Consider the following 57,671-nt stretch of genomic DNA (forward strand, 5'->3'; position numbering starts at 1 on the left):
AGCGTCAGTTCCGTGCTGGGAATGGCCGTCACGCCCGCCTGCCGCACCGCAAAGCGGACACGCAGGGTGAGCTGGTATTCACTGACGCGGCCTGAGCGGTTCACGGTCAGGATCTGTTTGTCCAGCGCCTCGCTCTCCACCGCCAGCTGCACCTCGGCCGCCTCTGCACCCACCAGCTTGAGCTCGGGGCGCAGACTGAGCTGTCGCTGGACTACGCCACCCACCCCCGTGGCCGAGCCTTGCAGGCTGATATCGCGGAAGGCAAAGGCGCTTGCGCCACCCTCGCCGCGCAGATGGAAGCCGCAAGCCGACAGGGCCAGGCAGGCGGTAAACAGGAAAGGGCGCAGGTTCATGAGCGATCCAGATCAGCGAGACATGACAACATTCAAACCCGAGCAACCGTAGGGTGCAAAAGCTACGCGCATTGCACCCTACGCATTGCGGCTTACACCACCAGGTTCACCAGACGGCCCGGCACCACCACCACCTTCTTCGGCGTCTGGCCTTCCAGGAATTTCTGGGCGGCTTCGCTGGCCAGTGCAATCTGTTCGATGGCCGCGCGGTCGGCACTGGCCGGCACCAGCAGTTCACCACGCAGCTTGCCGTTGACCTGCAGCATCAGCTTGATTTCGTCCTGCGTCAGCGCGTCAGCAGCCGGTTCGGGCCAGGCGGTGTCGATCAGCTCGCCGCTGTAGCCCAGCTCGGTCCACAGCGCCTGGCAGATATGCGGGGCGACCGGGTAGAGCACGCGCAGCAGCATGCCCAAGCCCTCTTTCAGCACGCCGGCATTGCTGCCCTTGTAGCCTTCGAGCGCGTTGAGCAGCTTCATGCAGCCCGACACCACGGTGTTGTACTGCAGGCGGTCGTAGTCGGCATTGATCTGCTTGAGCGTGCTGTGCAGTTCGAAGCGCAGATCCTTGTCCGCCTTGTCGGAAGCCTCAACGGCACCCGCCGCCTTGATGGCAGCCGCGTGCTTGAAGCCAAAGGCCCACAGGCGGCGCAGATAGCGCGATGCGCCTTCGACACCACTATCGCTCCACGCGGCGCTTTGCTCGGGCGGACCGGCAAACATGGTGAACAGGCGCGCGGTATCGGCACCAAAGCGGCTGATGATGTCCTTGGGCTCGACCACGTTGTTCTTGGACTTGGACATCTTCTCGATGCCGCCCATGACCACGGGCTGGCCGTCCGCCTTCAGCGTGGCGGCAATCGGGCGGCCTTTGTCGTCGTGCTGGACTTCGACTTCGTTCGGGTAGTACCAGGTCTTCTTGCCCGCCGCATCTTCACGGTAGAACGACTCGTTGAGCAGCATGCCCTGGGTGAACAGGCGCTTGAACGGCTCGTCGATCTTCACGAGGCCCAGATCGCGCATGACCTTGGTCCAGAAGCGGGCGTACAGCAGATGCAGGACGGCGTGTTCGATACCGCCGATGTACTGGTCCATACCACCGGCCATCCAGTAATCATGGCGCTCATCGACCATGGTGGCGGCATCGGGGCAGGTATAGCGCATGAAATACCAGCTCGAATCGACGAAGGTATCCATGGTGTCGGTTTCGCGACGAGCCGGCTTGCCGCACTGGGGGCAATCGACCTTGAGGAAGTCGTCGCGCTTGTTCAGCGGGTTGCCCGAGCCATCGGGCACGCAATCGGTCGGCAGCACCACGGGCAGCTGATCGTAAGGCACGGGTACGTCGCCACAGCATTCGCAGTGGATCATGGGGATCGGCGTGCCCCAGTAGCGCTGGCGCGAGATACCCCAGTCGCGAAGGCGCCAGGTGGTTTTCTTCTCGCCGATGCCTTGCGCAGCCAGATCAGCGGCCACGGCATCGACCGCCGCCTTGTAGGCGAGGCCATCGTACTTGCCCGAATTGACGGTAACGCCCTGGGTCTTGTCGCCATACCACTCGGCCCAGACGGTCGAATCGAAGGTCTGGCCTTCTACGGCCACCACCTGCTTGATGGCAATGCCGTACTTGTTGGCAAATGCAAAATCGCGCTCGTCGTGCGCCGGCACGCCCATCACCGCGCCATCGCCGTAGCTCATCAGCACATAGTTGCCGATCCAGACTTCGACTTGCGCGCCGGTCAGCGGGTGGGTCACGTACAGGCCGGTGGGCTGGCCTTTCTTGTCCTGCGTCGCCAGTTCGGCCTCGGTGGTGCCGCCGAGCTTGCACTCTTCGATGAATGCCGCGAGTTCCGGCTTGAGTTCGGCAGCGCGGGAGGCCAGCGGGTGCTCGGCGGCCACGGCGCAGAAGGTCACGCCCATGATGGTGTCAGCGCGCGTGGTGAACACCCACATCTGGCCGTCGCCGATCAGTTGGCCGTTCGCATCCTTGATGTCGTGGGCAAACGCAAAGCGCACGCCTTCGGACTTGCCGATCCAGTTGCGCTGCATGGCGCGGACCTGATCGGGCCAGCCGTCGAGCTTATCGATATCGGCCAGCAGCTCCTCGGCGTACTGGGTGATGCCGAAGTAGTAACCGGGAATCTCGCGCTTTTCGACGATCGCGCCCGAGCGCCAGCCGCGGCCGTCCACCACCTGCTCATTAGCCAGCACGGTCTGATCGATCGGGTCCCAGTTCACGACCTGGGTCTTTTTGAAGGCAACGCCCTTTTCGAGCATCTTCAGGAACAGCCACTGGTTCCACTTGTAGTAATCCGGATCGCAAGTAGCAACTTCGCGCGACCAGTCGAAGGCCAGACCCAGCGGCTGCATCTGCGCTTTCATGTCGGCGATGTTCGCGTAGGTCCATTCGGCCGGCGGCTTGCCATAGGCGATGGCGGCGTTTTCGGCCGGCAGGCCGAAGGCGTCCCAGCCCATGGGCATGAGCACGTTGTAGCCCTTCATGCGCAAATGGCGGGCCAGCATGTCGTTGATCGTGTAATTGCGTACATGGCCCATATGCAGCTTGCCGCTGGGGTAGGGCAGCATCGAGCAGGCGTAGTACTTTGGCTTGTTCTTGTCCTCAACAACGCGGTAGGCGTTGCGGGCTTCCCAGTGTTGCTGGGCGGCGGCTTCGACGCTGGACGGAAGGTACTGTTCTTGCATCTGGACTATCCTGAAGCGGTGCTGCGCGGCAAATGCGCGGCGGTGAAATGGCTGAAAGGCCGATTATAACCGAGCGACCCTGTTCAATCCGTCCGGAGTCAATGATGCGCAATGTGCTTGTCGCCCTGTTTTCCACCTTGCTCTTGAGTACCGGCCTGGCGGCGCCGGCCTCGGTGAGCGCCGTGAATCTGCCGGCCTGGATTGAGCGCGGCAGCACCGTGCGGCCCTTGATGCCGGGCCAGACACTCGAGGCGGGCGATGTGCTGCGTACCGGCAAGGGCGGCCGCATCTTGCTGACCCTGCCCGAAGGTAGCCAGATCAAGCTGGGTGAGCAGGCGGTCTTCCGGGCCGACAACCTCAATGTGTCCGACGGCAGGAAATCGCCCTTCAGCGCCGCCGTGCAGGTCCTGCAGGGGGCATTCCGTTTTACTACCGGCGCCCTTTACAAGCTGCGCCAGCGTGAAGTGGACATCAAGGTTGCCACCATCACCGCGGGCATTCGCGGCACCGATATCTGGGGCAAATCGGATAACGAGAAAGACCTGGTCTGCCTGCTGGAGGGCAGCATCTCGGTTGCCCATGAGGGTGAACAGGGCTTCCAGACCATGGACTCCCCGCTGGATTTCTACGTGGCCCCCAAGGGTAAGCCGGCGCTGCCGATTGCCAAGGTGGACATCAACAAGGTGATCAATGAGTGGGCACCGCAAACCGAACCGCAGGCAGGCCAGGGGCTGATGTCGGCCACCGGCAAGTGGCGCCTGGTGCTTGTGCAATCGGACACCCAGGAACAAGTACTGGGCTGGTATGACCGGCTGCGGGCTGCGGGTTACCCCGCCCGGGTCCGGCCCATGGCAGATGGCAAGTATCGGGTCAGCGTGGAGCAACTGGCCAGCGCAGCCGATGCAAAAGCTCTGGGCGAGCGGCTCAAGGCCGAGTTGGGCGTGCCGGTTCAGCAGGTGATCGGCATGGGTCGCTAAGCAGGATCAGCCTGCCGGATAGCCAGACCCTCGCCCGCCCCTGCCGGGCGATGTCATTGCGCGGGCGCTTGTTCACGCCGGGCGCTTTGTGTTCGCGGAGACGTCGGTCTACTGCACCACGGCCGGACGCAGATCCGCACGCTCGGCGATCTGGTCAACCACCTGCTGCGCCTGCTCGCGGTTGGCATAGGGGCCGACCCGGACTCGCCATACCCCACCGCTGTGCACGATGACTGGTGTACTGCCCAACCACGCCAGACTGTCAGTGGTCTTGATGCGGAATGCTTCAGCCGCCGCCGCCGTGCCAAAGGCGCCCAACTGCACCCAGCGCAAGGCGCCTTGGGTTTCGACCGGCGCGGGTGCGGGCTCTGCCACATCCCGGCTGACCCGTTCGGCCAGCTCAGCCAGCGGATCGCTGGTCCCCGTCAGCGTCTCGGGCGGGCGGCCCGGCGCGGCCTCTACCTCGCGCAAGAGCGTGGTAACCGGCGGGAGTGGGGCCGACTGCTCACCGGGCAGCAAGGCCTCAACCCGCACGCGGGCACTGCCGCCATGGTGATAACCCAGCCGGTAGGCCGCCGTGTAGGAGAGATCGATCACTCGCCCCTTGTGAAACGGGCCGCGGTCGTTGATGCGCACGACCACGGATTTGCCATTGGCCAAACTGGTCACGCGGGCATAGCTAGGAATGGGCAAGGTGGGGTGCGCAGCGGTCAGCTTGAAGACATCGTAGGGTTCGCCGCTGGCGGTACGTTTCCCGTGAAACTTGCGCCCATACCAGGAAGCCATGCCCTCTTCGCGGTAATCGCCCAGTGTCTTGCGCGGCACATAGGTCTTGCCGAACACCTTGTAGGGCCGATTGGCGTAACGGTGCAGCGGCTCCATCTGTGGTGCCGGCTCCGGCACCGCATCCAGATCGTAGGGCACCTCGGCCACCGGGCCGTCATCCTTGTAGTAGCCCCCCAGCTCCTGCGGGATCTGTTCCTGCTTGGGCGGTGGCAGGGGCGTCGCCGGCGCCGGAGCAGGCGTTGGCAGCGGCGCAGAACGAACGGGGGCTGGCCGCGGTGTCTGGGTGGCACACGCGGCAAGCAACAGGGCTAGCAGGACGGCTAAGTGGCGCAGGCTCAACGCTTGATCAACTTTCGGTCACGCTGGATGGACATCAGCATACCGAAACCGATCAGGATGGACAGCATTGCCGTGCCCCCGTAACTCACCAGCGGCAGCGGCACCCCCACAACCGGGAGCAGGCCCGCCACCATGCCGATATTGACGAAGGCATAGGTGAAGAACGACAGCGTCAGCGCGCCGGCTAACAGGCGGCCGAACAGGCTGGAAGCACTGTTGGCAATCATCAGCCCGCGCACGATCACGCACAGGTACAGCGCCAGCAGCAGCGCACAGCCAATCAGGCCGAACTCTTCGCTGTAAACGGCGAAGATGAAGTCAGTAGTGCGCTCGGGGATGAAATCGAGCCGGGTCTGGGTGCCATTCATCCAGCCCTTGCCGGTGATGCCGCCCGAACCGATGGCGATAGTGCCCTGGATGATGTGGTAACCCTTGCCCAGCGGATCGGCCATCGGGTCCAGCTGTACCTGCACGCGATGGCATTGGTAATCATGGAACACCGATGCGCAGCGGTTGAAATCGCCCACGAACCAGATGGTGGCCAGAAACATGGCCACCAGCGGCAGGATCACGCGCCATGACAGGCCTGCGAGGAACAAGGCATAGAACCCGGCCGCGCTGATCAGCAAGGACGTGCCCAGATCGGGCTGTTTGAGCACCAGCAAGACCGGCACGCCGATGATGGCTGCCGCCACCGCATAGTGGCGCGGCTGCAGCCAGGATTCATGACGCTGGAAGTACCAGGCCACCATCATGGGCACGGCCAGCTTGAGCAGCTCGGACGGCTGGATGCGGCCGATGCCGATATTGAGCCAGCGCGTCGCCCCGTTGACGGTAATCCCGAACAGCTCCACCGCCACCAGCAGCACCACCCCCAGCAGGTAGAGCGGCGGCGCCAGCCACATGAGCTGTGCGGGTTTGAGGTTGGCAACCAGCCACATCGCCAGCAAGGCCACCGAAACCGACACCATCTTGTTGGTGACCTTGTCCACGCTGCCATTGGAGGCGGAGTAGATGGTGATCAGGCTCACGCTGATCAGCAGGCCGACAAACAGGAACAACCAGGGATCGAGGGGTTCGGCCAGACGCCGGAAGAGTCGCTTAATCATGGCGATGCTGCTGCATGAAGTTCTCCAACGGCGTGCCTTCGGCCGAGTCGGCCGGCGCCTCATCCGGCAGGGGTTCCGCCGGTTTGGCCGGCAGCTTGCCCAGCAGGTAGTAATCAAACACCTGGCGCGCAATCGGCGCGGCCGCCTGAGCGCCGAAACCGGCGTTTTCCACAATCATCGCCAGCGCAATGCGGGGCTGATCCGCGGGGGCAAATGCAATGAACAGGGCATGGTCACGCAGGTCTTCGCGCGTGGTGCTGGCGTTGTACTTGGCGCCCTTGAGGCTGAACACCTGGGCCGTACCGGTCTTGCCGCCCGAGCCATAGGGCGCGCCAGCAAAGGCTCGCGAGGAGGTGCCCGCCAGGTTCACGTTGACCATGGCCTGCTTGATCACCTCGATATGCTCGGGCTTGTACGGCAGCCGCTTGATCGGCTGCGGCTCCATCTGCTTGCGCGCGCGGGTGCTGCTGTTCTCGATGTACTGCACCAGGTGCGGCCGATACTGCACGCCATGATTGACCAGCGTGGATACCGACTGGGCAAGCTGGATGATGGTGTAGCTGTTGTAACCCTGACCATTGCCGATGGAAATCGTGTCGCCCGCCAGCCAGCGCTGTTGCTCCTTGCGCTTGAAGGCCCGCCGCTTCCAGGCCTGCGAGGGCAGGATGCCTTCCTTCTCGCCAGGCAGGTCTATCCCCGTGCGGCTGCCAAAGCCCAACGGCCCCATGAAGCCCGCAATCAGGTCGATGCCCATATCGTTGGCGAGCTTGTAGTAATAGGTGTTGCAGCTCACCACGATGGATTTGTTCATGTCCACGAGGCCATGGCCATCCACCTTGTCATCCCGCCAGCGATGATTGCCCAGGATGAAGAAACCCGGATCCCCGATCGAATCATGCGCACGGCGCTTGCCGGTTTCGAGCGCAGCCAGCGCCATGAAGGGCTTGAAGGTTGAGCCCGGGGGATACAGACCCTGGATGGCCCGGTTGTTCAGCGGCCGGTCTGGCGACTCGTTGAGCTCCTTCCACGACACCGGGTCGATCCCGTCGACAAACAGGTTGGGGTCGAAACCGGGCCGCGAGATCAGCGCCAGCACACCGCCCGTCGCTGGCTCCATCGCCACCAGCGCGCCACGGCGCGTACCGAAGGCCTGCTCGGCAATTTGTTGCAGCTTGATATCGACCGAGAGGATCAGGTTGTTGCCTGACACCGGCGCCGTGCGCCTGAGCGAACGTACTGCACGTCCACCGGCATCAATCTCAACCTCTTCGTAACCTGTCTTGCCATGCAGCACGGTTTCGTAACTCTTTTCGAGACCGAACTTGCCGATATGGTCGGTGCCCTTGTAGTTGGCGATATCACTCTCGGCTTCGAGACGCTTCATGTCGGCATCGTTGATCCGGCCAATGTAGCCGATCAGGTGCGAGGCCGATTCGCCCATCGGGTACTGGCGGAACAGCCGGGCCTTGATCTCGACACCGGGAAAACGGAAGGCCTGGGCCGCAAAACGCGCCGCATCCTCATCATTGAGCCGGGTCTTGATGGGGATCGACTCGAATTCCTTGCTCTCGTCGAGCAGCTTGCGGAAACGGCGCCGGTCTTTGGGCGTGATCTCGATCAGCCCGGCCAGTGATTCAATCGTATCGTCCAGCTTGCCGGGCAGCTTGGAGGGCGTGATTTCAAGCGTGTAGGCCGAGTAGTTATGCGCCAGCACAATCCCGTTGCGGTCGGTGATGATGCCGCGCGAAGGCGGGATGGGCACCAGCGAGATGCGGTTGGATTCCGCCAGTGTCTGGTACTTCTGGTACTGCATGACCTGCAGATAGACCATGCGCCCGAACAGCACCAGCAACCCGGTGACCACCACGCTCAGCACCACCAGCAGGCGGCGCTGGAAGCTGAAGCGCTCGCCGTGATGGTCGCGCAGAACGGTGTAGCGGCTCATGACTGGATTTCAGTAGGCTTGTCGATCCGCTGCGGTGCCAGCAGCAAGTGGCTGACGGGCGCCCACAGCAAGGCACCCGTGATGGCGCCCACAAAATAGCTCCAGCCCGGAAAGGCACTGCCGGTAAGCGCGCGCACGCCCAGCATGATCAGCTGGTTGGTCAGCAGCAGCGGGCCAATATAAAGCGCCTGCTGCCACAGAGGGAACATGCCAAGCTGACGGTGCCGGGCGCTGATCAGCCAGGTCGTCGTGCAGTAGGCCAATCCATGCTGGCCGAACACATTGCCGTCACCGATATCCAGAATCAGACCCAGCCAGAACGCCCAACCCACGCTCACATGACGCGGCTGGTTCATGGCCCAGTAGAACAGCGTCAGGGCAACAAAATCCGGCAACAGGGCACGCCACCATGGCCCCCAGGGAATCAGGGTCAGGGTGACAGCCACAATGAAACTGAACACGATGAAGCCGGGCTTGACCGGCTTGAGCAACTGACTGGAAACCGGCATCAGGACGCTTCCTTGGCAGGTTTAGCGACGGCCGCGTCGGCATCAGCAGGGCGCGGCGGCAGCGGTCGGGTTTCGTCGAGTATCAGCAGGAAGCGGTGCTTGTCGATATCGGCAGCCGGTGCGCAGCGGACCTGCGCAAAGGCCACGCCCGGATTGCGATCCACCTTGACCACGCGCGCTACCGGCAAACCGGCCGGATAGGTGCCATCGATACCCGAGGTGACCAGTTCGTCACCCTCCTGGATATCCGCGTTCAAAGGCAGCCAGCGGACGATCATCGGATGCTGGTTGCCCTGCCCGTAGATGATCGCGCGCAGGCCATTGCGTACCACCTGAACAGGCACCGTGTGGTCTCGATGGGTAATCAGGGTGATTTCCGAGGTCAGCGGCTGGGCGCGGGTGATCTGCCCGACCACGCCACGCGGGTCGATTACCACCTGCCCCAGGTTGGCGCCCGTGGTTTCTCCCCGGTCCACCACCAGCTTGGCAGTGTAGGGATCACGGTCGTTGTAAAGCACTTCCGCCAGTACGCCTTTGCCGTGCTGGCTATCGCGTGTCGCGGTCAGCCTGCGTAGCTGGGCATTTTCTTCGCGCAAGGCATTGAGCCGTAGCAGCTCGGCGCTGGTGCGCAGGCGTTCGTCTTCGAGGCGGCGGTTCTCCTGCAGCAGCTTGGTTTGCGAGGTCAGAAAGTCCCCGGCCGTACGGGCGGCGGCTACCGGCGCCGTCGCCGCACGTTGCAAGGGATACAGCGCCATCGAGACCAGCTCGCGCACCGGCTGCAAGACATGCCAGCGCACATCTACCAGCAGCAGAACCGCCGATAAGCTGGCGTAGATCATCAGCAGGATATGCGGCCGCGGCCCCTGCTTGAAGAAAACGGGCTGGTGGGAAACGGCCATTGCGGCTCAATCCGTCATGAACACGGCCGACGCGAATGGACGACGTGCCGAAACAGACGCTACGGAGACAATACGAGCGCAGCGAGGCCCCCTTGCCGGCGGGCAAGGGCGGGGGGATGGGGATGAAAGCAGGGACCGGCCCGAACTAACACCCACCGAGAAAGAGGCCGGCTTTGCCGGCCCATAGCTGATGCTCAGCATCGCGCAAAAAACGGCCGGTCAATCGTTGGTGAAGATCGTGCCGATCTTGTCCATCTTCTCGAGCGCCTTGCCCGAGCCGCGTACCACGCAGGTCAGCGGATCGTCGGCGACGATGACGGGCAGGCCGGTTTCTTCCATCAGCAGACGGTCCAGATCGCGCAGGAGCGCGCCGCCACCGGTCAGTACCATGCCCTTTTCGGCAATGTCGGCACCCAGTTCCGGCGGGGTCTGTTCCAGCGCCTGTTTCACAGCCGAAACAATCTGGTTCAGCGGCTCGGTCAGCGCTTCGAGGATTTCGTTGCTGGAAATCGTGAACGAGCGCGGAATGCCTTCGGCCAGGTTACGGCCCTTGACTTCCATCTCGCGCACTTCGGCACCGGGGAAGGCCGAACCAATGGCCTTCTTGATCGACTCCGCGGTGGTTTCACCGATCAGCATGCCGTAGTTGCGGCGGATGTAATTGATGATGGCTTCGTCAAACTTGTCGCCACCCACACGCACGCTGTTGGCATACACAATGCCGCCCAGCGAGATCACGCCCACTTCGGTGGTACCGCCACCGATATCGACCACCATCGAGCCCGTGGCTTCTTCCACCGGCAGGCCGGCACCGATCGCAGCAGCCATCGGCTCTTCAATCAGCTCAACCTTGCGGGCACCGGCACCGAGGGCCGATTCCTTGATCGCGCGGCGTTCCACCTGGGTCGAACCGCAGGGCACGCAAATCACGATGCGCGGGCTGGCGGCAAACAAACGGCTCGGGTTCACCTTTTTGATGAACTGCTTGAGCATCTGTTCGGTAATCGTGAAGTCGGCGATCACACCGTCCTTCATGGGGCGGATGGCGGTGATGCTGCCGGGCGTGCGGCCCAGCATCTTCTTGGCCTCGGCGCCGACGGCGAGGATGGTTTTCTTGGCGCTGGGGCCGCCTTCCTGCTGGATGGCGACAACCGAGGGTTCATCGAGGACGATGCCCTTGCCGGAAACAAAGATCAGGGTGTTGGCCGTGCCAAGGTCAATGGCCAGGTCATTGGAAAAGTAACCGCTCAAGCTTCCGAACATATGCGCTTCCGTATCTGTGGTCGTGCGGCGCGAGGCGCCGGGAGCAATGGCCGCGAGGCAGCCACTGCACTGGATGTCCCTTTTATTCACCGGCCTTGTTGGTTTTGTCCTTGGGAGTCAACGCCTTGCGTCGCTGCCGGAGCAGGCGCGCGTTTCCCCGAGTCTTGGGCGCGATAAACCCGGTATGTTACCCTAATGAGCTTGCAAATCTAAACAATTGAAAGGTTTCGGCGATGTCCCTGACCGACTCCGATGTACGCCGTATTGCCCGCCTGGCCCGACTGCGCGTCACCGACGCCGAAGTCGTCGAAACCGGCCGGCAACTGAACGGCATTTTCGGCCTGATCGAACAACTGCAATCGATTGATACCGAGGGTGTCGAACCGATGAGCCACGCCCGCGATGTGGCCCTGCGCCTGCGCGAAGACGAAGCTCGCGCACCGAATCGCCGCGACGCCTTCCTGGCCGTGGCACCCGCTGCCGAAAACGGCCTGTATCTGGTCCCCAAGGTGATCGAATGAGCGCTGCCGCGCATATCCGCGCTACGCTGGCCGAATCGCAGTCACTGCTTGAGCGCGTGCTGGCGGATGAAGGCTTCATTGCCGCGGTCGAGCAGGCCAGCGAAGTGCTGCTTGCCGCCTTCCGCGCTGGCCACAAGGTGATCTCGGCCGGCAACGGCGGCTCGCACTGCGACGCCATGCACTTTGCCGAAGAGCTGACCGGCCGTTACCGCGACAACCGCCCCGCACTGGGTGCGATTGCGGTGTCCGACCCTTCGCACCTGAGCTGCGTGGGCAACGATTACGGCTTCGAGTTCGTGTTCTCGCGCTTTATCGAAGGCGTAGGGCAGGCGGGCGATGTATTCCTCGGCATCTCCACCAGCGGTAATTCCAAAAACATCCTGCGTGGCGTGGAAGCCGCGCGTGCCAAGGGCATGCAGGTCATCCTGCTACTGGGCAAGGATGGCGGCCAGCTCAAAGGGCTGGGCGATGCGGCCATTACCGTGCCGCACTTCGGTTACGCCGACCGCATCCAGGAAATCCATATCAAGGTCATCCACATCCTGATCGACCTCGTCGAACGTGGTCTCGGATATACAGAAGTACAGTCATGACGCATACGCTCAAACACGCTGCCGAACTGCTCGCCGGCGGCAAGACTTCCGCCGTTGAACTGGCCACCGACTACCTGGGCAAGATTGCCGCCGCCAACAGCGCGCTGAACGCCTTCATCACAGTTGATGCCGACAAGACGCTGGCCATGGCCCGCGCTGCCGATGCCGCGCGGGCTGCGGGCAATGCCGGCCTGCTGACCGGCGTGCCGATCGCCCACAAGGACATCTTCTGTGCCGAAGGCTGGAAGACGACCTGCGGCTCGAAAATGCTGGAAAACTTCGTCTCGCCTTACGATGCCGGCGTGATCGAGCGCTGCAACGCGGCCGGGCTGGTGACGCTGGGCCGCACCAACCTCGACGAATTCGCTATGGGTTCGAGCAACGAGAACTCGGCCTTCGGCGCGGTGAAGAACCCGTGGGACCCGAGCGCCGTACCCGGCGGCAGCTCCGGCGGTTCGGCTGCTGCGGTCGCCGCACGACTGGCCCCTGCCGCCACGGCCACCGATACCGGCGGCTCGATCCGCCAGCCGGCCGGCTTCTGCGGCGTCACCGGCCTCAAGCCCACCTATGGCATCGTCAGCCGCTATGGCATGGTGGCCTATGCATCGAGCCTGGACCAAGGCGGCCCGATTACCCAGACCGCAGAAGACTGCGCGCTGCTGCTGAACGTGATGGCCGGCTACGACGAACGCGATTCGACGAGTCTTGAGCAAGCCAAGGAAGACTACACGCGCGATCTGGCCAAGCCGCTGGCCGGCCTGCGCATCGGCCTGCCTAAGGAATACTTCGGCGCGGGCCTCGCCAGTGACGTCGCTGCCGCCATTGAAGCGGCCATGAGCGAGTACAAGAAGCTCGGCGCCGAAGTCGTGGAAATCAGCCTGCCGCGTACCGAGCTGGCCATCCCCGCCTACTACGTGATCGCCCCGGCCGAAGCCAGCAGCAACCTGAGCCGCTTCGACGGCGTGCGCTACGGCCACCGAGCCGCCGAATACACCGATCTCAACGATATGTACGAGAAGAGCCGCGCCGAAGGCTTCGGTGCCGAGGTCAAACGCCGCATTCTCACCGGCGCCTATGTGCTGAGCCACGGCTACTACGACGCCTACTACCTCAAGGCCCAGAAGGTACGTCGCCTGCTGGCCGAGGACTTCCAGAAGGGCTTCGCCGGCTGCGACATCATCGCCTCCCCGGTCGCCCCGACAGTGGCCTGGAATATCGGCGAAAAGGCCAACGACCCGGTCGCCAACTATCTGGCCGATATCTATACGCTGGGCGTAAACCTCGCCGGCCTGCCGGCGCTGTCGCACCCGGTTGGCTTCGGTGCCAATGGCCGTCCGGTGGGTCTGCAACTGATCGGCAATTACTTTGCCGAAGCGCGCTTGCTGAATGCGGCGCATCAGTTCCAGCTCGCCACCGACTGGCACACCCGCGCGCCGTCGCTGTAACCCGGATAAGGACACACACATGACTTGGGAAGTCGTCATCGGGCTGGAAATCCACACCCAGCTCTCGACCCAATCGAAAATCTTCTCCAACGCCAGCACGGCCTTCGGGGCGGAACCCAATACGCACACCTCCACGGTGGATATCGCCCTGCCCGGCGTGCTGCCGGTGATGAACAAGGCTGCCGTCGAGAAGGCCATCCAGTTTGGCCTGGCCATCGGCGCCAAGATCAACCGCAAATCGGTGTTCGCGCGTAAAAACTACTTCTACCCCGATCTGCCCAAGGGCTACCAGATCAGCCAGTTCGAGCTGCCGGTGGTGGAAGGCGGCGCGGTCACCATCCGCGTGGGCAATGAAGAGAAGCGTATCAACCTGACGCGGGCGCATCTGGAAGAAGATGCCGGCAAGTCGGTACATGAAGACTTCCACGGCATGAGCGGTATCGATCTGAACCGCGCCGGTACGCCCTTGCTGGAAATCGTGTCCGAACCCGAAATGCGCTCCGCGGCCGAGGCCGTGGCCTATGCCAAGGCGCTGCACAGCCTGGTGACCTGGATCGGCATTTGCGACGGCAATATGCAGGAAGGCTCGTTCCGCTGTGACGTGAACGTGTCGGTGCGCCCCAAGGGCCAGAAGGAGTTCGGCACGCGCCGCGAGATCAAGAACCTGAACAGCTTCAAGTTCATGGAGCAGGCGATCAAGTACGAGACCCAGTGGCAGATCGAGCAGATTGAAGACGGCCACACCATCCAGCAGGCCACCGTGCTGTTCGACCCCGATACGGGCGAAACCCGCATGATGCGCAGCAAGGAAGATGCGCACGATTACCGCTACTTCCCCGATCCGGACCTGCCACCGCTGGTGATTGGTGAAGACTGGATCGAGCGCGTGAAGGCCAGCCTGCCCGAGCTGCCCGAAGCCATGCAGGCGCGCTTTGAATCGCAGTATGGCATTCCCACTTACGACGCAGCCACGCTCACCGCCAGCAAGGCCACGGCGGCCTATTACGAAGCCACGGTCGCGGCTGGCGCCGATGCCAAGCTCGCCAGCAACTGGATCATGGGCGACATTTCCGCCGCGCTGAACCGCGAGGAGAAAGACATCGCCGATTGCCCGGTCGAGCCCCAGCGCCTTGCCGAGCTGATCGTTCGCGTGATGGACAAGACCATCAACAACAAATCGGCCAAGGACGTGCTCAAGGCCATGTGGGAATCGGACAAGCGTGCCGATGCGTTGATCGACGAGCTGGGCCTGAAGCAAACCACCGATACCGGCGCAATTGAAGCGATGGTCGACGAGATTCTCGCCGCCAACGCGCCCATGGTGGCCGAGTTCAAGGCCGGCAAGGAGAAGGCTTTCAACGCGCTGGTCGGCCAGTGCATGAAGGCCGCCAAGGGCAAGGCCGACCCGGCCACGATCAACGAGATCCTCAAGCGCAAGCTGGGCTGATCACCGCGATCTGCAACGCGCAAACGCCGGGCTAGCCCCGGCGTTTTGCATTGTTGTCCGGCCCGCTTCGACTACGCCGCTAAGATGCAACGCACATTCCCAGCGGGAGGAGTTGCGATGCGCATGCCGATTTACGGTTTCCTGTCTGCCTTGCTCGTTGCCACCACGGCGCAGGCCGATACGGCACCCGCCTTTGCCTGGCCCAACGGTGCCAAGGCCGCCGTCAGCCTCAGTTACGACGACGCAACCAACACCCAGCTCGATCACGCCATCCCCACGCTGGATCGCTACGGTATAAAAGCCACGTTCTACCTGACGCTATCGAGCCCCACGGTGCGCGAACGCATGACCGACTGGCGCGCCGCCGCCGCACGCGGCCATGAGCTGGGCAACCACACCCTGTTCCACCAGTGCGCGCGCAGCCAACCGAACCGCAACTGGGTGCAGCCGCACCATGATCTGGATCGCATCAGCGCCGCGCAACTGCGTGATGAAATCCGCGTGGGTAACACGATGCTGACGGCGATTGACGGCCAGACCGAGCGCACCTTCACAGCCCCCTGCGCCGAAGACAAAGCCGGCGGCGAGGACTACCTGCCGCTCATCGAGCCCGAGTTTGTCGGCATGAAGACCGCCATCGGCGGTGTAACGCCGTCCATGACCACGCTCAACCGCTACAGGGTTGGTTCGATGGGACCCGAGGGGCTTAGCGCGGCGGAGATGATCGCCATCGTGCGCGAAGCTGCCCGCAAAGGCACGATGGCGAGCCTGACCTTTCACGGCGTAGGTGGCGACTACCTGAGCGTGAGCCGGGAAGCCCACGAAGGACTGGTGCGCTATCTGGCCGAACATAAGACCATTTATTGGACTGATACCTTCGTCAATATCATGCGCCATGTTCGGCAGCAGTCTTTAACGACGGCAAAGCCTGTTGTAGCGGCGCATCCGGCCAAGACATCCCGATGAAAGCACTTGCAGTCCACTGGCCACTCCCCTAGCATCGGCAATACCAATTGCAGATATTTCGCCTTTCTGGACTTATAGTGGCATTTAAGCCGCGCCAGCCGGGCAGAAAACAGGAAGAGACTGCCGTGACCACTGCCACCTCGCGCCACCCGCTTGTCTGGGTGCCCTCGCTGTACTTTGCCCAAGGGCTGCCGTTTGCCGTGGTCATGATCATGGCCAGCATCATGTACAAGCAACTGGGCATCTCCAACGAGGAAATCACCTTCTGGACCGGCCTGCTGGGCTCGGCATGGGTGTTCAAGCCGCTGTGGAGCCCGTTCCTGGAAATGGTGGGCAGCAAGAAGGCCATGGTGGTGCTGTTCCAGCTGCTCGGCGGCCTGTGCATGATCGCCACGGCACTCACGCTTCACCTGCCGGGCTTCTTTACCTTCAGCGTGGCACTGCTCACCTTGGTGGCATTCGCCTCGGCCACGCACGATATCGCGGCCGATGGCTCGTATATCAGCAACCTCAGCAGTCAGCAGCAGGCGCTGTACTCGGGCTGGCTCGGTGCGTTCTGGAACGGCGGCAAGCTGTTCGTGCAGGGCGGTGTGGTGGTGGTGGCCGGCAAGCTGGAAGCCAGCATCGGCGTGGCGCAGGCCTGGTCCACCGTGCTCGGCGGCACCGGTGCATTGCTGATCGCGCTGGGTGTTTACCATCTGTGGGCCATGCCGCGTACCACCAACGCCGCGCCGGTGGCGGCCGGTTCGGTCGCCAATGTGGCCGAGACACTCAAGGACGTGATCGTCACCTTCTTCCAGAAACCCGGTATCTGGCTGGCCGTGGCCTTCATCATCCTGTTCCGCGCGGGCGAAGGCCAGGTGCAGACCGTGGGCCGGCTGTTCCTGCTCGACAAGACCGAACTGGGCGGCCTGGGCCTGACGACCGAGCAGATGGGCATTGCCTACGGCACCTTCGCCACACTGGCTTTCATAGGCGGCAGCATCCTCGGCGGTTACTTTGCCGCGTGGCGCGGGCTCAAGAAAGCCATGTTCCCGCTGATCGTGGCGATGAACCTGCCCAACCTGACCTTCTGGTACCTGAACGCCTACCAGCCCACCGATATCTACCTGATCACCACCGTGCTCAGTATCGAAATGCTGGGCTACGGCTTCGGCTTTACCGGGCTGATCCTGTACATCATGCAGGTTGTCGCGCCCGGTAAATACCCGACGGCCCACTACGCGCTGGGCACGGGCATCATGCAGCTGGGTTTCGTGCTGTTCCAGATGATGAGCGGCACGATCCAGAAATGGCTCGGTTATCACGACTTCTTCATCTGGTGCGTGGTATCGGCGATTCCGGTGCTGGTGCTCGCGCTGATCGTGAAGATTCCGGACAAGCAGCCCGAGCCCAGCGATAGCCCGGCAAGCGCAGCCGATCCGCAAGCTGCACCGGGCTGATAGCCCAATCCATCGTTCCGACAAACGCCGCTCACGGAGCGGCGTTTTGTTTATCCACAGCCCGTAGGGTGCATTCAGCAAATGCGCAAGGCACCAAAGCCGGGGTAACAAGCAGCGGTGCATTGCGGCCACAGGCCTTAATGCACCCGACGCGTAGCCGGCTGCATCCGCGATGAACAGCGCACCCAACCGGATCACGCCGTCTGGCGGCACCCGTCAACGCATGACAAAGGAATAAGCAACCAATCGCGACAACTCGCCACCGTTGCCGGCAACGATTGCCTTCTTGCTATCGAAACCTGCTCAAAAATTAAGCGAAATCGCTACGCATTCTGGCCGCCTGCCGGTAGAATGCGCGCCTGTTACCGCTGGAAGCCAAAGTCGTTTACGCCTTTCGTCTCCCAGCGGTTTTGCATTACTGGTCACGAATACGCGTTATCTAGCGCATCACGTGCAATGCAACACCCGGCAGAGCCGGGTGCTAACCAGCAGTGATACACGGCGGTCCCTCGCTGATTGAATCCACACCCCCCGCCCTCGCCGCCGCGAGGGGCCTGATGGGTGGCAGGCTTTGCCTGCCGGGTACCCATAGGACAGCAGAGATTGACTCGCTATCGCGAGTTGGCAGCCACTATTAACAAGAGTTTTCAAAACTCGATGCATATCGGCCCCTACCCACTCCGCAACCGCCTGATCGTCGCGCCCATGGCCGGCGTCACTGATCGCCCGTTCCGCATGCTGTGCAAGCGGCTGGGCGCGGGTCATGCCGTGAGTGAGATGATCACCAGCAATGCCATGCTCTATGGCAGCGCCAAGACCCGCCGGCGCGCCAATTTCGATGGCGAGCTGGCGCCGGTGGCGGTACAGATCGCGGGTTCAGACCCGGCACAGATGGCCGAGGCTGCGCGCCATAATGTGGCGGCGGGTGCGCAGATCATCGATATCAATATGGGTTGCCCGGCCAAGAAGGTCTGCAATGTGCTGGCCGGCTCTGCCTTGTTGCAGGACGAAGACCGCGTCAAACGCATCCTCGATGCGGTGGTCGGCGCGGTCGATGTACCGGTCACGCTCAAGACGCGCCTGGGCTTCAAGAACGGCGAAGAGAACATCCTGCGTGTCGCCAAACTGGCCGAGGATGCCGGGATCGCGGCACTGGCCCTGCATGGCCGCACGCGTGAAGACATGTACAACGGTGCTGCACGCTACGGCCTGATCGCCGAAGTAAAGCGCATGCTGAAAATCCCGGTGATCGCCAACGGCGATATCACCACGCCGCAAAAGGCACAGCAGGTACTGCACGAGACCGGTGCCGACGCGATCATGATCGGCCGCGCTGCGCAGGGCCGACCGTGGATCTTCCGCGAGATCAATCATTACCTCGATACCGGCACGCTGCTGGCCGCGCCACGCGTGAGTGAAATCCACGCGATCCTGATCGAGCATCTGCAAGACCATTACGATTTCCATGGCGAGTACTCGGGCTGCCGCATCGCCCGCAAACATATCGCCTGGTACACCAACGGCCTGCACGGCGCCAATGCCTTCCGCCAGCGCATGTATGTACTGGAAACCACGACCGAACAACTGGCGGCGGTGGATGCGTATTTCACCGAGCTGGCCCGGCAACACGAACGACTGACTTACCAAGACGAGACGGCCTTAGCGGCCGCTTAGCAGCCCCAGGGGAGAGAAAGACACCATGGCTCAGCATGATCAGATCTGTTTCGCCGTACGCGACGCGCTGGAACAGTATTTCCGCGACCTCGACGGCGAAGCGCCCCAGGCCATCTACGACATGGTCTTGGCCAAGGTCGAAAAGCCCATGCTTGAGGTGGTCCTCGGCAAGGCCCAGGGCAACCAGACCCGCGCCGCAGAGTTGCTGGGCATCAACCGCAATACCTTGCGCAAGAAGATGCAGGAACACGACCTGCTCTGACCCCATACCTCCGGCACGCCCGTGAGCATGCGGGTTGTGCCGACAGAACGATTTCATCCCTTCTTACTTCGGTACCCATCATGGTCAACATCAAGCGTGCGCTGATCAGCGTTTCCGACAAAACCGGCGTTCTCGACTTCGCCCGTGCCCTCAGCGAATTCGGCGTGGACATCCTTTCGACCGGCGGCACCGCCAAGTTGCTGGCCGAGGCCGGTATCAAGGTCACCGAAGTGGCCGATTACACCGGCTTCCCGGAAATGCTCGACGGCCGCGTCAAAACCCTGCACCCGAAGATCCACGGCGGCATCCTGGGCCGTCGCGATCTGGCCAGCCATGTCAGCAAGATGGCCGAGCATGGCATTGGCGGCATCGATCTGGTCTGCGTGAATCTGTACCCGTTTGAAGCGACCATTGCCAATCCCGATTGCACCTTTGACGATGCCATCGAGAACATCGATATCGGCGGCCCGGCCATGGTGCGCTCCGCCGCCAAGAACCACGCCTTTGTCGCCATCGTCACCGATGCCACCGATTACGCCCCACTGATCAGCGAGATGAAGGCCAACGATGGCGCCCTCGGCATCAACACACGCCGCAAGCTGGCCAAGAAGGCCTTCAGCCATACCGCTGCCTACGATGGCGCGATCAGCAACTACCTGACTTCGCTGACCGAGAGCGGCGAGCAGCAGACCTACCCGCAGCGCCTGAACGTGTCGTTCGAAAAAGTGCAGGACATGCGCTACGGCGAAAACCCGCACCAGAGCGCCGCCTTCTACCGCGATCTGGACCCGGCCGCCGGCTCGCTGGCCAACTACCGCCAGCTGCAGGGCAAGGAACTGAGCTACAACAACATCGCCGATTCGGACGCCGCCTGGGAAGCCGTGAAGGCTTTTGACGAGCCGGCCTGCGTGATCGTCAAGCACGCCAACCCGTGTGGCGTGGCCATCGCGGCCGATACGCTCACGGCTTACAAGCTGGCGTTTGCGACTGATACCACCAGCGCTTTCGGCGGCATCATCGCCTTCAACCGCGTGGTTGACGCCGCGACCGTCGAGGCCGTGACCGGCCAGTTCCTCGAAGTGCTGATCGCCCCGGCGTTTACCGATGAGGCCAAAGTCATCATCGCTGCCAAGAAGAACGTGCGCGTGCTGGAAGTACCGCTGGAAAACGGTGCCAACCGCTTTGACCTGAAGCGCGTCGGTGGTGGCATTCTGGTGCAGACGCCCGATGTGCACCGCATCAGCGTGGAAGATTTCAAGGTCGTCACCAAGAAGGCCCCGACGGCCGAGCAGCTCAAGGACCTGCTGTTCGCCTGGCGCGTGGCCCAGTTCGTCAAATCCAACGCCATCGTGTTCTGCGGTGGCGGCCAGACGCTGGGCGTAGGCGCCGGCCAGATGAGCCGTGTGGATTCGACCAAGATCGCCGCCATCAAGGCCAAGGGTGCAGGGCTCGATCTCAAGGGTTCGGTCTGCGCGTCCGATGCCTTCTTCCCGTTCCGCGACGGCGTGGACGTGATCGCCGAAAACGGCGTCAGCGCCATCGTCCAGCCGGGCGGTTCGATGCGCGATGAAGAAGTGATCGCCGCGGCTGACGAGCATGGCATTGCCATGGTGGTCACCGGCGTGCGCCACTTCCGCCACTAAGCAGTAGCTTCTGCCGGGCATGGTCGCCAAGCCATGCCCGGCGTCGATCAGCCCATACCGAAACTGCCGATGAACCAGCACTTCCAGATTCGCCCCGCCGTCGCGACCGATGTCAGCGCCATACTCGGCATGATCCGTGAGTTGGCGGATTTCGAGCAGTTGTCGCACTTGGTGGTCGCCACGGAGCAGGATCTGCTGGACCACCTGTTTGGCGCGCAGGGCGGCGTGGAATGCCTGATGGGGCTGGAAAACGATCAGCCCGTGGCCTTCGCGCTGTACTTCTATAATTTCTCGACTTTTCTGGGCAAACGCGGCCTGTATCTGGAAGACCTGTATGTCAAACCCGTCGGGCGCGGCAAGGGCTATGGCAAGGCCTTGCTGGCGGCGCTGGCCAAACTCGCGACCGAACGGCAGTGCGCCCGCTTTGACTGGAGCGTGCTGGACTGGAACGAGAACGCCATCCGCTTCTATCAAAGCCTGGGCGCAACCGTGATGCCGGATTGGCGTATCTGCCGGCTGACCGGTACCGAATTGCAGACACTGGCGGCGCAAGGCTGACGTTAGTGGGGTTTCATGTGAAACCCGACGCAGTGAGGTGTCAGGACTGAGATGCAGCGCGCCTGCTGCTCAGTCCTCACCCCTTACCGAGGTAAACCATGAACATTCTTGTCATCGGCTCTGGCGGCCGCGAACACGCGCTGGCCTGGAAAATTGCGCAATCCAAGCGCGTCGGCAAGGTCTTCGTCGCGCCGGGCAACCCCGGCACCGAACGCGAGGCCGGTCTGACCAATGTGCCCGTTACGGCAATTGCCGATCTGGTGGCTTTTGCCAAAAGCGAGAACGTGGCCCTCACGGTTGTGGGCCCCGAAGCCCCGCTGGCTGCAGGTGTCGTGGATGCTTTCCGCGCCGAGGGTCTGAAGATTTTCGGGCCGACCAAGGCCGCTGCCCAGCTCGAAAGCTCCAAGGATTTCGCCAAGGCCTTCATGGCTCGCCACGGCATCCCCACCGCCCAGTACCAGACCTTTGCCGATGCAGCGCAAGCCCATGCCTATGTGGCCCAGCGCGGTGCACCCATCGTCATCAAGGCCGATGGCCTCGCTGCCGGCAAGGGCGTGATCGTGGCCATGTCGCTCGACGAGGCCCACGCGGCTATCGATTTGATGCTGGTCGATAACAAGATGGGCGATGCCGGCGCGCGCGTGGTGATCGAGGATTTCCTCAAGGGCGAGGAAGCCAGCTTCATCGTGATGGTTGATGGCAAGAATGTGTTGCCGTTCGCCTCAAGCCAGGATCACAAACGCCTGCTGGATAACGATGCCGGCCCCAACACCGGAGGGATGGGCGCGTATTCGCCAGCCCCAGTCGTGACACCCGAAGTGCATGCCCGTGCCATGCGCGAGGTGATCCTGCCCACGGTGGCCGGCATGGCCAAGGACGGCATCCCGTACACCGGTTTCCTGTATGCGGGCCTGATGGTGGACGACGACGGCAGCGTCAATGTCGTCGAGTTCAACTGCCGCATGGGCGATCCGGAAACCCAACCGATCATGGCGCGGCTCAAGTCCGATATGGTGGGCTTGGTCGAACACGCAGTGAATGGCACGCTCGATCAGACCGAGGCCGAGTGGGACCGCCGCGTTGCCCTGGGTGTGGTACTCGCCGCCGCCGGCTACCCCGATGCCCCGCGCAAGGGCGATGTGATCCATGGCCTGCCGGCACAGCATGCCGACGATGCGCTGGTATTCCATGCCGGCACCGCCCGGCAGGGTGCGGATATCGTGACCAGCGGCGGGCGCGTGCTCTGCGTCACCGGCCTGGGCGATAGTGTGAAAGTCGCGCAGAAACGGGCCTATGATGTGATTGAGGGCATCCGGTTCGATGGCATGCAGTATCGCCGCGATATCGGCTTCCGCGCCTTGAGCCGCAAGGCGTAACCCATCAACTGACCAGGACGATCCCGATGAGCTGGTTCTCCAATTTGCTCAATGCCTTTACCGGCCTGTTCGGGATCAAATCCGCCTCGGCCGAGGCAGAAAAATCTGCCCTGACCGGCAGCCGCCAGTTCCGCCGCACGGCGGGTCACTGGCCGGTGTGGATCGAGCTGGGTAAAACCACGCGCGAGCAGACCCCGCCGCACGATGACTCCTGCTTCACCCTGCGCTTCTCGGCCAGCGATGCGCCCTTGCTGCGCTCACTGGGGATCCAGAGCCGGGATTTTGATGGCATCTACGTCAGCGACAAGCAATCGGCCGTGGTGCAACTGCCTGAGCGCTTGGTGGAAGAGCTGGGCAAGCATGTGGATCCGCCCGTTTATGTGGAGGCCTTTCTTGATGGCCAGCCGCTGGGCTCGCGCAAGTTCAGCCTGCCCCTGCGCTTCTAGCCGCGCCGGCTTAGGCCGCTTGCGGGTCATGCTCGCAGCAAGGCCCGCCAAGTCCTTGTCGCATAAGCCTTTCTGGCCCTAAGGGGTGGGCTGGGGTAGAATTCAGCCCCTTTGCCGCTGCCTTCCCCACGCATGTCGCTGTTTGCCCTTGGCCTCAATCATGAGACGGCACCCATCTCGGTGCGGGAGAAGCTCGCCTTCTCGCCAGAGGAATTGCGTGCGGCCGTGGCGGAACTCGTCGCCACCCATGGCGTACATGAAGCGGCCATTGTCTCCACCTGCAACCGCACCGAGCTCTACGCCAGCGCACGGGACGAAGCGATCCTGCTCGACTGGCTGGCGCAATCTCGCCAGCTCGACCGCGCCACCATCACCCCCTATCTATACCGCCTGCCCGAGCGCGATGCTGCCCGCCATGTGTTCCGCGTGGCCGCCGGTCTCGATTCCATGGTCTTGGGCGAAACGCAGATCCTTGGCCAGCTCAAGGATGCGGTGCGCGAGGCGCAAGAAGCCGGGGGGCTCGGCGCCTCGCTGAACGGCCTGTTCCAGAAAGCCTTCGCGGTAGCCAAGGACGTGCGCACGCAGACCGCGATTGGTGCCAACTCGGTCTCGATGGCTGCCGCAGCCGTCAAACTGGCCGAGCGCCTTTTTCCCGATATTGCCGAACTCGATGTGCTGTTCATCGGTGCCGGCGAAATGATCGAGCTGTGCGCCACCCACTTTGCCGCCAAACGCCCGCGGCGCATGGCCGTGGCCAACCGCACGGTGGAACGGGGCCAGGCACTGGCGCAGCAATTCGGCGGTGAGGCCTTTGCCTTGGCCGAATTGCCGGACCGTCTGCCGCAGTTCGATATCGTCATCACCAGCACCGCCAGCCAGCTGCCCATCATCGGCCTCGGTGCCGTCGAACGCGCGGTCAAGGCGCGCAAGCACCGGCCCATCTTCATGGTGGACTTGGCCGTACCGCGCGATGTGGAACCCGAAGTCGGTGCGTTGCCCGACGTGTATCTGTACTCGGTCGATGATCTGGCCGAAGTCGTCCGCCAGGGCCGCGCCGAGCGTGTGCAGGCGGTGGAAGCTGCCAGCGTGATCGTGGAGCAGGGTGCCGACGAGTTCATGCAATGGCTCGATAACCGTGCGCTCGTCCCCACCATCCGCGCGCTCAAGGATCATGCCGAGCGCCTGCGTCGCCATGAGCTGGAACGCGCCAGCAAGCTGCTACAAAAGGGCGAGGACCCGGCGGCCGTGCTCGAATCGCTTTCGCTGTCGCTCAGCAACAAATTCCTGCATGCCCCACTGGCCGCGCTGAATCAAGCCGCCACCAGCCAGCACGGCGATCTGATCGACGCCGTCCGCCGCCTTTACCACCTGCACGACGAGGAATAGCGATGCGCGCCGCTCCAGTGACCTGGTCCCGGGGCGCGTATGAGGTCAGCACCGACCTTGCCCGCCTCGATCTGTCCGCCGCCCACCAGATGATTGCCGGCACCTACTGGGCCGCCGACATCCCGTTCGAGACCTTCCGCCGCTCGGTGGAAGGCGCGTATACCTTCGGCGTTTACCATGCGGGCGAGCTGATCGGCCTGGCCCGCGTGATCAGCGACGGTGCGACGATTGCCTATCTGGGCGATGTGTATATCACCGAGGCACACCGCGGCCAGGGTCTGGCGCGCTGGCTGCTCGACTGCATCGACGCCCACCCCGATCTGCAAGGCCTGCGCCGCTGGATACTGCTGACGCGCGACGCACACGCCCTTTATCAGCAAGCCGGCTACACCGCGCTTGCCGCCCCCGAGCGCTGGATGGAACGCGCCGTGCCCAATCCTTACCGGAAACCTGCTCCATGAAGCCCAGCATCGCCCACAAGCTCGCCAATCTGGCCGACCGGCTCGAAGAAGTGAACCACTTGCTTGCCAGCGAGGAAGCCACGCGCGATATGGACCAGTTCCGCAAGCTCTCGCGCGAGCATGCCGAAATCACGCCGATCGTGGCGCTGTTCCACACTTACCAGCAGACCGAACGCGATCTGGCCACCGCCCGCGAGCTGCTGGACGACCCGGACATGAAGGAACTCGCCGAAGCTGAGCTGGCCGATGGCGAAACGCGGCTGGCCACGCTTGATGCCGAGCTGCAAACAGCGCTGCTGCCGCGCGATCCCAACGACGAGCGCAATATCTATCTGGAAATCCGCGCCGGCACGGGTGGCGATGAATCGGCGCTGTTTGCCGGCGATCTGTTCCGCATGTACAGCCGCTACGCCGAACGCAACCGCTGGCAGGTGGAAATCGTCTCGGCCAATGAATCGGATCTGGGCGGCTACAAGGAAGTGATTGCACGCATCGTGGGGCAGGGCGCGTATTCCAAGCTCAAGTTCGAGAGCGGTGGCCACCGCGTACAGCGCGTGCCGGCTACCGAATCGCAAGGCCGTATCCATACCTCGGCCTGCACCGTGGCGGTGATGCCCGAGGCCGACGAGCTCGAAGAAGTGAACATCAACCCGGCCGATATCCGTATCGACACCTTCCGCGCCAGCGGTGCCGGCGGTCAGCACATCAACAAGACCGACTCGGCCATCCGCATCACCCACTTCCCGACCGGGCTGGTGGTGGAGTGCCAGGACGGCCGTAGCCAGCATCAGAACAAGGCGCAGGCCCTGCGCGTGCTGGCCGCACGCATCAAGGACCAGCAGGAGCGTGACGCCCACGCCAAGGAAGCCGCCATGCGCAAGTCCCTGGTCGGCTCAGGTGATCGCAGCGAGCGCATCCGTACTTACAACTTCCCGCAGGGGCGGATGACCGATCACCGCATCAACCTCACTTTGTACAAGCTCGACACCATCATGGATGGCGATCTGTTCGAGCTGACCCAGGCGCTGCAGACCGAACATCAGGCCGAACTGCTGGCCGCGATGGCCGAACAGGGCGAGGGCAGCTAAGCTACAGACAGCGCTGATCATCCCCTGTCTACTACTGCTCCCTTTATGCTCCGCCAAACGGCTCTACGCCTGCTGTTGACCCTGGCCATGCTGCTGTTGACCCTGGTCGGCAGCCACGCAGCCGATGCGCTCACCGGGCAGGTTCAGTACCGCTGCGAGCCTGAGGGTCAGCGCCACACGCTCAGCAAGGCGGCGCCCTTCCGTATTGCGGAATCCGACTGGGCACGGGGCCGTCGCTGCGTGTTTGAGGCCCAGGTGCCCGAAGGTCATTGGCTGACCCTCTCGGCCATCGCCCAATCCCAGGTCCGCGTACTCAATGCCCCCTCCGGCCGGCCCAGTGCGGATCATGTCTGGCGCGATTCACGCAGCGCCGCCTTCGCGCCACGCGAGCAAGCGCGCGTCCAGATCGAGCTGATGGTGGTCCTCCCCATCGGCAGCGAGATCGGTATCCGCATCGAGCCACCCAGCGCGTTTCTGGCCCGCGAGAGCTTCAATAGCCAGTTCCGCAGTGCGCTGCTGATCTTGCTGAGCGCCATGGGCATCGTCAGCTTCCTGTTTGCCCGGGCGCTCAAGGACCCGGCCGTCGGCTGGTATGCGGGACTGACGCTTGCGGTGACGCTGGTTTGGGCCTTCCTCAGCGGCTATGCCATCGAGCCCAGCGGGCTGGCACTCAGCCAACCCTTGTTGACCCTGTGGCTGCTGCTGGCGGCTTATGGTGCCGGGCTATTCTTCAGCCTCCAGTTTGCCCTCAGCTTCTGCCGCACCGATCTTTACGCACCCCGCCTCGCCAAAGTGCTGCGTTGGCTGGCTTGGGGGGTGCTGGCCTATTGCGTGCTGGGTCTGGTTCCCGGCTGGTATGGCCCCGTGGTTGCCTACTTCAATCTGCTTGCCCTGATCGCGTTTCCCGCCATGCTGCTGCCGGCCGCGGCGGCCGTGCTGTTCGGTTCCCGTCGCTCGGGTCTGATGTTCCTGATCGCCTGGTCGCCCGTGATCCTGAGCTGGACTGGCCTGCTGCTGTATTTCGTCCCCGTGACCCCCGGTTACCCCGAGTGGCTCAAACTCATGGCACAAGGGCTGCGTGATATCGGCCTCTTGCCCGACTGGATCGCACAGGCACATACGCGCCAGGTTGCCTTGCTGGCTCAGGCTGCCATCTTTGCCATGGCACTGGCCTATCGCATTGCGCAGGGGCGCCAGGCCCGTGAGCACGAGGCCATGACGGACAAGGTCACCGGCCTCGTCAATCGCGCCTACTTCCTGCTCGAAGGGCAGCGCCAGCTGAATGCCGGCGGGCCGCAAGTCAAGACGTTGGCAGTGTTTGATATTGCCGACTTTGCCGCCATCAATGACACCCTGGGTTATGAATCCGGCGATGCCGTGCTCCGCGAAACCGCAGTGCGTCTGCGTCACCGTCTGGGCAAGGGGGCGCTGCTGGCACGGGTGGGCGGCAACGAGTTCGCAGTGTTGCTCAGCGACGGGAATGATCAGATTGCCTTGCAGATGCTGGGCAGTGCCATCAGCCGCCAGTCGCTCAATATCGAAGACCAGACACTCGATATCCGCCTGCGCTGCGGCGCCGCGCTATACCCGCGCCACGCGCCCGATATCGATGTACTGATGCGCCGTGCCGAACTGGCGCTGCAGCACGCCAAGCAGGAAAAGCAATCGGCCTTGCTGTACCGCGATGCGCTCGAGCGCGATCAGCGATTCCAGCTGTCGCTGCTGTCGGCCTTGCGTACGGCCGTCGATGAAAGGCAGCTGCAACTGCATCTGCAGCCCAAGATCGCCATCCACAGCGGCATGGTGACGGGAGCCGAGGTCCTGCTGCGCTGGCAGCACCCCGAACTGGGTCTGGTGGCCCCGCGCGACTTCCTGCCCTTTGCCGAACGCACCGGCCTGATCGTGGAGCTGACACGCTGGCTGCTGCTCGAATCCTTCAAGCTGGCGCGCCAGTGGCAATTACAGGGGCGCGAGCTGCGTCTGTCAGTCAACCTGTCGGCCAGCGATCTGATGGACCCGAACCTGCCTGCGCACATCTCCGAGTTCCTGATGCACAGCCAGGCCAATGCCCGGATGCTGACGCTGGAAATCACCGAGAGTGAAATCGTCCGCGACCCCCAACTCGCGCTAGACAGCATGCAGGCCCTGCGCACCATGGGCTTTCAGCTGGCGTTGGATGATTTCGGCACAGGCAACTCCGCCTTGGCTTACCTGCAGGACATGCCCGTCAACGAGGTCAAGATTGATCGCTCCTTTGTCGCCACCGCCGGCAAGGCCGAGCGTGGCCGCGTGTTGATCGCTGCCATCGTCGCGCTGGCCAAGACCTTGGGCCTTCGCACCGTGGCCGAAGGCGTAGAGGATATTGATGACTGGCATCGTGTTGCCGCGGCCGGCTGCGACGAGATCCAGGGCTACCTGGTCTCGCGCCCCCTGCGCGTGGATCAATTCCAGGAATGGCTGGTGCTCAACCAGCCATTCCTGATTCCGGAGCCCCATGAAGAGGACTTGAAATCGTCCGGCACGATATCCATTTAGGTTCACGAGACGGCAGGATCGTCCTGCCGTTGCTTACCCGTGAACCAACTGGAGGACGAAATCATGCGCACTTACGACTTCACCCCCCTTTACCGGTCCGCGATCGGCTTTGACCGCCTCGCTCGTCTGGCCGACGATGCCTTGCGTGTGGATACCCAACCGAGCTACCCGCCCTACGATATCGAACTGGTCGAGGAAAACGCCTACCGTATCCGCATGGTGGTAGCCGGTTTTGAACAAAACGAACTGGATATCGAAACAGAACGCGATACCCTGAAAATCAGCGGCCACAAGGCAACGGCAACGCAAGGCAACTATCTGCACCGCGGCATCAGCACGCAGGATTTCGAACGCCGCTTCCAGCTCGCCGAGCATGTAAAGGTCGTATCGGCCGGCCTGCAGAATGGCATCCTGACCGTCGACCTGATCCGCGAGATTCCCGAAGCCATGCGCCCGCGCAAGGTGCTGATCAATAGCGGCGACAACGTCCAGCTGCTGGAGCGCCGCGCAGCGTGATGCGCTGGGCATGCATCAACAAAAAGGCCGGCAATCATGCCGGCCTTTTTGTTTCACGTGACACTTAACGCCGACTGCGAAAACCGCCGCTGCGGCCACCGCGCGGTTTTTCATGGCGCTCGCGCTGATCGCGGCGTTTCTGGTTGGTCATCGCCAGCTGGCGATCAATCTCTTCAGACGTACTCTGCATGAGGCCCTGCGCTTTCTCCTGATCCGGGAACGTTTCCGCCATCCGGTATGAGAGCCAGGCATAGGCTGCATAGAGCTTGCAGCTGTCTTCCAGTGATTGCAGCGCAAACCGGCCGGTCTGCACACCCACCGGGTTCAAAGGCACGGTGCGCTTTTCGGCGCGCGCGCCGGCCCACTCCTGCAAGGCACGCTCCAGCAACGGCACCTTGGTCGAAATCGGGCACAGGCTGAAGGTAAAGCGATCGCCCAGACTCAGGTTCAGCATGTCCAGCCAGCGCGCCTTCTCGATCTGTTCACTGAGGTTGGCCGGCAGAAAGAACTCGTCATGCAGGTCGATATGCTTGGCAAACAGCTCCAGCAGCTTGTGCAACTTGGTCTGCCCGCTGGCTTCGCTGATCTGCTTGAGGTATTCGAGATTGGGTGCCACAAAGAAGCCCGTGTCCGGCAAGGGTTCCAGCTTCTGTCGCAGCAGGGCGGCAATCGTTTTGTGCGTCTGGGCATCGATACCGGCTACATGGCCGATCTCATGCTCGCCAAAGCGCCCAGCGCGGCCGGCAATCTGACGTGCCAGCGCGGCGTCGATGATGCCTTCGCTCTCGCCGTCGAACTTGCGTGCGGTCGTGAATACGATACGCCGCGCCGGTGTGTTCAGTCCCATGCCTATCGCATCGGTTGCCACCACGATCTGGGTTTCGCCACTGAGAAAGCGATCCGCCTGCGCTTGGCGTACCTCGGGCGAAAGGTTGCCGTAAATGGCCGACACCGGAAAACCGCGCGTCATTACCTGGTCGCGCCAGTTCAGCACCTCGCGGCGCGAGAACGCGATCAGCACATCACCTGCACGAAGATTGGCCAGCGAGCCCAATGGCTGCTTGTCCATCTCCAGCGGGGTCTTCCGCTTGAGCGTGCGGATCTCCAGCGTTCCGCCCACGCGGCGGATCAACGATTCAATCGCCTCCTGCGCCTCAGGTGCGCCAAGCAGATATACCGTCTCGGCTGGCACACCGCACACCGCCGCCGTCCACGCGGCGCCGCGATCCGGGTCATCCAGCAGCTGGATTTCGTCGATGATGGCCACTTCAAGCGGCCGGTTCGGATTGAGCATCTCCACCGTGCTGGCCGTATGCGTGGCTTCGGGGTGGATCTTGCGCTGCTCCCCCGTGATCAGGCTGACCGCCACACCGGCATCGAGCAAGCGGGTGTAGTTTTCAAGCGCCAGCAAACGCAGCGGCGCAAGATAAACACCGGTTTTGGCGCGGCTCAAATGTTCCATGGCCGCGTGCGTCTTGCCCGAATTGGTCGGCCCCAGAATCGCAATGAAGTGACGCTTCATACTCTGCGCCAGCTTGAATGATTCGGGATACAGCGACAGGTTCACCGCGTCGCGCGCCAGATCTGTCTGCTTGCTGGCCTGCTTCTTGGCCTTGGCGACTTCCACCCGGTCCAGCGCCACCTGGCAACGGAACCGTGCCAGCTCGTACTTGGCCACCAGAGCATGCAAGGAGCTGGATGGATCTGCGCCCAACTCCTGCGTACGCCGGAGAACTTCATCCACGCACTTGCGCAACTGCGCTTCAAGCCGCGCCCGTGCATCATCATTCCAGCGCGCCTGTACCATGCCGTAACGCTCGGCCGCATCGAGCTTGCGCCACTTGCCGGTCTTGCCCAGAAAACCGTCGTCCGGCACCAGATGGTACGGAATGCGCTGCTCGCCCACTTGCAGCTCGCCATGGACCGATACCGCGTAACTGCCGTCCACCAGCACCAGTGCTGCGCCGTGCTTGTCGAGGTAATGCGCCACCAGATCGGTGTCGAGCATATCCAGCAGTTTGGGGAGTTCGTTCATGCGTGCTTTCGTTCAGGCAGGGTTTGCGGGCATTGTACGGGATAGCTATCGCGTACAGCAGCCAGCGCGGCTATGCCATCAGCCAAACAGGTCCGGCATGTCGTCAAACGGATCATGCTTGGGCTTTTTGATACGCGGCGGTAGCGGATCGGGCGCGTGTTGCATCAAGTCTGCCGGGTAGAGCTTGAGAAACGTGCGTGCGATTTCCGGGTTTTTGCAGTCTAGCCAGTCATGCCATTCACCCTGCGGAATGATGACCACACTGCGTTTGTCCGGCGGCGAGTCCGGCTTGTGCATCTGCCTGAAGATCGCGTGGCTATCTGCGTTGATGGTAATCATGGTGAACGACAACGAAGTCGACCCATCCGCTTCCTGCCATTCACGCCACAGGCCCGCTACGGCAAATGGCTGGCCATCTGCGGTGCAGATGCGATGACGGACAGATTTACCGATCTCTTTCGCGTCGACCGGACGACCTTCACCCATGCCGTTTGCCCAGAGCACATCATTGCTGCCGTAAAACGGCTCCCAGAGCGAGTTCATGGGAATCAGACACAGCTGACAGCTCTTCCAGGCCCGCGCGAAAGTAGGTTTGGTCGCGATGGTTTCAGCGCGTGCATTCATCGAGTCCCAAGGTTTCACGCCATCAGGAATATGCCGCTGCGGTGTAAAGCCGAAGCTGGCCATATCAGCGGTTAGCGTACCGTCCGGCAACTTGCGGATGATGGGGGCGGCGTAGTCCCTGTACGACTGCGCGGGGTATCCCGGTAGATGCCCGACTTCCACGCCGAAGCGGGCTTGGAGTGCTGCAAGCGCGGGCGGGGTGTAGCTGGTGCACATGTGGAACTCTCACAAAAACAGATTTGACGTGTTGATGCGGTTGATACCGGCACCCCAGCAGCAGCGCTATCCAGACTTGCGTGGTTTGAAGCCTTGTAACGCTTGCTCCATATGCTGCATGCCTAGCCAAATCTCGTGAGCCACATCCGGCACTTCGGCCGCCAAGTCGGCTCGCGCAAACATGATGTTCTGCGCTGCCGTGAGCAGGCCTTCGATTCTGTTTCGCACATGCGGAATCTGGAACTTTGCCGCAAACTCGAACAGATCCACATAGCCGGCAAAGAAGCCCTTCTGGCCACCGAGCGACAAGGCCAGGCTATCGGTCTGGATATAAGCCGTGGTATTGGTAATGTCGTACACCGGCGCTAGTCGGATGGAATCCTCACGCGATGGGTCGGCATAGAGCACGCCAAAATTCTTGAGGTGCGCATCGCCATTCTTCACGATCAAGCTCAGCGCCAGCGCATCGAACAATTGTGCGCGGGCTTTCACTAGGTCTTGCGGCGGCAGGTAATAGCTCAGGGTTTCCATCAGCAGCTCATAGCTGCCGGTGTACTTGCCTGTGGGGGACAAACCCCGCAGCACGCAAAAATCCTCAAAGCCGAGCTGGGTGCCATCGGCCAGACGATCAAACCGCTCCATCACGAAGATATCGTGCTTGTCGGACAAGTAGAAGCTGGGCACCGCCAAGCCCGCTTCCTTCGCAATCGACATGCAGAGGAACTCATTGATCGCGAGGCCCGGGTATTCGTCCCGCCCCGACTTCACGATCATGTCCCGGAACGGCAATGAGCTCCTTGGGCTACCTGGTTCAAGATCATCGGGCGACGTGGTTTCTACCGGCACCACCACCTTGGGCTGGACCCCCGATAGGCCCGAGTAGGCCATGTAACGATGCAGCAGCTCATCAAACAAGGGCGCCTGGCCATCGTCATGGAGGATTTCGTCCAGAGACTCCCCCTTGCTTACCGCATCACCATCAATCCGGCCGTCGATTTCCTCACTGCGTAGCGCCACGCGGCCTATCGGGTGCCCCCGGCCTATCAGCGCCAGCAAGGCCAGCTCAGACCGATAGCCCAGCTTATTGAGCCGATCAGTTAGCTTGGCGAGCAGGTAGCCCTCTGGCAGATTCATGCCAAAGATCGGGTGCAGATCGGGCGAGGGGATCGGCTCCGCCTGAACCGGCATGGTCAGCGACACGCTGTGCGTACCCTGTGTACCGTGGCCGTAGTGCATGCCAAAGCCGCCATCTGTGCGGTACACACTGCCCGTCGCTTGCCCGGCAACGTAAACCCCCGCCGCCGTGATATCAACGGCCATGATTCATCTTCTGCAACTCGGCCAGGGTTGGCATGCGCGCGGGTTCGGCTTTGATATTGATCTTCAATACATCGGCCACTTTAAGGTAGTAGCCAAAGGCTACCGTAGGCTCACCCCGCTCGATGGCGATTACCTTCTGCCGGCTGATACAGGCGGCCTCCGCCACCTGTTGCTGCGTCATGCCCAGGTTTTTTCGCCGGCTCTTTATATCGGTGGATAGGCTGTGCAGGGTGAACACGAAGTCACGCAAACGGAACAATAGTAAATTCATGTTACGTCTACGGAACAAATAGGGCAAGAAAAGAAGGCCGCCCGCCGTCAACACTGGTTACTAAATTGATACTGTGGTGCATGCTCGCTGAGCAACCGACTACTGCCGCAGGTTGCAGACGCTCACCGGCTATAGCAAGGCTTCACGGCTAAGCTCGCGGGATGAATGGCCTACCCTGCTTGGGCCGCAACAAATGCCGCGCGAATGTCAGCCCTGTCATAAGAGCCAACTTGCGGGTTCATAAAGCCTTGTGCGTCCAACTCCAACCACAGACCTAAAGCCGCCCGCACACCAAAGTTATCGCGCTCGGGATCAACCCCTTCCAGAAAAACCTCGGGCTTGATGGCCATGTCTTCGGGATACCACTTCCTCCCGCCATAGCTGTAAATCCCTTGGTCCTGCTCCCCAATCAAACTTGAGCCATCGGCCAGCGCGGCAATATCGGCGCTAGCCAGATACTCGCCACGAAGATAGACACCATGCTTCCAGGCAATGGCCACGCACGCAGCCAGATAGGCTCTGGCCTTCCAGTAGCTGAACGTCCAGTTGTGCAGCAAGTGATACCGATAAATGGCTTTATCGCCAACCCACCCGACCGTCTCATAGAGCACGATCAACGCCTCACCATCGGCTGATTCCGGCGCAAAAACAACGCCGTAAAGATCACCGTCGGGATTGGCTGCCCTGAGTGTTTCCAGAAAATCGCCTACCAACTCGGGCGACTTATAAAAGTCGTGACACGCATAAACCGCTGGCTCGGCGCCATCCAGCCACTCACGGCGTACTGCAAACAAATCGCACGCAGCTTGAAGTACCGCTTCATCAAGCTTAGCCATCAGCGCGGTATCGCTTTGCACATCTTGCAAGGTCAAGCCTTGACCAAAGAAACGTGGGATCTGGTTTCGATGGACGTTATGGCTTTCGAACAGTCGGATAAACCGCTCCGTAATCGTCTCGGTGCGAACCTGACGCTTGCCTTTTAGCCATGCCCATAGGCGGATTGCCTGTTCGGCAATCTTCAGCAATACAGAAAGCCATTCCACTAACAAGCTGCCCATTTCCTGCCCCGAACGGCGTACTCAACCATCAGGTCGTAAACGTTGTCGCACTTCTGCTTGAACGTCGTCCGGTCGTAGGCATCTGGCAAATCCTTGTCCAATACTCGCTCGATTTCAGCACGGACTTGCTTCTGAGTTTGAGAACTCTGGTGCCAGTTTTGCACCAGCACCTTGGGTTGCTCTTCCACCAGCCTTTTCAGCAGGTGTTTAGCCGCCAGCTTCACACGCTGGGTCTCGTCCTGCGTCAGGGCATCCTTCTTCAACAAGTCGAACAGCTCCAGTTCGTCTTCGCTCAGGCCCTCGCGGATATGCCGCTCTGCCTCGTCCTTCAGCTCCTGAGCAAATGCCGTCAACTCGTCATAGTAGTTCTCGGTGGACGTGGCGCCGGAGTTGTAGGCGTCGATCACCTTCTGCAGCCGCTGCAGGAAGTTTACCCGCGTCGTGTTCAGCGACAGCATCTCGGTCAGCTTGCGCTGCAGGAAGGCCTGAAGGTCGGCGATCTGGATATTCTTGAACGGCGCCTGCTGGAACTCCTCGCGCAGTTTCTGGACGTTGACCTTGCTCAGATCCCAGGCCTTGCCGCGCTGCACGATCTTGTACTGCGCCGCGAATTCCTTGGCCGAGAAGGCTTCGGCGTTATCCACCACCACGCTGGCATCCAGCAGCGCCTCGATACGCTGCACCGCGCTGTCGATGTCGGCCCCTTCGACGATGCTGTCCATCACGCCGCGCAGGTACTGGAAGGCCGAGACCACGCGGCCCTTTTTCTGGCCCAGCACCTCGGGCTTGCAGGCCTCGTACAGCGACGAGATCGTGTTCTCGTACACGTTGAACGACTTGCGCTGCTCCTCGCTGGCCAGCAGCGTGTCGGCAAAGCCGTTGAACTGGCCCAGCTTGGTGAACACGTCGCCGCGGTCCAGCGCCTCGTGCAGCGGCACGCCTTGGCTCTGGCAGTAGCCCAGGGCCTGCTCGATGGCCTCGTCCAGCAGCGTAAACAGGTGGCTCTTGTCCCGCACCGGCAGCTCGTCATCCTCGGGGCCGGCGGCGTAGTCCTTCAGCGCCTTTTTCATACGGCGGAAGACGTTGTAATAGTCCACGATCTCGCCGTGGCGCTTCTCGATGCCAAGGATCTTATGGCCGCTCACGCGGTTGGCCCGCGCGATGGTCTGCATCAGCGTGTGGCCCTGCATGGGCTTGTCTAGGTACAGCGTGCTCACCGTGGGCGCATCAAAGCCCGTCAGCCACATCGCGCAAACGAAGACCAGTTGCAGCGGGTGCTCGGGGTCCTTGAAGTTGAACTCGATGTCATGACCGTGACCGTCCAGCTCGTTCATGCGCTGGCGGTGCGGCTTGATGTCCAAAACCTTCTTGGCGAACTTCTCTTCCTCGCCGGCCTCCTCGCTGACGATCACAGCCATCTGCACGGCACTCATCCAGGCCTTGAGCTGCTTCAGCCGCTGGCGCTCCACGTCGTTGGCGGTCGCGGTGATGCGGCCGTTCAGCGCCTTGATCTCGGCCTTCCACAGCGCCTGCACCTTGTCGAACATCGTCACGGCGGTGAACTTGTCCACCGAGATGACGATGCCCTTGCCGAGGTAGCCGCGGCGGGGGAAGTGGTAGACGATGTCGCGCGCAATCGTGTCCAGCCGGTCCTCGCGCTTGACGACCTCCATCTCCTGCGCGAAGCGCTTCTCCAGCTTCTCCTGCGCTTGCGCGTCCAGGTTCTCGTCTTCCAGGATCGCGGCGAACTCCTCGCTCAGGTCGTCGTTTTGGATCAGCACCTCCGGCACGCGCTTCTCGTAGAACAGCGGCACCGTGGCGCCGTCCTCCACGCTCTGCTGAAAGTTGTACTCCGACACGTAATCGCCGAACCAGGCATTCGTCTTGCGCTCCTGGCCCAGCAGCGGCGTGCCGGTGAAGGCCAGGAAGTTCGCATTCGGCAGGCCGGCGCGCATGTTCTCGGCCAGGCCGGCGTACTGGGTGCGGTGCGCCTCGTCCACGATGACGACGATGTCGTCGCGGTCGGACAGCAGCGGGTAGTCCTTGCCCTTCTCGAAGCGGAACTTCTGGATCAGCGTGAACACCACCCGCTTGTTCTTGCCCAGCATCTCGCGCAGTTGCGCGCTGCCCTTGGGCCGCACATCGTCCTTGGGCGCCACCACGCCGGTATGCAGGAAGTTGCGATAAATCTGCCCGTCAAGGTCGTCCCGGTCCGTCACCACCACGAACGTGAAGTTGCCGGTGAGCTTGCGGAAGATCTTGCGCGTGTAGAACACCATCGAGAAGCTCTTGCCCGAGCCCTGGGTGTGCCAGAACACGCCCAGCTTGCCGCCCAGCTCGCGCCGGTGCCTGAACTGCTCGAAGGCGTTGTTCACGCCGATGAACTGGTGGTTCTGCGCGATGACCTTCTGCGTCTCTCGGTAGAACACGCAGAAGTTCTCCACGTAGTCCAGCAGCCGCTCAGGGCTAAGCAGGCCCAGCACCACCCGCTCCACGCTCAGGCCCTGGGCGGCGATGGCCGGGCGGTCCAGCTTTTCCTTCTCGTCGTCCACCCGCAGCCAGGTGAAGAAGTGCTCCCACTGCGCGGTGATGCTGCCCAGCCGCGTCTCGATGCCATTGCTCAGCAGGCACAGCGCATTGGCGGTGAAGAGCTGCGGGATCTCGGCTTTGTAGGTGGTGAGGTTGTCGTCGAAGGCCGCGCGCAGCTTGACGTTGCTGTTCTTCAGCTCGATGAACACCAGCGGCAGGCCGTTCACGTACAGCAGCACGTCGGGCCGGCGGTAGCCATGCTCGCCGCGCACCCAGAGCTGGCTCACCGCGAGGTAGTGGTTGCGGCCGGTGCGCGGGTCGTGCGCGTCGAAGTCAATCACCTTCAGCCGCTCGGTCACCGTCTGCCCCGCCTGCGGCCCGGCCTCGGGCTTGTAGGTCACCGGCACGCCGTCGCGGATCAGCGCGTCCATCTCGCGGTTGGCTGCCGCCAGGCTCATCGCCGTTCGCGGTTGCACCAGTTGGGTCAGGGCTTGATCCACCACGTGGGCCGGGGCCTGCGGGTTCAGCCGCTCCAACGCGGCGCGCAGCCGGTCGGCCAGGATCACCTCGCGCTTGTCGGCGCGGCCGGAGCCGTCGTTCAGATCGTCGGGCTGGGCCGTGAAGCAGTTCAGCGCATCGAAGCCGCACAGGTGCTGCAGCCGCTGCAGCAGGGCCTGCTCGATGTCGTCCTCGCTGATGAAATTCTTCGCGGCGGCCACGGCACCTCCCTGGTGTTGCCGGTTGTGGAGAAGAAGAGATGCTAAAGGGCTATCGCCTCACGCGGCGCGGCCTCTGCAGGCGGCGGCTGCATGCTGGGCGGGAACTGGATGTCTAACGCTTCGACGCGGAGTTTGCCGGAGATCAGGCGGGGGAGCAGGGCATCGCGCATATCGCTCAGCCTCCTGCAGCTTTGAGCTAGTTGCTCCGCCTGTTGAAGCATGGGCTCTGCAATCAGCGCTACGCGATCTTGCAAAGCACGAGGCGGCATCACCACGTCTTGCGCTGGGATGAGGTCTGGCTTCAAGTGAAGAACATTCGCCCCGTTTGCGAACTCCTTGATGTGGTTTGCGAACCCCGAGAAGCGCAGGAACAAGTAGAGATATGTCGGGTCAATCTCTTTCGGCACCAGCTTGACAACGTCCAGCGAAATGACAGCGCCCCCCTCGCCGAGGTCTGGCACCCGCGCGGCCCGCCCAACAACGACCCGGTCCTGCGTCATGTCGGTGACCGCCATGACAATGTCCCCCTGTTTGACCAACTGATCGCTCTTGAACTCGCCCTTGTAGTGTTTCAGACCGACAGCACGGTAGCCGCCACCTCGATTGAAAGACTTGAGTGTCACGAAGGGCATGGCCGTCGGGTCATTGACCAGATCGTCCGAGGCGTAGGACTTGCCTTTAACGACATGGCAGTGTTGCCCAAGCGGCACCACTTCCCAGCCTTCCGGAATACCTTTCGAGAAAGTGGCGGTCTCGCAACCCGGAAAACGCATCCGCACAAACCACTCGCGGTAGACCTCTTCGGCCATGGACTCCAGCAAGGCGATGCGGCGCTGGTTGTTGGCGATCAGGTCGTCGTAGGCGGTGAGCAGAGCGGCAATCTTCTGCTGAAGCTCGTAGGCGGGGAACCAGAACCTCAACTTCAACAGCTTGTCCATGCTGAGGTTGTCCTGCGTCGTGCCCTTGGAGATTTGCTCCATGTGTGCACGGAACGCATCAAGGCAGTACTTCGTGTAACGAACGTCAGCTTGTAGCGGATGAGGCGTGAACCCCAAGATGCTGTCTGGAAAGCACGCAGGGATCGCAAGGATCGCCGTATCCGCGATGTTGGCCGCAATCGTGATGCACAAAGTTCCCGGCGGCCAAAGCTTGCTTTGCGCTAGGCCCTTGGCGTTGTAGGTCTGGGTGTACTCCGTCAGATAGAACGGTGCGTGCTTAACGTCACCCGTTTGGACGAACGGATATTCGCCGCCGTAGAGGTCAGGATCGTTGCGCGGTCGGTGCTTGGACTTACCTCTGCCCAAGGTTCCGACTTCTGTGAGTGTTTTGAATTCGGACTCGCGGGAGGCCATGTTCACTCCACCAATGCGGCCAAGTTCTTCGCGATCACGTCTTGAAGCACCCCCGCCGACCTGGTCAGTTGAAACAGCTCGTCGTGAGCCGACAGCAGCTCTTCGGCGAACTCCTCCTCCGTCTTCCCATCTTCCTCAATCACCACGCCCACATACCGCCCTGGGTTGAGCGACCAATCCTGCTCGGCAATCTCCTCGCGGCTGGCCAGCTTGCACAGGCCGGTGACGTCTTCGTAGGCGGCCTGGGGGAAGCGCTCCTGCAGCCAGCTCACATGCTGGTAGTACAGCTCGGCGGCCTTCAACTCGTCGTGCAGGGCCTGCACCGCCGCCTTCACGCCCTTGGTCTGGCGGTTGGCGGTGGCGCGTTTGCCGTCCGCCTTGGCGGCCTCGGCCTTGCGCTTGTCCATCTCGCGGATGGCCTTGTCCAGCGCCTTCACCGCCGCGTGCAGGCCGGCGAAGAAAGGCGTGAACTGGGCGCGCAGCAGGTGCTGTGCTTGGTTGCGGTCCTCCACGCTGTGCTTCTGGCCGCGGGTGCGTTCGTGCTGGTCCTGGGCCTGCGCCAGCGCGGCGAGCTGGCCCCACTGGGCCTGCAGCGCGGCGATGGCGTCGCGCGCGGCCTGGCTGGTCTGGGCATCGGCCGCTTCTTCAGCCAGCACGGCCAGCAGGCGGTCGCTCAGGGCCGGCAGGTGCTCGGCGGCGTCCTTGAGCTGCGCCATGCCTTGGTGCAGGTAGCGGTCCACCTGATCCACAAACTCCTGGTGGCGGCCCTTGTGCAGGCGGGGGATGAGGGCGATGTTCTGGATCTGCTCGTCGCTCAGCTCGCGGTGAGCGCGGTCCACCTGGGTGAAGATGTTGCGGGCGTCGATGAACAGCACCTTGTCATCGGTCTTGCCCTTGTCGAAGAACCACAGCGTGGCCGGCAGGGTGACGGTGTAGAACAGGTTGGACGGCAGCGTGAGCATGCCGTAGATGAGGTTCTGCTCGATGAGCGTCTTGCGAATGTCGGCCTCGGAGTGGCGGGCATCGCTGGCCGAGTTGGCCATCACTAGCGCGGCGCGGCCACCGGGCTTGAGCGACGTGGCGAAGAGGTTGATCCAGAGGTAGTTGCCGTTCGGCACGGTCTCGACGGCTTTCTCCTTGCCGTCCTTGCCGGCCGCGCCCTTGGCCTTGGTCTTGTTGCGCGGCACACCGTAGGTGTTGAAGCGGCGGTCCTTCTCCACGGCATCCAGCGTCACGTCGTCCACGTTGAACGGCGGGTTGGCCATCACGTAGTCGAAGGCGCCGAAGGCGTTGAAGGGGTCTTCGTAGTAGGTGTTGGCCTGCTTGATGTCGCCGCGCAGGTTGTTCACGGCGAGGTTCATCTTGGCGAGCTTCACCGTCTCCAGCGTCTTCTCGGTGCCGCAGACGAACACGTCCAGGTCGGCGGCCTTGTCGGCCTGGTGCTGGTGGATGAAGTCCGCCGACTGCACGAACATGCCGCCGGAGCCGCAGGCGGGGTCGAAGACCTTGCCGCCGTGGGGCTCGATGATCTCGGTCATCAGCTTGACGACGGAGCGCGGCGTGAAGAACTCGCCGCCACCCTGGCCCTCGCTGAGCGCGAAGTTGGCGAGGAAGTACTCGTAGATTTGCCCGAACACGTCACCCGAGGCATCGACCGGGATGTCGGAGAACAGCTTGAGCAGGTCCTTGGGGATGTGCTGGTTCTTGGGGCTGCGGGTGAAGCGGTCGTACTCCTCCTGCGGCAGCACGCCCAGAAGCTCGGGTTTGCTGAATTCAATGCTGGCCATGGCATCCCGAATTGCCTTGGCGATATTTTCTTTGTCCGGCAGGTTGAGCAAGTAGTCGTAACGAGCGTAGTCCCTCAAATAAAACCCGCACTTTTCGATGGCAATCTCATCCATCGACCTTTCGCGGCGCGTATCTTTGAGCTTCTCGTACTCTTGCTTAATCGCGGCCTCATGTTGTCGGTATTTATTGTCGACAAACTTCAGAAAGATGAGTCCAAGCACGGGTGTGCTGTATTCACTGGCTTTGAGGTCGGAGTTTGCTCGCAGCTTATCTGCGGCACTCCAAAGGTCATTTTCTAGTTTCTTTAGCTGGTCGCGGTTCATGAGTTCAATGGTATCTGATCAGCTTTGAAAGACAGATTATCTAGTCAGCTAATTAGCCAAAAAAAACAACGTTCACCTCTCGACGAACGTTGTTTAGTTAGTTCTGATACTACGGAGGCACAGTTCAGTTGTTGACGATTAATCTCAACGTTCCTTGCTTCCGAAACTCGTCAAACATCGATATTGCGCGCCACCAAAGCATTCTGTTCAATGAACTGCCGTCGCGGCTCCACCTGGTCGCCCATCAGCGTGGTGAAGATATCGTCGGCCGCCATGGCGTCTTCGATCTGCACCTTCATCAAGCGACGTACGGTCGGGTCCATCGTCGTTTCCCACAGCTGCTCTGGGTTCATTTCACCCAAGCCCTTGTAGCGCTGGATGCTCATATTGCGGCGGACTTCGTTCATCAGCCAATCCAGCGCTTCGCCGAATTCGCGAACCGGTTGTTCGCGTTCGCCACGACGGACAATGGCGTCTTCGCCGAGCAAGCCGGTGAGCATGTCGGCGGTTTTACGCAGTTGCTGGTAATCGCCCGATTCAAGGAAATCGTGGTCCAGATACTGGACGGCGATATTGCCGTGGATGGCGCGCGTGAGTTTGATGATCCAGCTGTCGTTCTTGTCGTCGTGCACCACATCAAAGGTGTAAGCCGGGTCGTTCAGCGCGGCTGCCAGGGCAGCGGATGAGGCACGAGCGGCGGCTTCGTCCTTGTGATTGATCGGTGTGGACTTGATCAAGGCATAGAGCACTGCCGGGTCGATCAGACGTTTCTCGCGTTCGATCACGGCCTGGGCCAGCAGGTATTGGCGTGCCAAGGCATCCAGTGCCAAGCCTTCAAGCGGTTCCGCGGCTTCACGTGGAACCAGCTGTGCGCCTGCCAAGGCCAGCTTGAGCAGGTACTGGTTCAGTTCCTGATCATCCTTCTGGTATTGCTCGTTCTTGCCATGCTTGACCTTGTACAGCGGCGGCTGGGCAATGTAGACATAACCCCGCTCGACCAGCTCGGGCAGCTGGCGGTACAGGAAGGTCAGCAGCAGGGTACGGATGTGGGCACCGTCCACGTCGGCATCGGTCATGATGATGATGCGGTGGTAACGCAGCTTGGCCAGATCGAAATCATCCTTGCCGATACCGCAACCGAGTGCGGTAATCAGCGTGGCGATCTGCTCGCTGGAAATCAGCTTGTCGAAACGGGCGCGCTCCACGTTAAGTACCTTGCCGCGCAGCGGCAGGATGGCCTGGAATTTGCGGTCACGACCTTGCTTGGCTGAGCCACCCGCCGAGTCACCTTCCACGATGTAGATTTCGGATAGTGCCGGGTCTTTTTCCTGGCAGTCGGCCAGTTTTCCGGGCAGACCCAAACCATCCATCACGCCCTTGCGGCGCGTCAGTTCGCGCGCGCGACGTGCTGCATCGCGGGCACGGGCGGCTTCGACGATCTTGCCGCAGATGGTCTTGGCGTCGATGGGGTTTTCCAGCAAGAAGTCATTGAGCGCCTGCGAGAGGATTTCATTGACGACCGGAGTGATCTCGCTGGAGACCAGTTTGTCTTTGGTCTGGCTGCTGAACTTGGGATCGGGCAGCTTGACGCTGAGTACGCAGGTCAGGCCTTCGCGCATGTCATCGCCCGCCGTTTCGATCTTGGCTTTCTTGGCGATTTCATTGGCTTCGATGTACTGGTTCAGCGTGCGCGTCATCACCTGACGCAGTGCGGTGAGGTGGCTGCCACCGTCGCGTTGCGGGATGTTGTTGGTGAAGCACTGCACGGATTCCTGATACGAATCGTTCCACTGCATGGCGGCTTCTACGGTCATGCCGTCCTTTTCGCCCAGTGCGTAGAAAATCTTCGGGTGCAATACGCTCTTGTTGCGGTTCATGTACTCCACAAAGCCACGTACACCACCCGAATAGGCAAAGTTCTCTTCTTTGCCGGTGCGCTTGTCCATGAGGACGATCGCCACACCATTGTTCAGGAAGCTCAGCTCGCGTATCCGCTTGGCCAGGATTTCGTAGTGGAACTCCACGGTGCCGAAGGTTTCGGTGCTGGCAAGGAAATGGACTTCGGTGCCACGGTGCTCGGTCTGGCCGACGACCTTGAGCGGCTCGACGCGATCACCACGGCGGAACTCCATGTGGTGCACCTTGCCGTCGCGACGGATCGTCAGCTTGAGCCAATCGCTCAAAGCGTTGACCACCGACACGCCCACGCCGTGCAAACCTCCGGAAACCTTGTAGCTGTTCTGGTCGAACTTGCCGCCGGCATGCAGTTCGGTCATCACGATTTCAGCGGCAGAACGCTTGAATTCGTCTTCTTCCTTGATGGCAGTGGGAATGCCGCGCCCGTTGTCTTCGATGGAGATCGAGTTATCGGGATGAATGATGACCTTGATCTCGTTACAGTGGCCTGCCAGCGCTTCATCGATGGCGTTATCCAGCACTTCAAACACCATGTGATGCAGACCGGTACCGTCCTGCGTATCGCCGATATACATGCCCGGGCGTTTGCGTACGGCCTCCAAGCCTTTCAGCATCTTGATGCTGTCTGCACCGTATTCCTGATCGCTCATTCGTGTTCCACCTAGTCTTGCTGTGGATGCACGCCTTATCGGACGTACATCCAAAAAAATGCTAAAGCCGGCCAAGTTGCTGGCCGGCTGGTTGGACTGTTTTACCTCAGATGCGCATCGGCATCACGACATATTTGAAGTTGGCTTCTTCAGGCACAGTTACCAGCGTGCTGCTGGTGGCGTGGTCGCCAAAGGCAAACACCACGTTTTCGTGTTCCAGATTGGTCAGCACGTCGAGCAGGTAACCGATGTTGAAGCCGATATCTAGCGGGTCACCTCGGTAGGCAATTTCCAGCTCTTCGGTTGCTTCTTCCTGCTCGCTGTTGTTACAGATGATCTTGAGGATGCCATCGCTGAGCACCAGACGCACGCCTCGGAATTTCTCGTTCGACAGGATGGCTGCGCGTTGCAGTGAGCCCAGCAGTTGTTGGCGGTTCAAAGGAATCAGCTTTTCATTGCCAACCGGAATCACGCGATTGTAATCGGGGAACTTGCCGTCCACGACCTTGGAGTGGATCACGATATTGCCGAAGGCGAACTTGACCTGGTTCTGGGCAATCTCGATATCGACTTCGTCGTCGATGTCGGCCAGCAGTTTGTAGAGCTCCAGAATGGTTTTGCGCGGCAGGATGACTTCGTGCCGCTCCATGTTCTGGGTAATGGCACCGGAGATGAAACCCAGACGGTGGCCATCGGTGGCAACTAGGCGCAGCTCGTTACCTTCGGTCTGCATCAACAGGCCGTTGAGGTAATAGCGAATGTCCTGATGCGCCATGGCGTATTGCACACGGCTGATCAGTGCCTTGAGCTGACGCTGACCGACAGTGAAGCGGCTGCGCACGTTGGTATCGATAGCGAGCTTGGGGAAATCCTGTGCTGGCAGCGTCTGCAGGTTGAAACGGCTCTTTCCGGCTTTCACGGTGAGGCGGTTGTCATCCTGTTCGAGACTCACTTTTGTGCCATCAGTAATTGCACGCAGGATGTCCTGGAATTTCTTGGCCGAGATGGTCAGCTGGAAATCACCGCCTTCGGTATCGCTATGTGCAGTGCTGATCTGGATTTCCAGATCGGTCGCCAGAAAGCTCAGTTCACCTGCCTGCTTGGATATCAGCACATTCGACAGGATGGGCAGCGTATGCCGACGTTCGACGATACCGGTGACGGTGGCCAGCGGTTTGAGGAGCGCATCGCGATCTGCTTGTATCAGCAACATGATTGATTGATTCCTGATAGTAGTTTGATAAAGCTGGCCATTTTCTGTGGATAAGCCAATTTACCGTTCGTTTTCAATTACTTGCAGCAAAATCTGGCTGTGGATAGTGTGCGCTGGCGCCTGTGCATGGTTTGTGTCCCGTTTTCGGGCCTGTGACTAACAGGGAGCTTATCCACATTTCACACCGTCTTGTTCGGCCTGTTTCAATTGCGCAGTATCTGCGCGAGTACGTTGTAATCGTGATTCATATTGGCGTCAGATTGGCGCAGCGATGCGATGGTCTTGCAGGCGTGCAGTACGGTCGTGTGATCGCGTCCGCCAAAGGCTTCACCAATGGCGGGCAGGCTCATCTGGGTCAGGTCTTTGGTCAGGGCCATGGCGATCTGACGCGGGCGGGCGATATCGCGTGTGCGTTTCTTGGAGTGCATGTCGGCCACTTTGATCTTGTAGAAGTCGGCTACCGTCTTCTGGATGTTCTCCACCGAGATCAGCTTGTTGCCCGAGGCCAGAATATCTTTCAGTGCTTCCTTGGCCACATCGAGGGTGATCTGCTCACCGGTAAACCGTGAGTACGCGAGCACCCGCTTGAGCGCGCCTTCGAGTTCGCGGACATTGGAGCGGATGTGCTTGGCGATGAAGAAGCTCACCGTTGAATCGAGCTTGAAACCTTCAGATTCGGCCTTCTTGTGCAGGATGGCCACGCGCATTTCCAGCTCGGGCGGCTCGATGGCCACGGTCAGGCCCCAGCCAAAGCGCGAGATCAGCCGGTCTTCAATACCCTCGATTTCCTTGGGATAGCGATCCGAGGTAATGATGACCTGGCGGTGGCCTTCGATCAGGGCGTTGAACGCATAGAAAAACTCTTCCTGCGTACGGCTCTTGCCTGAGAAGAACTGGATATCGTCGATCAGCAGCAGATCCAGCGAATGGTAATAGCGTTTGAACTCGTCAAAGGCCTTGTGCTGGTAGGCGCGCACGACATCCGCCACATAGCGCTCGGCGTGGATATAGCGGATCTTGGCATCGGGGTTGTGCTGGTGCACCAGATTGCCGATGGCCTGGATCAGGTGAGTCTTGCCCAGGCCCACGCCCCCGTAAACGAACAGCGGGTTATAGGCAGAACCGGGGTTTTCGGCGATCTGGATGGCGGCGGCGCGGGCAAGCTGGTTGGCCTTGCCGGTGACCAAGGTTTCAAATGTGAAGTTCGGGTTCAGCCGCGTGGTTTCGTTGGCCATGGCCATCGAGCGTTGCGGCACGGGCTTGCTGGCAGCGACAGCCGGGCTGCCGGTAGTCTGGGCGGCACCATTGCTGGCCGGTTTGGCCACCCGGTTTTCCGCCACGCGCAGTTCCAGCGTGGGCTGATTGTTGCCGAAGAATTCGGTGGCGTATTTCTCGATACGCACCATGAACCGGTCGCGCACGAACTGGAGCGAGAACTGGTTGGGCGCGTACAGGTACACCGCCTCGCTATCCACAGCGCAGCTGATCGGTTTGATCCAGGTGTTGAACTGCTGTGCGGAAAGCTCCTCCGCAAACCGGGCAAGGCAGTTCGGCCAGAATTGTTCGGCGGGTGTCGTCATATTATTGGAATCGTGTGGCGCAGCCGGCCTCAAGGTCTGGCGGCCGTGGGGAAATCCCGCGCCGGACGCAGCCGGGAAACGCTCGGATTACCAGGCTGCGAAGACCCGCTGGAACGGGCATTTCAGGCGGCCAATTCTAGTCACTTTCAGGGGGCTTATCCACAGGCTGTGGAAAATAAGGTCATTGACAAATAGGGCTTTTTTCCGTTTAATCGCACGTTTTCTAAAGAACACGAACCCAGTCTGGGGCTAATGCCATGAAACGTACTTACCAACCTTCCGTCATTCGTCGCAAGCGTACCCACGGTTTCCTCGTGCGTAGCCGTACCCGCGGTGGTCGCGCTGTCCTGGCTGCCCGTCGCGCCAAGGGCCGCCATCGTCTGTCCGTCTAAGGTCGACGGTTGACGCTACGCTTCACCAAGCAGCAACGCTTGTTAAAAACGGATGAATTTTCATCCGTTTTTAGTTTGCGCCGTATCCACACCAATGCCTTCTTCCAGGCATGGTGCAAAACCAACACCCTGGGCCATCCGCGTCTGGGGGTGGTGGTGGCCAAGCGCGTCGAGCGCCGCGCCGTCGGGCGTAATTTCATCAAGCGCACCATCCGCGAAGTGTTCCGCCATGAGGCGGGCGGCCTGGCCAGCCTGGACCTGATCGTCCGTGCCAAACGCAGCTTCCGTGCTACCGAAGCGCAAGCCGCCAGGCAGGCGCTGCTGAAACTGCTGGAACGCTTCCGCTGATGTCGCGCCTGCTGGTCTGGCTCATTCTGGGCTACCGCTACTTGATTAGCCCGATCCTGGGCCCCAATTGCCGTTACACGCCCAGCTGTTCGGAGTACGCCGTCATGGCCGTGCGCCGTCATGGCGCTGCGCGTGGCGGATGGCTTACAATCCGCCGGCTTTGCCGCTGTCACCCTTGGGGTGGCCACGGGCACGACCCTGTGCCCTGATTCTTACGACGAGCTCCTGTCCCATGGATATCAAACGTCTGGTTATTTTCGTGGTGCTGTCTGTGGCCATCCTGTTCGGCTGGCAGAAGTGGCTGGCGCCGCAACCCGTGGTTGCGCCGGTGGCCGATACGGCTAAGGCACCTGCCGCCAATGCCGGTGCTGCAGCCGCGCCCGCTGGCCCCGCCGCAACCGCCAATGACGCTGCTAGCAAGCTGCAGCGTGGCAATCGCATCAAGGTGACCACTGATCTGGTATCGGCTGAGATCGATACCATGGGGGGCGATCTGCGTCAGCTGAGCTTCCTCAAGCACGGTCAGGTTGAAGACCCCAGCAAGCCCTTCGTGCTGTTTGAAGAAGCTGGTAAGCACACCTATGTGGCGCAGACCGGCTTGATGGCATCGGGCATGCCCAATCTGCCCACGCACCGCACCGTGTTCACCAGCGCAAGCAGTACCGCCACGCTCAAGGATGGTGAAGACAGTGTTTCGGTACGCCTCGACGCGCCTGAAGTCGGCGGCGTCAAAGTCGCCAAGATCTACACCTTCAAGCGCGGCAGCTATCTGATCGATGTGAAGTACGAGGTCAGCAACGGCAGCGCCGCACCGCTGAACCTCTCGGCTTACTACCGCCTGCTGCGCGATGGCAAGGAACTCGAAGGCACGGGCGGTTTCTTCGGCGTGCACACCTTCACTGGTCCGGCGGTGTACAGCAGTGATGCTGGCAAGATGCAGACCGTGGCGTTCTCCGATATCGACAAGGGCAAGGCCGATTACCCCAAAGAAGGCAAGGACGGCTGGGTGGCCATGCTGCAGCACTACTTTGCCTCGGCTTGGCTGCTGAGCCCGAATCAGGGTAGCAATGTGTGCGCGGCCAAGGCCTGTCGCTTTGAAGTGAAGACCGCGGGTGAATACTACTCGGCTGGAGCGATTGTGGATCTGGCCCCGATTGCCGCCGGTGCTACCGGCCAGATCGCTGTGCCGCTCTACGCCGGTCCGCAGGAAACGCGCGCACTGGAAGCCGCTGCGCCACGTCTGGAACTGGTGAAGGACTATGGCATTTTCAAGGTGATTGCCGAGCCCATGTTCTGGGCGCTCGACAAGATCCACGGCCTGATCGGCAACTGGGGCTGGGCGATCGTCGTCTTTACCCTGTTGATCAAGATTGCCTTCTATCCGCTGTCGGCTGCCAGCGCGCGCTCGATGGCCAAGATGAAGAAGCTGGCTCCGCGCATGCAGCGCCTCAAGGAACAATACGGCGACGACCGCATGAAGTTCCAGCAGGCCGTGATGGAAATGTACAAGCAGGAAAAGGCCAACCCGTTGTCGGGCTGTCTGCCTATCCTGATCCAGATTCCCGTATTCATGGGCCTGTACTGGATGCTGCTGGCTGCGGTGGAACTGCGCCAGGCACCTTGGGCATTCTGGATTCAGGATCTGTCGGTCGCTGACCCGTACTTCGTGCTGCCGGTGCTGATGGCGGCTTCCATGTACGTGCAAGCGCTGCTAAACCCGCCCTCGCCCGATCCGATGCAGGACAAGATGATGAAGATCATGCCGTTGATCTTCTCGGTGTTCACGCTGTTCTTCCCGGCCGGTCTGGTGCTTTACTGGGTGGTCAACAACGTGTTCTCCATCGGTCAGCAGTGGTACATGAACCGCATGATCGAACGTGAAGACAGCCATAGCGCCAAGTCACACTGATCTGCGCGTCGCGTTGTTTTCTACAAGGCCCGGTTCTGCCGGGCCTTGTTACATCCAGCCCCTGAATGCCTAAACTGATCACCATGCCCAAACCAACTGCCTACCGAGACACGATTGCTGCGATTGCCACCGCGCCCGGCCGCGGCGGAGTGGGGGTCGTGCGGGTGTCGGGCAGCGGTCTGGCCGCGTTTGCCCAGACGCTCACCGGCAAGACACTCAAACCGCGTCACGCCCACTACGCCGAGGTACGCGATACCCACGGCGCTGTCATCGATCAGGGTCTGGCGCTGTTCTTCCCCGCGCCGCATTCATTCACGGGTGAGGATGTACTCGAAATTCAGGGCCATGGTGGTCCCGTGGTCATGCAGATGCTGCTGCGGCGCTGTCTGGAACTGGGTGCGCGCCTGGCTCAACCGGGCGAGTTCACCCGCCGCGCTTTTCTGAACGACAAGCTCGATCTGGCTCAGGCCGAGAGTGTGGCCGACCTGATCGACGCGGGTTCCGAAGCCGCAGCGCGTTCGGCACTGCGCTCGCTGGCGGGCGCCTTCTCGACCGAAATTCACGCCTTGGTCGACCGGCTGATCAATCTGCGCATGCTGGTCGAGGCCACCTTGGATTTCCCCGAAGAAGACATCGACTTCCTAGAGGCCGCCAATGCGCGGGGCAAGCTGGCTGATATATCGACCCAGCTTGCCAGAGTGATGGCCACCGCCAGCCAGGGGCGCCTGCTGCGTGAGGGCATGCATGTGGTGCTGATCGGTCAACCCAATGTGGGCAAGTCCAGCCTGATGAACGCACTGGCTGGCGAGGATGTGGCGATTGTGACCGATATTGCCGGCACCACCCGCGATACCGTGCGGGAACTGATCCAGCTGGATGGTGTGCCCATGCATGTGATCGATACCGCGGGCTTGCGCGAGACCGAGGATGCGGTAGAACGAATCGGCATTCAGCGCACCTGGGCGGCGGTGGAGAAGGCCGATCTGGCGCTATTGCTGATCGACAGTCGCGAGGGCATTACAGAGCACGATGCCGCGATTCTGGCGCGCCTGCCGGATCGCTTGCCGCGCCTGCATGTGTTCAACAAGATAGACCTGACCGGCGAGCCCGAGGGGCGCGGCGAGGAGGCGGGACACCCGGTGGTCCGCCTGTCGGCCAAGGCCGGTGCCGGTCTCTCCGCCTTGCGCGCTACTTTGCTGGAGATGGTGGGCTGGGGCGGTGAGGATGCCGGGGTATTCCTGGCGCGCGAGCGCCATCTCGATGCCCTGCGCCATGCCAGCCAGCATCTGCAGACGGCGGCCGAGGTCTGGCAGCAGGTTGAACTGTTTGCTGAAGAGCTGAGGCTGGCGCAGCTGTCTTTATCCAGCATTACCGGCGAGTTCACGGCGGACGATCTGCTCGGTGAGATCTTCAGCCGCTTCTGCATCGGCAAGTAGCGCGAGTCGCAACCTCATCCTTCCTTCTGGCCCTCACACATTTGGCAGGCACCGCCATGGCTTGAGCCGCGGCCACGCCTTGTAGCGGTTTGCCAACAGCGGCAAACCCGGCCCGTGGTCCCCGCTAAGGTAGCCATGGCGGGGGATCAGGCGTCAGACCGGCCGCCGGTCCGTGGCATGCGCGCGACATTTGCGCCGCGCTTGCATCCAATCACCCGAACGGCCTTCCATTTCAATCAAGCGCATGCTTGAATTGACAAACCGCTCAAACGCTTGTTTGAAACGGGTCGGGTCTTACTACCCGGCCTCGTTGGCGTCCTCCGGCCGGGCACAACCCGGCTGTCTTCTTCTGCCGTCACCGACGGCGATGTCTTGGTATGCCAAGCCTGATGACCCCAGGCGCGTACCTGTCCGTCCTCGCCCATGGCAGCGCAGGCCGTATGCCAGTTCCGGCAGATGGCGGACTCAGCAACTACAGTAAAACGCGGAGTCGCGTCCGTTTCGTTAACAAACCCAAGGTGGGGCACTTTTGGTTTGGTAATGAAATGAAGAGGTGCTATCCCATGAAAATCGCCATTCCCAGGGAGTCGGCGCAACGCGAAACCCGTGTTGCCGCTACGCCCGAGACGGTGAAGAAGTATCTGGCCCTGGGCCACACGGTGACCGTGCAAAGCGGTGCCGGCACACACAGTGCGCAACCGGATTCGGCGTATGCCGACGCCGGCGCCAGCATTGCGCCGGATTACGCCGCCACGGTGGCGGGTGCCGGCCTGATCCTGAAGGTGCGTGCACCATCAGGTGAAGAACTGGCTGCCCTTGATGATGGCGCGGCGGTGGTGGCCCTGTGTGACCCGTATCGGAACGCCGATCTGCCCGCCTATGCGGCCAAGCGGCTCGATATGTACGCCATGGAACTGGTCCCGCGCACCACGCGCGCGCAGGCCATGGATGTGCTGTCGAGCCAGGCCAATATCGCCGGCTACAAGGCGGTACTGCTGGCCACCGAGTTCTATCCGCGCTTCATGCCCATGATGATGACGGCCGCCGGCACGGTCAAACCCGCGCGCGTGCTGATTCTGGGTGCGGGCGTGGCCGGTTTGCAGGCAATTGCCACGGCCAAGCGGCTCGGTGCGGTGGTCGAAGCCTTCGATGTGCGGCCGGCCGCCAAGGAACAGGTCGAATCGCTGGGTGGCAAGTTCGTGGAAGTGGCGCTGACCGATGAGGAAAAGCAGCAGGCCGAAACGGCGGGCGGCTATGCGCGGGAGATGTCGGACGACTACAAGCAGCGTCAGGCCGCGCTCGTGGACAAGCATGCCCGCAATGCCGATATCGTCATCACCACGGCGCTGATTCCAGGCCGGCCAGCGCCGGTGCTGATCCAGCCCGAAACGGTGGCTGCCATGAAGCCCGGTGCGGTACTGGTGGATCTGGCCGTGGAAAACGGTGGCAACTGCCCACTATCCAAGCTCAATGAGGTGGTGACCACCGAGGGCGGCGTAAAGCTCGTCGGCTACGGCAATCTGCCGGGCTTGGTGGCGTGTGATGCCTCGGCACTCTACGCGCGCAACCTGCTCAATTTTGCCGCGCTGATCCTTGACAAGGACAAGGGCTACCACGTGAACCGCGAGGACGACATTGTCGCCGCCAGCCTGATTACGCATGGCGGTGAAGTCCTGTTCGGCAAAAAGGCTTGATCCGGGCCGCATTCCTGCGCCGCCCCAACCAGAATCCGGGAGACTCCCATGAGCAGCACAGAAACCGTCGCGCAAGCCGCGACCCAGGCCGCCCAGGCGGCTGCCAGCTTGCCGGTCGAGCAGCTGGTGCAAACCCCGTTCGTGTCCACCTTCACGATTTTCATCCTCGCCATCTTCATCGGCTACCACGTGGTCTGGAGCGTCACGCCGGCGCTGCACACGCCGCTGATGGCGGTGACCAATGCGCTGTCGAGCATCATCATCGTCGGTGCGGTGTTGCAGACGGTCGATATCGGCGGTCAGAGCATCACGCTGACCTCCGTACTCGGTGCCGTGGCGGTGTTCCTGGCCAGCGTGAACATCTTCGGCGGCTTCGCGGTTACATCGCGCATGCTCGACATGTTCAAGAAGAAGAAAAAGTGAGGGGCATGCCATGAATCTGATCACTCAACACGCAGACTGGCTGTACCTGATCGCCGCCATCCTGTTCATCTTTACCCTCAAGGGCCTGTCTAGCCCGACCGGCGCGATTGCCGGTAACCGTTACGGCATGGTCGGCATGGCGCTGGCCGTGCTGGTGACCTTGGTGATTGCACCCAGCCCGAATCTGGCGCTGATTGCGATTGCCATGCTGGCCGGTGCCGGTATCGGCATCTACCGCGCCAAGACGGTGCCGATGACACAAATGCCCGAAACCGTGGCGCTGATGCATTCGCTGGTCGGTCTGGCCGCCGTGCTGATCGCGCTGGCCGCTGTGCACAACCCCGAGCAGGCTCATAGCACCGTGCAGCGCGTGGAGCTGTTCATCGGCTGCTTTATCGGCGGGCTCACGTTTACCGCATCGATCATTGCCTGGGGCAAGCTCAGCGCCAAGCTCGCGGCCAAGCCCTTGCGCGGTGGCTGGGTAAAGCCGGCGCAGATCCTTGTTGCGGCCAGCATGCTGGGCTTTGGCGCGCATTACTTCGTGACCGAATCGCTGACCTCGTTCTGGATCATGACCGGTTTGTCGCTGGTGCTCGGCTATTTCCTGATCGCCCCGATCGGTGGCGGCGACATGCCAGTGGTCGTGTCCATGCTCAACAGCTATTCGGGCTGGGCCGCGGCCGGTATCGGCTTCACGCTGGGCAACTCGGTGCTGATCATTGCCGGCTCGCTGGTGGGTTCCAGCGGTGCGATCCTCAGCTACATCATGTGCAAGGCCATGAACCGCTCTTTCATCAGCGTGATCTTTGGCGGCAGCATGGGTGGCGACGAAGCAGCGGCAGTCGGTGAGGTGGTGCAGAAGCCCTACAAGTCGGGTAGTGCCGACGATGCCGCCTTCATGATGGGCAATGCCGACTCGGTGATCATTGTTCCCGGCTACGGCCTGGCGGTATCGCGCGCCCAGCATGCACTGCAGGAATACGCCCGCGCGCTGATCGACAAGGGCGTGAACGTGCGCTACGCGATTCACCCGGTTGCAGGCCGCATGCCCGGCCATATGAACGTGCTGCTGGCCGAGGCCGAAGTGCCGTACGAGCAGGTGCAGGAAATGGAAGAGATCAATGCCGACTTCAGCAATACCGATGTCGTGCTGGTCATCGGCGCCAACGATGTGGTCAACCCGGCCGCACTCAAGGACAAGTCCAGCCCCATTTACGGCATGCCGATCCTCGAAGCGCACAAGGCGCGCACGGTGATCGTGGTCAAACGCTCAATGAGCGCGGGCTATGCCGGCCTCGACAACGACCTGTTCTATATGGACAAGACCATGATGGTGTTCGGTGATGCCAAGAAGGTGGTCGAAGATATGATCAAGGCCGTGGGGCACTGATCGACCCCTTACAAGCTGTTTTTCGAGAGACGTCTACGCAGACGATTGCGCCGCCCTGATGGGGCGGCGCTTTTTTTGGGGCGTTTCACATGAAACAGTATGGCTTCACTGACTTGGAGCCGGCTGTTCTCCGGCGCCTATGCCTTGATCAGGCAGTCTAACAACGATGCCTCAGCCACGGACCAATCGGGCTTATCACTGGCCACGATCAGCTCGCAGCGTGAATCGCGCCGCCACGCGATCTCGACGGCCGAAACCTCGCCACTAACCCAGTTGAATAGCAGCCAGCCATGATCGGTATGGAACACGCCTTTACCGCGTTGCAGTTGCGGGAGTTTGCGTTCTGCGAGGTGGAGCTGCTGAAACCATTGAGCAAGGGTTTCTGCGAAGAAACGTTGCTCAGGAGGCCAGAGCCACCCACGGCTGGATTGACCGGGCTCTTGGTGCTCCTTGGTGACCGGCGCGCTAACGGTTGTCGCAGCGTCGCCGTTGGAGGCACGGCGGCTCGGCCGCGTTGGGTGCGCTGCGCTGGCGCGAAAGGCGGGGGTAGATTCAGTTGCAGGTGCATCGTCACCCAAATCCAGCAACTCGCGTGCAATCCCCCCCATGCTCGTCGTCCGCACCGCCAGCTTGGGCGGATACAGGGCCCCAGCCATCGCCAGAAAGCGATCCACGTCCTCGGCGTCCGTCCGGTCGCACTTGTTGGCAATCAGCACATCCGCCAGCGCAATCTGGTCGCGCCAGATCGCATGTGTCGTATAGCGGCTGTCGTTCAGTTGCCTCGGGTCGACCAGCGTGATCGTGGCGCGCACGTCCAGCGCGGCTTGCAGGTAAGGGTCGCGTAATACGTCGATGATGCCGGCCGGGTGGCCGAGGCCGCTGGGTTCGATCAGCAGGCGGTCGGGGCGGCGTTGGCGCAGGAGCTTGGTGAGGCTCACGCGCAGCATGGGGCTGGTGGTGCAGCAGATGCAGCCACCAGGGACTTCAACCACATTGAGCTGATCGCTGGCCGATTCAATCGCTGCACCGTCTATGCCCACTTCGCCGAACTCGTTGACCAGCACGGCCCAGAACTCGTCGGCCGGTTTCTCGGCCAGCAGCCGGCGGATGGCGGTGGTTTTGCCTACGCCCAGAAAGCCGGTGATCAGGTTCACCGGAACGCGCTGGGGGTTCATGCGTCCAGCCAGTCGAGTATCGGCTGCCATTGTTCAAGATCGCGCGCCACACGCGGGGCGGGCAGGTCGAATATGCCAAGGCCGCGTGGCAGCGTCTGCACGTAGAACTGGGTATCGCGCAGGCAGCTGAGTACGGGCAGATCAAAGCGGTCGAGAAAGTCGACCAGTTGCTGGCTGGCGCGCGTATTGGCCTTGACGCGCATGCCCACGACGCCGATCTGCACCTTGCCTTTGCGCACCTGCCTTTCCTCGGCCAAGCGGGTGAAGAAATCTTCGCTGGCCCACATATCGAAGCTCGATGGCTGCACGGGTACCAGCACCTGATCAGCGAGCTTGAGCGCGGCTTCCAGCCGCTTGCCGCGCAGGCCTGCTGCGGTGTCGAGGATGGCGATATCGCTGCCTTTGGGCGGCTTGGCGATGTCGTCCTCGTCGCAATCCCAGTGCGTAATCACGGGGAAGTGCGGCGAGCGCAGGCTCAGCCAGTGGCGAGTTGATTGCTGGCGGTCGATATCGCCCAGCAGCACCCGCTGGCGTTGCCATGCGTAGCGCACGGCCAGATTCGTGGCCAGCGTGGATTTACCCGCGCCGCCTTTGGGATTGGCGATCAGGATGGTTTTCATCGGGGATCAGGGGCGTTCGACGATGGCGGCAATGCCCATGCCGCCTGCGGTGCAGATCGAGATCAGCACGCGGCCGCTACCCTTTTGCGCCAGCAGTTTGGCGGCCACGCCGAGGATGCGTGTGCCGGTGGCAGCAAACGGATGGCCCACGGCCAGCGAGCTGCCCATCACATTGGTCTTGGCTGGGTCGATGCTGCCCAGCGGGGCAGAGAGGCCGAGGCGTTTCTGGCAGTAGTCGGCAGATTCCCAGGCGCGCAGCGTACACAGCACCTGGGCGGCGAAGGCTTCGTGGATTTCGTAGTAGTCGAAGTCTTGCAGGCTCAGGCCTGTGTCGGCCAGCAGGCGGGCGACGGCCACCGTCGGGGCCATCAGCAGGCCTTCGCCGGCGATGAAGTCGACCGAGGCTGTGCGCACATGGGTCAGGTAGGCCTGCACGGGCAGGCCGCGCTCGGCGGCCCAGGCGTCCGAGCCCAGCAGCACGGCCGATGCGCCATCGGTCAGCGGCGTGCTGTTGCCGGCCGTAAGTGTGCCCTGGCCCGAATCGCGGTCGAACGCGGGCTTGAGCGTGGCCAGCTTTTCGAGCGTGGAATCGGCGCGCAGATGGTTGTCGCGGTTCACGCCGGCGAACGGCACGATCAGATCGTTGAAAAAGCCGCTTTCATAGGCCTTGGCGGCCTTCATGTGGCTGTCGAAGGCGAGCTTGTCCTGATCGGCGCGGGCGATGCCCCATTGCTTGGCCATGATCTCGGTATGCTGGCCCATCGACATTTTCGTGCGCGGTTCCCCGGCGTTCGGTGCAAATGGCTTCAGTTCACCGAGGCCAAAGCCCTTGAAGGCAGCAAGCCGCTGGCCCAGGGTCTTGGCTTGCGAGAGTTTGACCAGGCGCTGCGCAAAGCGGCGCTGGAACACGATGGGTGCGTCGGAGGTGGTGTCGGTCCCGGCGGCGATGGCGCTGTCGATCTGCCCCAGCGCGATCTTGCCGGCCAGTTGCGCGGCGGCTTGCAGGCTGGTGCCGCAGGCCATCTGCACGGTGTAGGCGGTGCTCAGTGGCGACAGCTTGGTCGACAGCACGGCTTCACGCGTGAGGTTCCAGTCCTTGCTGTGCGAGATGACCGCCCCCGCGCCGACTTCGCCGATTTCCACGCCGGCCAGATTGCAGCGATCAGCCAGACCGTTGATGGCCCCGGCCAGCATGTCCAGATTGGTCTGCTCGGCATACAGGGTATTGGAACGGCAAAACGGAATGCGGCTGGCGCCGAGGATGGCGACGCGGCGTGCGTTGGCTTGGTACATGGAAGTCTCCCGGCGCAAAGTCGCAGTGTAGCGTGAAGCCGTCGGGGTGGTGTTACAGCGGGAGAGTGGAGCGGGCGATGGGAATCGAACCCACGGCTCTAGCTTGGGAAGCTAGGGTATTGCCATTATACGACGCCCGCTCGGACGTCCAGATTCTA

The 57,671-nt window shown here is 61.8% G+C and carries 48 protein-coding genes and 1 tRNA gene (1 of these 49 only partly in view); 26 read left to right on the forward strand and 23 right to left on the reverse strand.

The annotated features are described in order from the left end of the window. Together lptE and leuS are read right to left on the reverse strand one after the other, a co-directional pair. A protein-coding gene (gene lptE / locus O9X62_RS04550) for an LPS assembly lipoprotein LptE (RefSeq protein WP_269531577.1) crosses the window boundary here: on the reverse strand, positions 1–353 show its 5' portion. Its footprint begins 157 nt before the window's first position; only the first 353 of its 510 coding nucleotides appear in the window; the start codon lies at positions 351–353; the stop codon falls past the left edge of the window. Between the two features lie 92 nt (positions 354–445). Then, positions 446–3,052 carry a leucine--tRNA ligase gene (gene leuS, locus O9X62_RS04555; protein ID WP_269531578.1) on the reverse strand — a complete coding sequence of 869 codons (2,607 nt, stop codon included), beginning with the start codon at positions 3,050–3,052 and terminating at the stop codon, positions 446–448. A 101-nt stretch (positions 3,053–3,153) separates the two neighbouring features. Here leuS and O9X62_RS04560 point away from each other — a divergent pair, with 101 nt between their 5' ends. After that, complete coding sequence (locus O9X62_RS04560) at positions 3,154–4,029, forward strand: FecR domain-containing protein (RefSeq protein WP_269531579.1); 876 nt, start codon at positions 3,154–3,156, stop codon at positions 4,027–4,029. A 108-nt stretch (positions 4,030–4,137) separates the two neighbouring features. Here O9X62_RS04560 and O9X62_RS04565 read toward each other — a convergent pair whose 3' ends face one another. From O9X62_RS04565 to O9X62_RS04590, 6 genes are all read right to left on the reverse strand, one after another. Continuing rightward, positions 4,138–5,154 (reverse strand): septal ring lytic transglycosylase RlpA family protein, encoded by a 1,017-nt coding sequence (locus O9X62_RS04565; protein ID WP_269531580.1) that lies wholly within the window; start codon positions 5,152–5,154, stop codon positions 4,138–4,140. Beyond that, a complete protein-coding gene (gene rodA, locus O9X62_RS04570) occupies positions 5,151–6,263 on the reverse strand; it encodes a rod shape-determining protein RodA (RefSeq protein ID WP_269531581.1) in 1,113 nt (370 codons plus the stop codon). Before rodA ends, O9X62_RS04565 begins: the two co-directional genes overlap by 4 nt. Further along, complete coding sequence (gene mrdA / locus O9X62_RS04575) at positions 6,256–8,208, reverse strand: penicillin-binding protein 2 (RefSeq protein ID WP_269531582.1); 1,953 nt, start codon at positions 8,206–8,208, stop codon at positions 6,256–6,258. The genes rodA and mrdA overlap by 8 nt, the downstream gene beginning before the upstream one ends. After that, positions 8,205–8,717 (reverse strand): rod shape-determining protein MreD, encoded by a 513-nt coding sequence (gene mreD / locus O9X62_RS04580; RefSeq protein WP_269531583.1) that lies wholly within the window; start codon positions 8,715–8,717, stop codon positions 8,205–8,207. The genes mrdA and mreD overlap by 4 nt, the downstream gene beginning before the upstream one ends. After that, complete coding sequence (mreC, locus tag O9X62_RS04585; RefSeq protein ID WP_269531584.1) at positions 8,717–9,616, reverse strand: rod shape-determining protein MreC; 900 nt, start codon at positions 9,614–9,616, stop codon at positions 8,717–8,719. Before mreC ends, mreD begins: the two co-directional genes overlap by 1 nt. A gap of 219 nt (positions 9,617–9,835) precedes the next feature. Then, a complete protein-coding gene (locus O9X62_RS04590; RefSeq protein ID WP_269531585.1) occupies positions 9,836–10,879 on the reverse strand; it encodes a rod shape-determining protein in 1,044 nt (347 codons plus the stop codon). 233 nt (positions 10,880–11,112) lie between these two features. Here O9X62_RS04590 and gatC point away from each other — a divergent pair, with 233 nt between their 5' ends. The 17 genes from gatC to O9X62_RS04675 all read left to right on the forward strand — a co-directional run bounded on the left by gatC (position 11,113) and on the right by O9X62_RS04675 (position 29,238). Then, entirely contained in the window at positions 11,113–11,400 is a 288-nt protein-coding gene (gatC, locus tag O9X62_RS04595; RefSeq protein WP_269531586.1) for an Asp-tRNA(Asn)/Glu-tRNA(Gln) amidotransferase subunit GatC, read from the forward strand. Next, positions 11,397–11,993 carry a D-sedoheptulose 7-phosphate isomerase gene (lpcA, locus tag O9X62_RS04600; RefSeq protein WP_269531587.1) on the forward strand — a complete coding sequence of 199 codons (597 nt, stop codon included), beginning with the start codon at positions 11,397–11,399 and terminating at the stop codon, positions 11,991–11,993. The genes gatC and lpcA overlap by 4 nt, the downstream gene beginning before the upstream one ends. Beyond that, a complete protein-coding gene (gene gatA / locus O9X62_RS04605; protein WP_269531588.1) occupies positions 11,990–13,438 on the forward strand; it encodes an Asp-tRNA(Asn)/Glu-tRNA(Gln) amidotransferase subunit GatA in 1,449 nt (482 codons plus the stop codon). The genes lpcA and gatA overlap by 4 nt, the downstream gene beginning before the upstream one ends. A 19-nt stretch (positions 13,439–13,457) precedes the next feature. Next, a complete protein-coding gene (gene gatB / locus O9X62_RS04610; RefSeq protein ID WP_269531589.1) occupies positions 13,458–14,885 on the forward strand; it encodes an Asp-tRNA(Asn)/Glu-tRNA(Gln) amidotransferase subunit GatB in 1,428 nt (475 codons plus the stop codon). Between the two features lie 123 nt (positions 14,886–15,008). Continuing rightward, positions 15,009–15,851, forward strand: a complete 843-nt coding sequence (locus tag O9X62_RS04615) for a polysaccharide deacetylase family protein (RefSeq protein ID WP_269531590.1) — start codon at positions 15,009–15,011, stop codon at positions 15,849–15,851. A gap of 125 nt (positions 15,852–15,976) precedes the next feature. Continuing rightward, positions 15,977–17,293 (forward strand): MFS transporter, encoded by a 1,317-nt coding sequence (locus O9X62_RS04620; protein WP_269531591.1) that lies wholly within the window; start codon positions 15,977–15,979, stop codon positions 17,291–17,293. A 657-nt stretch (positions 17,294–17,950) separates the two neighbouring features. After that, positions 17,951–18,967: a tRNA dihydrouridine synthase DusB gene (gene dusB, locus O9X62_RS04625; RefSeq protein ID WP_269531592.1), complete on the forward strand. Its 1,017-nt coding sequence runs from the start codon at positions 17,951–17,953 to the stop codon at positions 18,965–18,967. A 25-nt stretch (positions 18,968–18,992) separates the two neighbouring features. After that, positions 18,993–19,229: a helix-turn-helix domain-containing protein gene (locus O9X62_RS04630; RefSeq protein ID WP_269531593.1), complete on the forward strand. Its 237-nt coding sequence runs from the start codon at positions 18,993–18,995 to the stop codon at positions 19,227–19,229. A gap of 80 nt (positions 19,230–19,309) precedes the next feature. Next, a complete protein-coding gene (purH, locus tag O9X62_RS04635; protein WP_269531594.1) occupies positions 19,310–20,872 on the forward strand; it encodes a bifunctional phosphoribosylaminoimidazolecarboxamide formyltransferase/IMP cyclohydrolase in 1,563 nt (520 codons plus the stop codon). A 69-nt stretch (positions 20,873–20,941) separates the two neighbouring features. Further along, on the forward strand, positions 20,942–21,430 hold the full coding sequence (locus O9X62_RS04640) for a GNAT family N-acetyltransferase (protein WP_269531595.1): 489 nt from the start codon (positions 20,942–20,944) through the stop codon (positions 21,428–21,430). 98 nt (positions 21,431–21,528) lie between these two features. Beyond that, positions 21,529–22,806 carry a phosphoribosylamine--glycine ligase gene (purD, locus tag O9X62_RS04645; RefSeq protein WP_269531596.1) on the forward strand — a complete coding sequence of 426 codons (1,278 nt, stop codon included), beginning with the start codon at positions 21,529–21,531 and terminating at the stop codon, positions 22,804–22,806. Positions 22,807–22,832: 26 nt separating this feature from the next. Then, on the forward strand, positions 22,833–23,252 hold the full coding sequence (locus O9X62_RS04650; protein WP_269531597.1) for a hypothetical protein: 420 nt from the start codon (positions 22,833–22,835) through the stop codon (positions 23,250–23,252). A 132-nt stretch (positions 23,253–23,384) separates the two neighbouring features. Further along, positions 23,385–24,638, forward strand: coding sequence for a glutamyl-tRNA reductase (gene hemA, locus O9X62_RS04655; protein ID WP_269531598.1), 1,254 nt, complete (start codon positions 23,385–23,387; stop codon positions 24,636–24,638). 2 nt (positions 24,639–24,640) lie between these two features. Beyond that, positions 24,641–25,099, forward strand: coding sequence for a GNAT family N-acetyltransferase (locus O9X62_RS04660; RefSeq protein WP_269531599.1), 459 nt, complete (start codon positions 24,641–24,643; stop codon positions 25,097–25,099). Then, positions 25,096–26,187, forward strand: a complete 1,092-nt coding sequence (prfA, locus tag O9X62_RS04665; protein WP_269531600.1) for a peptide chain release factor 1 — start codon at positions 25,096–25,098, stop codon at positions 26,185–26,187. The genes O9X62_RS04660 and prfA overlap by 4 nt, the downstream gene beginning before the upstream one ends. A gap of 87 nt (positions 26,188–26,274) precedes the next feature. Then, positions 26,275–28,722, forward strand: a complete 2,448-nt coding sequence (locus tag O9X62_RS04670) for a bifunctional diguanylate cyclase/phosphodiesterase (RefSeq protein WP_269531601.1) — start codon at positions 26,275–26,277, stop codon at positions 28,720–28,722. Positions 28,723–28,785: 63 nt separating this feature from the next. Then, positions 28,786–29,238 (forward strand): Hsp20 family protein, encoded by a 453-nt coding sequence (locus tag O9X62_RS04675; protein ID WP_269531602.1) that lies wholly within the window; start codon positions 28,786–28,788, stop codon positions 29,236–29,238. 64 nt (positions 29,239–29,302) lie between these two features. On the opposite strand, the gene O9X62_RS04680 is transcribed toward O9X62_RS04675, so the two are convergent. The 11 genes from O9X62_RS04680 to dnaA form a co-directional block, all read right to left on the reverse strand. Further along, positions 29,303–31,273 carry a helicase-related protein gene (locus tag O9X62_RS04680; protein WP_269531603.1) on the reverse strand — a complete coding sequence of 657 codons (1,971 nt, stop codon included), beginning with the start codon at positions 31,271–31,273 and terminating at the stop codon, positions 29,303–29,305. 78 nt (positions 31,274–31,351) lie between these two features. Then, positions 31,352–32,113, reverse strand: a complete 762-nt coding sequence (locus tag O9X62_RS04685; protein ID WP_269531604.1) for an SOS response-associated peptidase — start codon at positions 32,111–32,113, stop codon at positions 31,352–31,354. A gap of 66 nt (positions 32,114–32,179) precedes the next feature. Further along, positions 32,180–33,433, reverse strand: a complete 1,254-nt coding sequence (locus O9X62_RS04690) for a type II toxin-antitoxin system HipA family toxin (RefSeq protein WP_269531605.1) — start codon at positions 33,431–33,433, stop codon at positions 32,180–32,182. Then, positions 33,423–33,704 carry a helix-turn-helix transcriptional regulator gene (locus tag O9X62_RS04695; RefSeq protein ID WP_269531606.1) on the reverse strand — a complete coding sequence of 94 codons (282 nt, stop codon included), beginning with the start codon at positions 33,702–33,704 and terminating at the stop codon, positions 33,423–33,425. The genes O9X62_RS04690 and O9X62_RS04695 overlap by 11 nt, the downstream gene beginning before the upstream one ends. Positions 33,705–33,874: 170 nt before the next feature. Next, complete coding sequence (locus O9X62_RS04700) at positions 33,875–34,762, reverse strand: hypothetical protein (RefSeq protein ID WP_269531607.1); 888 nt, start codon at positions 34,760–34,762, stop codon at positions 33,875–33,877. Continuing rightward, complete coding sequence (locus O9X62_RS04705; RefSeq protein WP_269531608.1) at positions 34,747–38,010, reverse strand: type I restriction endonuclease subunit R; 3,264 nt, start codon at positions 38,008–38,010, stop codon at positions 34,747–34,749. The genes O9X62_RS04700 and O9X62_RS04705 overlap by 16 nt, the downstream gene beginning before the upstream one ends. A 41-nt stretch (positions 38,011–38,051) precedes the next feature. Continuing rightward, positions 38,052–39,362: a restriction endonuclease subunit S gene (locus O9X62_RS04710; protein ID WP_269531609.1), complete on the reverse strand. Its 1,311-nt coding sequence runs from the start codon at positions 39,360–39,362 to the stop codon at positions 38,052–38,054. A 2-nt stretch (positions 39,363–39,364) separates the two neighbouring features. Then, a complete protein-coding gene (locus O9X62_RS04715; protein ID WP_269531610.1) occupies positions 39,365–41,473 on the reverse strand; it encodes an N-6 DNA methylase in 2,109 nt (702 codons plus the stop codon). A 170-nt stretch (positions 41,474–41,643) separates the two neighbouring features. Beyond that, positions 41,644–44,040, reverse strand: a complete 2,397-nt coding sequence (gene gyrB, locus O9X62_RS04720; protein WP_269531611.1) for a DNA topoisomerase (ATP-hydrolyzing) subunit B — start codon at positions 44,038–44,040, stop codon at positions 41,644–41,646. A 106-nt stretch (positions 44,041–44,146) separates the two neighbouring features. Continuing rightward, positions 44,147–45,253, reverse strand: a complete 1,107-nt coding sequence (dnaN, locus tag O9X62_RS04725) for a DNA polymerase III subunit beta (protein ID WP_269531612.1) — start codon at positions 45,251–45,253, stop codon at positions 44,147–44,149. Between the two features lie 203 nt (positions 45,254–45,456). Further along, positions 45,457–46,833, reverse strand: a complete 1,377-nt coding sequence (dnaA, locus tag O9X62_RS04730) for a chromosomal replication initiator protein DnaA (protein ID WP_269531613.1) — start codon at positions 46,831–46,833, stop codon at positions 45,457–45,459. A gap of 257 nt (positions 46,834–47,090) precedes the next feature. Here dnaA and rpmH point away from each other — a divergent pair, with 257 nt between their 5' ends. From rpmH to O9X62_RS04770, 8 genes are all read left to right on the forward strand, one after another. Continuing rightward, positions 47,091–47,225, forward strand: coding sequence for a 50S ribosomal protein L34 (gene rpmH, locus O9X62_RS04735; RefSeq protein ID WP_269531614.1), 135 nt, complete (start codon positions 47,091–47,093; stop codon positions 47,223–47,225). Between the two features lie 9 nt (positions 47,226–47,234). Next, complete coding sequence (rnpA, locus tag O9X62_RS04740) at positions 47,235–47,573, forward strand: ribonuclease P protein component (RefSeq protein ID WP_308446422.1); 339 nt, start codon at positions 47,235–47,237, stop codon at positions 47,571–47,573. Beyond that, positions 47,573–47,782 carry a membrane protein insertion efficiency factor YidD gene (gene yidD, locus O9X62_RS04745; RefSeq protein WP_269531616.1) on the forward strand — a complete coding sequence of 70 codons (210 nt, stop codon included), beginning with the start codon at positions 47,573–47,575 and terminating at the stop codon, positions 47,780–47,782. Before rnpA ends, yidD begins: the two co-directional genes overlap by 1 nt. A 23-nt stretch (positions 47,783–47,805) precedes the next feature. Next, complete coding sequence (gene yidC, locus O9X62_RS04750) at positions 47,806–49,482, forward strand: membrane protein insertase YidC (RefSeq protein ID WP_269531617.1); 1,677 nt, start codon at positions 47,806–47,808, stop codon at positions 49,480–49,482. An 83-nt stretch (positions 49,483–49,565) separates the two neighbouring features. Then, positions 49,566–50,918 carry a tRNA uridine-5-carboxymethylaminomethyl(34) synthesis GTPase MnmE gene (gene mnmE, locus O9X62_RS04755; RefSeq protein WP_308446432.1) on the forward strand — a complete coding sequence of 451 codons (1,353 nt, stop codon included), beginning with the start codon at positions 49,566–49,568 and terminating at the stop codon, positions 50,916–50,918. 563 nt (positions 50,919–51,481) lie between these two features. Next, positions 51,482–52,612, forward strand: a complete 1,131-nt coding sequence (locus O9X62_RS04760) for a Re/Si-specific NAD(P)(+) transhydrogenase subunit alpha (protein ID WP_269531619.1) — start codon at positions 51,482–51,484, stop codon at positions 52,610–52,612. A 126-nt stretch (positions 52,613–52,738) separates the two neighbouring features. Continuing rightward, entirely contained in the window at positions 52,739–53,035 is a 297-nt protein-coding gene (locus O9X62_RS04765; protein ID WP_308446433.1) for a proton-translocating transhydrogenase family protein, read from the forward strand. A 10-nt stretch (positions 53,036–53,045) separates the two neighbouring features. Beyond that, positions 53,046–54,425 (forward strand): NAD(P)(+) transhydrogenase (Re/Si-specific) subunit beta, encoded by a 1,380-nt coding sequence (locus O9X62_RS04770; protein ID WP_269531621.1) that lies wholly within the window; start codon positions 53,046–53,048, stop codon positions 54,423–54,425. A gap of 137 nt (positions 54,426–54,562) precedes the next feature. Here O9X62_RS04770 and O9X62_RS04775 read toward each other — a convergent pair whose 3' ends face one another. The 4 genes from O9X62_RS04775 to O9X62_RS04790 all read right to left on the reverse strand — a co-directional run bounded on the left by O9X62_RS04775 (position 54,563) and on the right by O9X62_RS04790 (position 57,653). Further along, positions 54,563–55,600 carry a GTP-binding protein gene (locus O9X62_RS04775; RefSeq protein ID WP_269531622.1) on the reverse strand — a complete coding sequence of 346 codons (1,038 nt, stop codon included), beginning with the start codon at positions 55,598–55,600 and terminating at the stop codon, positions 54,563–54,565. After that, positions 55,597–56,220, reverse strand: a complete 624-nt coding sequence (locus tag O9X62_RS04780; RefSeq protein ID WP_269531623.1) for a ParA family protein — start codon at positions 56,218–56,220, stop codon at positions 55,597–55,599. The genes O9X62_RS04775 and O9X62_RS04780 overlap by 4 nt, the downstream gene beginning before the upstream one ends. Positions 56,221–56,226: 6 nt before the next feature. Then, complete coding sequence (locus O9X62_RS04785) at positions 56,227–57,513, reverse strand: acetyl-CoA C-acetyltransferase (protein WP_269531624.1); 1,287 nt, start codon at positions 57,511–57,513, stop codon at positions 56,227–56,229. Positions 57,514–57,579: 66 nt separating this feature from the next. After that, a tRNA-Gly gene (locus O9X62_RS04790) sits at positions 57,580–57,653 on the reverse strand. Between the last annotated feature and the right edge of the window lie 18 nt (positions 57,654–57,671).

Source organism: Chitinimonas sp. BJYL2 (genome assembly GCF_027257935.1).
GTDB lineage: Bacteria > Pseudomonadota > Gammaproteobacteria > Burkholderiales > Chitinimonadaceae > Chitinimonas.

Excerpts from the sequence above, each read along its gene's own strand:
- leuS (WP_269531578.1), bottom strand. The coding sequence starts at position 3,052 with ATGCAAGAACAGTACCTTCCGTCCAGCGTCGAAGCCGCCGCCCAGCAA.
- O9X62_RS04560 (WP_269531579.1), top strand. The coding sequence starts at position 3,154 with ATGATGCGCAATGTGCTTGTCGCCCTGTTTTCCACCTTGCTCTTGAGT.
- rodA (WP_269531581.1), bottom strand. The coding sequence starts at position 6,263 with ATGATTAAGCGACTCTTCCGGCGTCTGGCCGAACCCCTCGATCCCTGG.
- mrdA (WP_269531582.1), bottom strand. The coding sequence starts at position 8,208 with ATGAGCCGCTACACCGTTCTGCGCGACCATCACGGCGAGCGCTTCAGC.
- mreD (WP_269531583.1), bottom strand. The coding sequence starts at position 8,717 with ATGCCGGTTTCCAGTCAGTTGCTCAAGCCGGTCAAGCCCGGCTTCATC.
- mreC (WP_269531584.1), bottom strand. The coding sequence starts at position 9,616 with ATGGCCGTTTCCCACCAGCCCGTTTTCTTCAAGCAGGGGCCGCGGCCG.
- O9X62_RS04590 (WP_269531585.1), bottom strand. The coding sequence starts at position 10,879 with ATGTTCGGAAGCTTGAGCGGTTACTTTTCCAATGACCTGGCCATTGAC.
- gatC (WP_269531586.1), top strand. The coding sequence starts at position 11,113 with ATGTCCCTGACCGACTCCGATGTACGCCGTATTGCCCGCCTGGCCCGA.
- lpcA (WP_269531587.1), top strand. The coding sequence starts at position 11,397 with ATGAGCGCTGCCGCGCATATCCGCGCTACGCTGGCCGAATCGCAGTCA.
- gatA (WP_269531588.1), top strand. The coding sequence starts at position 11,990 with ATGACGCATACGCTCAAACACGCTGCCGAACTGCTCGCCGGCGGCAAG.
- gatB (WP_269531589.1), top strand. The coding sequence starts at position 13,458 with ATGACTTGGGAAGTCGTCATCGGGCTGGAAATCCACACCCAGCTCTCG.
- O9X62_RS04615 (WP_269531590.1), top strand. The coding sequence starts at position 15,009 with ATGCCGATTTACGGTTTCCTGTCTGCCTTGCTCGTTGCCACCACGGCG.
- dusB (WP_269531592.1), top strand. The coding sequence starts at position 17,951 with ATGCATATCGGCCCCTACCCACTCCGCAACCGCCTGATCGTCGCGCCC.
- O9X62_RS04630 (WP_269531593.1), top strand. The coding sequence starts at position 18,993 with ATGGCTCAGCATGATCAGATCTGTTTCGCCGTACGCGACGCGCTGGAA.
- purH (WP_269531594.1), top strand. The coding sequence starts at position 19,310 with ATGGTCAACATCAAGCGTGCGCTGATCAGCGTTTCCGACAAAACCGGC.
- O9X62_RS04640 (WP_269531595.1), top strand. The coding sequence starts at position 20,942 with ATGAACCAGCACTTCCAGATTCGCCCCGCCGTCGCGACCGATGTCAGC.
- purD (WP_269531596.1), top strand. The coding sequence starts at position 21,529 with ATGAACATTCTTGTCATCGGCTCTGGCGGCCGCGAACACGCGCTGGCC.
- O9X62_RS04650 (WP_269531597.1), top strand. The coding sequence starts at position 22,833 with ATGAGCTGGTTCTCCAATTTGCTCAATGCCTTTACCGGCCTGTTCGGG.
- hemA (WP_269531598.1), top strand. The coding sequence starts at position 23,385 with ATGTCGCTGTTTGCCCTTGGCCTCAATCATGAGACGGCACCCATCTCG.
- O9X62_RS04660 (WP_269531599.1), top strand. The coding sequence starts at position 24,641 with ATGCGCGCCGCTCCAGTGACCTGGTCCCGGGGCGCGTATGAGGTCAGC.
- prfA (WP_269531600.1), top strand. The coding sequence starts at position 25,096 with ATGAAGCCCAGCATCGCCCACAAGCTCGCCAATCTGGCCGACCGGCTC.
- O9X62_RS04670 (WP_269531601.1), top strand. The coding sequence starts at position 26,275 with ATGCTGCTGTTGACCCTGGTCGGCAGCCACGCAGCCGATGCGCTCACC.
- O9X62_RS04675 (WP_269531602.1), top strand. The coding sequence starts at position 28,786 with ATGCGCACTTACGACTTCACCCCCCTTTACCGGTCCGCGATCGGCTTT.
- O9X62_RS04680 (WP_269531603.1), bottom strand. The coding sequence starts at position 31,273 with ATGAACGAACTCCCCAAACTGCTGGATATGCTCGACACCGATCTGGTG.
- O9X62_RS04685 (WP_269531604.1), bottom strand. The coding sequence starts at position 32,113 with ATGTGCACCAGCTACACCCCGCCCGCGCTTGCAGCACTCCAAGCCCGC.
- O9X62_RS04690 (WP_269531605.1), bottom strand. The coding sequence starts at position 33,433 with ATGGCCGTTGATATCACGGCGGCGGGGGTTTACGTTGCCGGGCAAGCG.
- O9X62_RS04695 (WP_269531606.1), bottom strand. The coding sequence starts at position 33,704 with ATGAATTTACTATTGTTCCGTTTGCGTGACTTCGTGTTCACCCTGCAC.
- O9X62_RS04700 (WP_269531607.1), bottom strand. The coding sequence starts at position 34,762 with ATGGGCAGCTTGTTAGTGGAATGGCTTTCTGTATTGCTGAAGATTGCC.
- O9X62_RS04710 (WP_269531609.1), bottom strand. The coding sequence starts at position 39,362 with ATGGCCTCCCGCGAGTCCGAATTCAAAACACTCACAGAAGTCGGAACC.
- O9X62_RS04715 (WP_269531610.1), bottom strand. The coding sequence starts at position 41,473 with ATGAACCGCGACCAGCTAAAGAAACTAGAAAATGACCTTTGGAGTGCC.
- gyrB (WP_269531611.1), bottom strand. The coding sequence starts at position 44,040 with ATGAGCGATCAGGAATACGGTGCAGACAGCATCAAGATGCTGAAAGGC.
- dnaN (WP_269531612.1), bottom strand. The coding sequence starts at position 45,253 with ATGTTGCTGATACAAGCAGATCGCGATGCGCTCCTCAAACCGCTGGCC.
- dnaA (WP_269531613.1), bottom strand. The coding sequence starts at position 46,833 with ATGACGACACCCGCCGAACAATTCTGGCCGAACTGCCTTGCCCGGTTT.
- rpmH (WP_269531614.1), top strand. The coding sequence starts at position 47,091 with ATGAAACGTACTTACCAACCTTCCGTCATTCGTCGCAAGCGTACCCAC.
- yidD (WP_269531616.1), top strand. The coding sequence starts at position 47,573 with ATGTCGCGCCTGCTGGTCTGGCTCATTCTGGGCTACCGCTACTTGATT.
- yidC (WP_269531617.1), top strand. The coding sequence starts at position 47,806 with ATGGATATCAAACGTCTGGTTATTTTCGTGGTGCTGTCTGTGGCCATC.
- mnmE (WP_308446432.1), top strand. The coding sequence starts at position 49,566 with ATGCCCAAACCAACTGCCTACCGAGACACGATTGCTGCGATTGCCACC.
- O9X62_RS04760 (WP_269531619.1), top strand. The coding sequence starts at position 51,482 with ATGAAAATCGCCATTCCCAGGGAGTCGGCGCAACGCGAAACCCGTGTT.
- O9X62_RS04770 (WP_269531621.1), top strand. The coding sequence starts at position 53,046 with ATGAATCTGATCACTCAACACGCAGACTGGCTGTACCTGATCGCCGCC.
- O9X62_RS04775 (WP_269531622.1), bottom strand. The coding sequence starts at position 55,600 with ATGAACCCCCAGCGCGTTCCGGTGAACCTGATCACCGGCTTTCTGGGC.
- O9X62_RS04780 (WP_269531623.1), bottom strand. The coding sequence starts at position 56,220 with ATGAAAACCATCCTGATCGCCAATCCCAAAGGCGGCGCGGGTAAATCC.
- O9X62_RS04785 (WP_269531624.1), bottom strand. The coding sequence starts at position 57,513 with ATGTACCAAGCCAACGCACGCCGCGTCGCCATCCTCGGCGCCAGCCGC.